Source organism: Jonesia denitrificans DSM 20603 (genome assembly GCF_000024065.1).
In the GTDB taxonomy this organism is placed as follows: domain Bacteria; phylum Actinomycetota; class Actinomycetes; order Actinomycetales; family Cellulomonadaceae; genus Jonesia; species Jonesia denitrificans.
Window position 1 is genome coordinate 1,147,745 of sequence record NC_013174.1, and the last position, 57,671, is coordinate 1,205,415.

General features: G+C 56.7%; 52 protein-coding genes and 3 rRNA genes (2 of these 55 running past the window's edge). 47 read left to right on the forward strand and 8 right to left on the reverse strand.

Features of this window, described 5'->3' with window-relative positions; all coding sequences use genetic code 11:
* The 13 genes from murC to JDEN_RS05450 form a co-directional block, all read left to right on the forward strand.
* On the forward strand, positions 1-880 hold the 3' portion of the coding sequence (murC, locus tag JDEN_RS05390) for a UDP-N-acetylmuramate--L-alanine ligase (RefSeq protein WP_015771359.1). Its footprint begins 599 nt before the window's first position; only the last 880 of its 1,479 coding nucleotides appear in the window; the start codon falls outside the window, past its left edge; it ends in the stop codon at positions 878-880.
* Complete coding sequence (locus tag JDEN_RS05395) at positions 877-1,887, forward strand: cell division protein FtsQ/DivIB (protein ID WP_015771360.1); 1,011 nt, start codon at positions 877-879, stop codon at positions 1,885-1,887. The genes murC and JDEN_RS05395 overlap by 4 nt, the downstream gene beginning before the upstream one ends.
* Positions 1,888-2,082: 195 nt before the next feature.
* Positions 2,083-3,405, forward strand: a complete 1,323-nt coding sequence (ftsZ, locus tag JDEN_RS05400) for a cell division protein FtsZ (RefSeq protein ID WP_015771361.1) — start codon at positions 2,083-2,085, stop codon at positions 3,403-3,405.
* Positions 3,406-3,416: 11 nt separating this feature from the next.
* Positions 3,417-4,172, forward strand: coding sequence for a polyphenol oxidase family protein (locus JDEN_RS05405; protein WP_015771362.1), 756 nt, complete (start codon positions 3,417-3,419; stop codon positions 4,170-4,172).
* Between the two features lie 215 nt (positions 4,173-4,387).
* Complete coding sequence (locus JDEN_RS05410; protein WP_015771363.1) at positions 4,388-4,870, forward strand: cell division protein SepF; 483 nt, start codon at positions 4,388-4,390, stop codon at positions 4,868-4,870.
* A gap of 5 nt (positions 4,871-4,875) precedes the next feature.
* Positions 4,876-5,172 carry a YggT family protein gene (locus JDEN_RS05415; RefSeq protein WP_015771364.1) on the forward strand — a complete coding sequence of 99 codons (297 nt, stop codon included), beginning with the start codon at positions 4,876-4,878 and terminating at the stop codon, positions 5,170-5,172.
* Positions 5,173-5,336: 164 nt separating this feature from the next.
* Positions 5,337-5,954: a DivIVA domain-containing protein gene (locus tag JDEN_RS05420; RefSeq protein ID WP_015771365.1), complete on the forward strand. Its 618-nt coding sequence runs from the start codon at positions 5,337-5,339 to the stop codon at positions 5,952-5,954.
* A 117-nt stretch (positions 5,955-6,071) separates the two neighbouring features.
* The gene (locus JDEN_RS05425; protein ID WP_015771366.1) at positions 6,072-6,524 is read left to right on the forward strand and encodes a TraR/DksA family transcriptional regulator; all 453 of its coding nucleotides are present in this window, start codon (positions 6,072-6,074) and stop codon (positions 6,522-6,524) included.
* A 58-nt stretch (positions 6,525-6,582) separates the two neighbouring features.
* Positions 6,583-7,173, forward strand: coding sequence for a signal peptidase II (gene lspA / locus JDEN_RS05430; RefSeq protein ID WP_015771367.1), 591 nt, complete (start codon positions 6,583-6,585; stop codon positions 7,171-7,173).
* Positions 7,170-8,111 (forward strand): RluA family pseudouridine synthase, encoded by a 942-nt coding sequence (locus JDEN_RS05435; RefSeq protein ID WP_015771368.1) that lies wholly within the window; start codon positions 7,170-7,172, stop codon positions 8,109-8,111. The genes lspA and JDEN_RS05435 overlap by 4 nt, the downstream gene beginning before the upstream one ends.
* Positions 8,112-8,122: 11 nt before the next feature.
* Positions 8,123-8,617 (forward strand): GNAT family N-acetyltransferase, encoded by a 495-nt coding sequence (locus JDEN_RS05440; RefSeq protein WP_226926593.1) that lies wholly within the window; start codon positions 8,123-8,125, stop codon positions 8,615-8,617.
* Between the two features lie 61 nt (positions 8,618-8,678).
* Complete coding sequence (gene dnaE, locus JDEN_RS05445) at positions 8,679-12,224, forward strand: DNA polymerase III subunit alpha (protein WP_015771370.1); 3,546 nt, start codon at positions 8,679-8,681, stop codon at positions 12,222-12,224.
* Positions 12,225-12,635 carry a pyridoxamine 5'-phosphate oxidase family protein gene (locus tag JDEN_RS05450; RefSeq protein WP_015771371.1) on the forward strand — a complete coding sequence of 137 codons (411 nt, stop codon included), beginning with the start codon at positions 12,225-12,227 and terminating at the stop codon, positions 12,633-12,635.
* Here the strand turns inward: JDEN_RS05450 and JDEN_RS05455 are convergent.
* Entirely contained in the window at positions 12,632-12,886 is a 255-nt protein-coding gene (locus JDEN_RS05455) for an RNA-binding S4 domain-containing protein (protein ID WP_015771372.1), read from the reverse strand. The two genes, JDEN_RS05450 and JDEN_RS05455, sit on opposite strands and share 4 nt — an antisense overlap.
* Before the next feature lie 131 nt (positions 12,887-13,017).
* Here JDEN_RS05455 and hisD point away from each other — a divergent pair, with 131 nt between their 5' ends.
* Together hisD and JDEN_RS05465 are read left to right on the forward strand one after the other, a co-directional pair.
* On the forward strand, positions 13,018-14,346 hold the full coding sequence (hisD, locus tag JDEN_RS05460) for a histidinol dehydrogenase (RefSeq protein ID WP_041287836.1): 1,329 nt from the start codon (positions 13,018-13,020) through the stop codon (positions 14,344-14,346).
* A gap of 41 nt (positions 14,347-14,387) precedes the next feature.
* A complete protein-coding gene (locus JDEN_RS05465; protein WP_083775122.1) occupies positions 14,388-15,170 on the forward strand; it encodes a LacI family DNA-binding transcriptional regulator in 783 nt (260 codons plus the stop codon).
* 52 nt (positions 15,171-15,222) lie between these two features.
* On the opposite strand, the gene JDEN_RS05470 is transcribed toward JDEN_RS05465, so the two are convergent.
* On the reverse strand, positions 15,223-17,589 hold the full coding sequence (locus JDEN_RS05470) for a RecQ family ATP-dependent DNA helicase (RefSeq protein WP_015771375.1): 2,367 nt from the start codon (positions 17,587-17,589) through the stop codon (positions 15,223-15,225).
* 277 nt (positions 17,590-17,866) lie between these two features.
* Between JDEN_RS05470 and JDEN_RS05475 the strand changes: the two genes are divergently transcribed.
* Genes JDEN_RS05475 through JDEN_RS05500 form a run of 6 tightly spaced genes read left to right on the forward strand, consistent with a single transcriptional unit; the run spans position 17,867 to position 22,251 of the window.
* Positions 17,867-19,027 (forward strand): histidinol-phosphate transaminase, encoded by a 1,161-nt coding sequence (locus JDEN_RS05475; RefSeq protein ID WP_015771376.1) that lies wholly within the window; start codon positions 17,867-17,869, stop codon positions 19,025-19,027.
* Positions 19,024-19,635: an imidazoleglycerol-phosphate dehydratase HisB gene (gene hisB, locus JDEN_RS05480; RefSeq protein WP_015771377.1), complete on the forward strand. Its 612-nt coding sequence runs from the start codon at positions 19,024-19,026 to the stop codon at positions 19,633-19,635. The genes JDEN_RS05475 and hisB overlap by 4 nt, the downstream gene beginning before the upstream one ends.
* Positions 19,632-20,075 carry a hypothetical protein gene (locus JDEN_RS05485; protein WP_015771378.1) on the forward strand — a complete coding sequence of 148 codons (444 nt, stop codon included), beginning with the start codon at positions 19,632-19,634 and terminating at the stop codon, positions 20,073-20,075. The genes hisB and JDEN_RS05485 overlap by 4 nt, the downstream gene beginning before the upstream one ends.
* Positions 20,072-20,719: an imidazole glycerol phosphate synthase subunit HisH gene (hisH, locus tag JDEN_RS05490; RefSeq protein WP_015771379.1), complete on the forward strand. Its 648-nt coding sequence runs from the start codon at positions 20,072-20,074 to the stop codon at positions 20,717-20,719. The genes JDEN_RS05485 and hisH overlap by 4 nt, the downstream gene beginning before the upstream one ends.
* Before the next feature lie 60 nt (positions 20,720-20,779).
* Complete coding sequence (gene priA / locus JDEN_RS05495; protein ID WP_015771380.1) at positions 20,780-21,511, forward strand: bifunctional 1-(5-phosphoribosyl)-5-((5-phosphoribosylamino)methylideneamino)imidazole-4-carboxamide isomerase/phosphoribosylanthranilate isomerase PriA; 732 nt, start codon at positions 20,780-20,782, stop codon at positions 21,509-21,511.
* Positions 21,508-22,251, forward strand: a complete 744-nt coding sequence (locus tag JDEN_RS05500; RefSeq protein WP_015771381.1) for an SseB family protein — start codon at positions 21,508-21,510, stop codon at positions 22,249-22,251. Before priA ends, JDEN_RS05500 begins: the two co-directional genes overlap by 4 nt.
* On the opposite strand, the gene JDEN_RS05505 is transcribed toward JDEN_RS05500, so the two are convergent.
* From JDEN_RS05505 to JDEN_RS05525, 5 genes are all read right to left on the reverse strand, one after another.
* Positions 22,248-22,985, reverse strand: coding sequence for a S1 family peptidase (locus tag JDEN_RS05505; RefSeq protein ID WP_015771382.1), 738 nt, complete (start codon positions 22,983-22,985; stop codon positions 22,248-22,250). The genes JDEN_RS05500 and JDEN_RS05505 overlap by 4 nt on opposite strands.
* Positions 22,982-23,698, reverse strand: a complete 717-nt coding sequence (locus tag JDEN_RS12970) for a hypothetical protein (protein WP_049754432.1) — start codon at positions 23,696-23,698, stop codon at positions 22,982-22,984. Before JDEN_RS12970 ends, JDEN_RS05505 begins: the two co-directional genes overlap by 4 nt.
* Positions 23,695-24,051 (reverse strand): DUF1844 domain-containing protein, encoded by a 357-nt coding sequence (locus tag JDEN_RS05515; RefSeq protein ID WP_015771384.1) that lies wholly within the window; start codon positions 24,049-24,051, stop codon positions 23,695-23,697. The genes JDEN_RS12970 and JDEN_RS05515 overlap by 4 nt, the downstream gene beginning before the upstream one ends.
* A gap of 188 nt (positions 24,052-24,239) precedes the next feature.
* The gene (locus JDEN_RS05520; protein ID WP_015771385.1) at positions 24,240-25,685 is read right to left on the reverse strand and encodes a catalase; all 1,446 of its coding nucleotides are present in this window, start codon (positions 25,683-25,685) and stop codon (positions 24,240-24,242) included.
* A 75-nt stretch (positions 25,686-25,760) separates the two neighbouring features.
* On the reverse strand, positions 25,761-26,183 hold the full coding sequence (locus JDEN_RS05525) for a Fur family transcriptional regulator (RefSeq protein WP_015771386.1): 423 nt from the start codon (positions 26,181-26,183) through the stop codon (positions 25,761-25,763).
* Positions 26,184-26,519: 336 nt separating this feature from the next.
* Here JDEN_RS05525 and infC point away from each other — a divergent pair, with 336 nt between their 5' ends.
* From infC to pheT, 7 genes are all read left to right on the forward strand, one after another.
* Entirely contained in the window at positions 26,520-27,221 is a 702-nt protein-coding gene (gene infC / locus JDEN_RS05530) for a translation initiation factor IF-3 (RefSeq protein ID WP_015771387.1), read from the forward strand.
* A gap of 120 nt (positions 27,222-27,341) precedes the next feature.
* Positions 27,342-27,536: a 50S ribosomal protein L35 gene (gene rpmI, locus JDEN_RS05535; protein ID WP_015771388.1), complete on the forward strand. Its 195-nt coding sequence runs from the start codon at positions 27,342-27,344 to the stop codon at positions 27,534-27,536.
* Positions 27,537-27,593: 57 nt separating this feature from the next.
* Positions 27,594-27,980 carry a 50S ribosomal protein L20 gene (rplT, locus tag JDEN_RS05540; protein WP_015771389.1) on the forward strand — a complete coding sequence of 129 codons (387 nt, stop codon included), beginning with the start codon at positions 27,594-27,596 and terminating at the stop codon, positions 27,978-27,980.
* A 47-nt stretch (positions 27,981-28,027) separates the two neighbouring features.
* On the forward strand, positions 28,028-28,855 hold the full coding sequence (locus tag JDEN_RS05545) for a TrmH family RNA methyltransferase (protein ID WP_015771390.1): 828 nt from the start codon (positions 28,028-28,030) through the stop codon (positions 28,853-28,855).
* 3 nt (positions 28,856-28,858) lie between these two features.
* Complete coding sequence (locus tag JDEN_RS05550; protein ID WP_015771391.1) at positions 28,859-30,220, forward strand: amino acid permease; 1,362 nt, start codon at positions 28,859-28,861, stop codon at positions 30,218-30,220.
* Between the two features lie 35 nt (positions 30,221-30,255).
* Complete coding sequence (gene pheS, locus JDEN_RS05555) at positions 30,256-31,320, forward strand: phenylalanine--tRNA ligase subunit alpha (protein WP_015771392.1); 1,065 nt, start codon at positions 30,256-30,258, stop codon at positions 31,318-31,320.
* Positions 31,320-33,884: a phenylalanine--tRNA ligase subunit beta gene (pheT, locus tag JDEN_RS05560; RefSeq protein ID WP_015771393.1), complete on the forward strand. Its 2,565-nt coding sequence runs from the start codon at positions 31,320-31,322 to the stop codon at positions 33,882-33,884. Before pheS ends, pheT begins: the two co-directional genes overlap by 1 nt.
* 106 nt (positions 33,885-33,990) lie before the next feature.
* On the opposite strand, the gene JDEN_RS05565 is transcribed toward pheT, so the two are convergent.
* Complete coding sequence (locus JDEN_RS05565) at positions 33,991-34,248, reverse strand: hypothetical protein (RefSeq protein ID WP_015771394.1); 258 nt, start codon at positions 34,246-34,248, stop codon at positions 33,991-33,993.
* 128 nt (positions 34,249-34,376) lie between these two features.
* Here JDEN_RS05565 and argC point away from each other — a divergent pair, with 128 nt between their 5' ends.
* The 19 genes from argC to recN form a co-directional block, all read left to right on the forward strand.
* Positions 34,377-35,435 carry an N-acetyl-gamma-glutamyl-phosphate reductase gene (argC, locus tag JDEN_RS05570; protein WP_015771395.1) on the forward strand — a complete coding sequence of 353 codons (1,059 nt, stop codon included), beginning with the start codon at positions 34,377-34,379 and terminating at the stop codon, positions 35,433-35,435.
* A complete protein-coding gene (gene argJ, locus JDEN_RS05575) occupies positions 35,432-36,598 on the forward strand; it encodes a bifunctional glutamate N-acetyltransferase/amino-acid acetyltransferase ArgJ (RefSeq protein WP_015771396.1) in 1,167 nt (388 codons plus the stop codon). Before argC ends, argJ begins: the two co-directional genes overlap by 4 nt.
* Positions 36,595-37,557 (forward strand): acetylglutamate kinase, encoded by a 963-nt coding sequence (argB, locus tag JDEN_RS05580; RefSeq protein ID WP_015771397.1) that lies wholly within the window; start codon positions 36,595-36,597, stop codon positions 37,555-37,557. Before argJ ends, argB begins: the two co-directional genes overlap by 4 nt.
* On the forward strand, positions 37,554-38,816 hold the full coding sequence (locus JDEN_RS05585; RefSeq protein ID WP_015771398.1) for an acetylornithine transaminase: 1,263 nt from the start codon (positions 37,554-37,556) through the stop codon (positions 38,814-38,816). The genes argB and JDEN_RS05585 overlap by 4 nt, the downstream gene beginning before the upstream one ends.
* A gap of 4 nt (positions 38,817-38,820) precedes the next feature.
* On the forward strand, positions 38,821-39,753 hold the full coding sequence (gene argF, locus JDEN_RS05590; protein WP_015771399.1) for an ornithine carbamoyltransferase: 933 nt from the start codon (positions 38,821-38,823) through the stop codon (positions 39,751-39,753).
* Positions 39,750-40,319, forward strand: a complete 570-nt coding sequence (locus tag JDEN_RS05595) for an arginine repressor (RefSeq protein WP_105597356.1) — start codon at positions 39,750-39,752, stop codon at positions 40,317-40,319. Before argF ends, JDEN_RS05595 begins: the two co-directional genes overlap by 4 nt.
* Positions 40,316-41,557, forward strand: a complete 1,242-nt coding sequence (locus JDEN_RS05600; RefSeq protein WP_015771401.1) for an argininosuccinate synthase — start codon at positions 40,316-40,318, stop codon at positions 41,555-41,557. Before JDEN_RS05595 ends, JDEN_RS05600 begins: the two co-directional genes overlap by 4 nt.
* Before the next feature lie 8 nt (positions 41,558-41,565).
* Positions 41,566-42,990 carry an argininosuccinate lyase gene (gene argH, locus JDEN_RS05605; RefSeq protein WP_015771402.1) on the forward strand — a complete coding sequence of 475 codons (1,425 nt, stop codon included), beginning with the start codon at positions 41,566-41,568 and terminating at the stop codon, positions 42,988-42,990.
* Positions 42,991-43,015: 25 nt separating this feature from the next.
* Positions 43,016-43,588: a uridine kinase family protein gene (locus JDEN_RS05610; RefSeq protein ID WP_015771403.1), complete on the forward strand. Its 573-nt coding sequence runs from the start codon at positions 43,016-43,018 to the stop codon at positions 43,586-43,588.
* Positions 43,589-43,707: 119 nt separating this feature from the next.
* The gene (gene tyrS, locus JDEN_RS05615; protein WP_015771404.1) at positions 43,708-44,976 is read left to right on the forward strand and encodes a tyrosine--tRNA ligase; all 1,269 of its coding nucleotides are present in this window, start codon (positions 43,708-43,710) and stop codon (positions 44,974-44,976) included.
* 539 nt (positions 44,977-45,515) lie between these two features.
* Positions 45,516-47,059: ribosomal RNA gene (locus JDEN_RS05625) — 16S ribosomal RNA — on the forward strand.
* A 342-nt stretch (positions 47,060-47,401) separates the two neighbouring features.
* Positions 47,402-50,507: ribosomal RNA gene (locus JDEN_RS05630) — 23S ribosomal RNA — on the forward strand.
* A gap of 94 nt (positions 50,508-50,601) precedes the next feature.
* A 5S ribosomal RNA gene (gene rrf / locus JDEN_RS05635) occupies positions 50,602-50,718 on the forward strand.
* The 16S, 23S and 5S rRNA genes sit together here, the layout of an rRNA operon.
* Positions 50,719-50,970: 252 nt before the next feature.
* Positions 50,971-52,827: a hypothetical protein gene (locus JDEN_RS05640; RefSeq protein WP_015771405.1), complete on the forward strand. Its 1,857-nt coding sequence runs from the start codon at positions 50,971-50,973 to the stop codon at positions 52,825-52,827.
* Positions 52,824-53,852, forward strand: a complete 1,029-nt coding sequence (locus JDEN_RS05645) for an HAD-IIA family hydrolase (protein WP_015771406.1) — start codon at positions 52,824-52,826, stop codon at positions 53,850-53,852. Before JDEN_RS05640 ends, JDEN_RS05645 begins: the two co-directional genes overlap by 4 nt.
* Positions 53,853-53,914: 62 nt before the next feature.
* Positions 53,915-54,064, forward strand: coding sequence for a hypothetical protein (locus tag JDEN_RS13805; RefSeq protein ID WP_015771407.1), 150 nt, complete (start codon positions 53,915-53,917; stop codon positions 54,062-54,064).
* Positions 54,061-54,993, forward strand: coding sequence for a TlyA family RNA methyltransferase (locus tag JDEN_RS05650; protein ID WP_015771408.1), 933 nt, complete (start codon positions 54,061-54,063; stop codon positions 54,991-54,993). The genes JDEN_RS13805 and JDEN_RS05650 overlap by 4 nt, the downstream gene beginning before the upstream one ends.
* Entirely contained in the window at positions 54,990-55,949 is a 960-nt protein-coding gene (locus JDEN_RS05655) for an NAD kinase (protein WP_015771409.1), read from the forward strand. Before JDEN_RS05650 ends, JDEN_RS05655 begins: the two co-directional genes overlap by 4 nt.
* A protein-coding gene (gene recN / locus JDEN_RS05660; RefSeq protein ID WP_015771410.1) for a DNA repair protein RecN crosses the window boundary here: on the forward strand, positions 55,942-57,671 show its 5' portion. The gene runs 4 nt beyond the window's last position; 1,730 of the gene's 1,734 nt are visible here — the first part of the coding sequence; its start codon is at positions 55,942-55,944; the stop codon falls past the right edge of the window. Before JDEN_RS05655 ends, recN begins: the two co-directional genes overlap by 8 nt.

The window sequence follows — 57,671 nt, forward strand, 5'->3', positions numbered from 1 at the left end:
CGAAGATGCCTTTTACCGTGCTTTCGATGAATTCGCGGACCAAGTCGTGCCACACGGCTGGTTGATTGCCTGCGCCGATGACGCCGGGGCATACGCGCTGGCACATCGTCAAGAACAACACGGCCGCCAAGTCCTCACTTACGGCCGGCACCCTTCTGCTGATATTCGAGTCCTCGAGTCACACCCTCAACATCCTGGAATCAGTCAAGTCATGACTGTGACGGTTCCACGAAACCTCCCTCGTACTGGTACGCGAAATACCACGAACCCAGAAAACGCCACCACAACACTCACCATTCAACTCGCAGTACCGGGTGAGCACAACGCACTCAACGCAGCAGCTGCTCTGGCCACAGTGATGGTCTTAGGAGCGTCACCCCAAGAGGCCGCACACGCACTAAGCGCGTTCATGGGAACGGGACGCCGATTCGAGTTACGAGCCGTGGTCGGGGACGTCACCGTCGTCGACGATTACGCACACCACCCAACGGAAGTAGCCGCATTCTTGTCTGCAGCATCGAACGTTGCTGGTACTGGCCGTGTCCTGGCTTTGTTTCAACCGCATCTGTACTCACGCACACGCACGTTCGCGAACGAATTCGCTACTGCACTCCAGGGTGCTGATGTTGCCATCGTGACGGACATTTACGGTGCTCGAGAGCAACCTGCTGCTGGGGTGACCTCACAACTCATCACTGACAATCTTGCCCCCCAACAAGGCGCGTACATTGGTGACCGCATCCAAGCGGCGAAGCACCTGGCACGAATCGCTCAACCAGGTGACCTCATCGCGACCATTGGGGCTGGAGACGTGACCGAGTTAGCCGACGTCATTGCAGATGAGTTACGGCACAAATTCCTTAGTGGGCAATCCACATGAAGCCGCCGACTCCACCGCGCCGCCAGCAGCGTGGTACGAGTGGGCGCGTTCGTCAGCGTGCCGCGCAAGCCGACCACACCGCGCAAGCCGACGTCGAAGGGCCTGCCTCTGCTGATGCGACCGGTAACGCTGATACGAACGGTGATCGTTCACCCAGCACGAAAAAGGTCAGTTCACGTCCAGTGGGTGGCTCCTTCGCGTCCACACACGAGGAGGAGTTGAGCCCTGCACGGGCTACCACTCGGATCGGAACATCGCGAGTGCCCGTGCTGTCGACGGGCATGTTGGACCGGTTGCAGGAAAAGGAAGCGGCACGTGACAGCGACCGGCGAAGAAAAATCCTGTTGACGGTGGTTTTTATTCTTGTGTTGGCAGCGTTGGGGTGGGTGATGTTCTTCTCGCCCATTTTTGCGTTGACGATGTCTGAGGTGCGAGTCAATGGGGCAAAGGCATTTGTTTCTGAAGATGATATTCGCGCTGTTATTACTCCTCACGAAGGCACCCCACTAGCACGCCTGAATATGTCGGAGTTGGGTGAAGATATCGCTCAGATCCCTAACGTTGCGGAATACGTGCACACACGTAGGTGGCCTCGAGGACTGACTGTCAGCATTACCGAGCGAGTGCCCGTGGCTGCGATTCCTCGGGGTGATTCTTTTTCGCTTGTCGATCGAGAAGCTATTGAAGTTGATGTGGTCGAGGAACTTCCAGACACAATCCCGCTGATCAATATTCCTGGTGAGGATCTTGATGAACGAGTCTTGACAACAGCGCTGGCGATTCTTGAGATTTTGCCTGAGACCGTTCATGAGGACATTGCGAAGCTCACCGCGTCAACCCAAGACAATGTGGTGCTGACACTGCGCGACGGAGTGCGGGTGAAGTGGGGGAGTGCTCAAGATTCTGAGGTCAAAGTCAATGTGCTCGAGGTGTTGCGGCCAAAAGCACAAGAACTGGGAAAGAAGACGATTGATCTTTCTGCACCGAATCTCCCGATCATCAAGTGACCGGCCCAGAGAAAACTCAGCGGGAGCGGGTGAGTCGGTGTGTTTTCTGCCGACACACGATGGATAGTGTTGCTAGTGCCGGACGGACCACATAACGTTTCGGTAGCAGATCTTGGCGAAAATCTCACTCTCATGTAGAGGTTGAGGGTTTGCCAAGACATAAGGTTGACGGTCTACAGATCGAGAGGCATGGGCGTGACAACTCCCCAGAACTACCTAGCAGTGATCAAGGTGGTCGGTATCGGTGGTGGTGGTGTAAACGCCGTCAACCGGATGATCGAAGTTGGTCTCAAAGGCGTTGAGTTCATCGCCATTAACACTGACGCTCAGGCTTTGCTCATGTCCGATGCCGACGTCAAACTCGACGTCGGTCGTGAACTCACTCGTGGTCTGGGAGCAGGCGCAGATCCAGAAGTGGGCCGTAAAGCAGCTGAGGATCACGAAGATGAAATTGAGGATGTTCTTCGCGGCGCGGACATGGTTTTTGTCACCGCCGGTGAAGGGGGCGGAACCGGAACCGGTGGTGCCCCGGTCGTCGCGCGAATTGCTCGGTCGCTAGGAGCGTTGACCGTCGGAGTTGTGACAAGACCATTCTCCTTCGAGGGACGTCGCCGCGCGCTCCAGGCGGACTCGGGGATTGAAGCGCTACGTCAAGAGGTTGACACCCTTATCGTCATCCCCAACGACCGCTTGCTGTCCATGGCAGACAGGTCAGTCTCTGCCCTCGATGCATTCCACTCAGCAGACCAGGTTCTTCTTTCCGGTGTGCAAGGAATCACGGATCTCATCACCACCCCTGGACTCATTAACCTTGACTTCGCTGACGTGAAGTCGGTGATGCAAGGCGCCGGATCCGCTCTGATGGGGATCGGTTCAGCGCGTGGTGAAGACAGAGCAGTGCAAGCAGCAGAGTTGGCGATTTCCTCGCCGCTGCTGGAAGCCTCAATTGATGGGGCACATGGTGTGCTGATCTCCATTCAAGGTGGTTCTGACCTTGGACTTCAAGAAATCAACGAGGCTGCTCGCCTTGTGCAAGAGGCCGCGCATACCGAGGCGAACATCATCTTTGGTACTGTCATTGACGATGCGCTGGGTGATGAAGTACGTGTCACAGTCATTGCAGCTGGTTTTGATGGTGGCTCTCCTCAACCACGCAAGGAGAGCGCACACCTAGGAAGCTCGTCAGCCGCCCCGCAGGCACCGCACCGTGAAGTTCCAACACGTCGCGAAGAGCCGCCAGCAATGACTGGAGGACTCCGCGCTTTGCACCGTCCAGTTGTTCCCTTGGATGAACCTCAGGAACCATTGCCGTCGGCAGCTCCAACTGGTGAACGTCACTATGGGATGGCAGCATCTGAGCAGCCACAACCTCGTTTCATCCGTTCACCACAAGGTGCTTCAGCATCGTCGCCACACGATTCAACCCCTCCTGCACTCGAGGTACCTCGAATTTTTGATGAAGAACCAGTGCGCACACGGCGTGTCGATGACCTCGACGTTCCAGATTTCCTTAAATAGGGTGGTACTGGGTGATTCAATTCACGCACACTGACCACGGGCATCGAGTCTTTACGACCGATGCCCGTGGCGGTTTCTCGACGGGTCACTTTGGTGGGTTCAATCTGTCAGTAACAGTCGGTGAAGCCCGTGAGGTTGTGGAGCGAAACTTTTCTCTCCTCGATGACACGGTAGGCGCACGACTCCTGCTTGCTCGTCAGGTTCACGGAAACCAGGTCCATGTTGTTCAGTGCGACGGTGTCGTTTGTGCGACGCGACCACGGTTCCTTGGTGAAGGGGACGCGATTGTCACAGATTGCGTACATCGCGCGATCGCGGTTTATGTCGCTGATTGTGTCCCTATCGTGATTGAGACAGATTCTGCGTGGGTTGCTGTGGTGCATGCCGGACGCAGGGGTATTGAACTTGGGGTCATCCAACACGCGGCTGACCTGCTTCGAAAGATGTCAGGACAGGTTGCTCTCTTCGCGTCTGTGGGCCCTTCTATTTGCGTCACATGCTATGAGGTGTCACCACAGGTTGCTACCCAATTCCAGGATGATACGGATGAGGTTGGAGTCGTTGTGAGACCACCTGGCTCCACACGCCCTCACCTTGATTTGCGAATGACAGTGCGCGCGCAACTTGCTTACTGCGGGATTGAACACGCACTATTCGACGAGCGCTGTACGTATGAATCCGATACGTTGTACTCACATCGTCGCGCTACCCACGATGGCGTTGTGACCGGGCGTTATGTCATGGGTGTCGTGTCGCGAGATAGGTGATTGTGGACAACTTTCCACTGGAAACGTCTCGCACCAGGGCACCACGAGTTGACGGGAAAGTTGTGGGCGAACCTCATGGCTCTTCGGGCGTGTCGCACTGATGGTGGGCAGCGGCTGGGTTAGCGTAAATCAACACTGACCGCGATGTAGTACCAGTCCCCATGGGCTAAATCGCTCAACGGGTGTATCGGTTTTTGTCAGATAGGAGTGAAGCGATGGCGGGAGCGCTACGCAAGACGATGGAGTACCTAGGCATCGCGGAACAAAACCACGACCTCGAAGCCGAGTACGATGAGTACGAAGACGAGTATGACGAGGTTGAGGAATCCGTGATGGACACCTTTGACGCACAGGTCACTCCGATTCGCCGGGCAGTGACTGAACGTGAGGAGGACGCGGTCATGCACCACTCCTTGCCGCGCATTACGACCGTGCATCCACGGTCCTACAACGATGCTCGTGTGATTGGGGAGGCCTTCCGGTCTGGTACGCCGGTGATCATTAACCTTTCTGATATGGATGAATCAGACGCGAAGCGGCTCGTGGACTTCTCATCGGGGTTAATCTTCGGTCTGAACGGATCAATCGAGCGGGTCACCGCGAAGGTTTTCCTTCTTTCCCCACAGAACGTTGAAATTGCCGCCAATGGTTCGGACGCCCGTGATGGGTCCCGACAGAGTTTCTACAATCAGAGCTGAGACGCGTGAGCCTCATCTTTTCCTTCATAGCCATGGTCCTATGGGTTTATCTCATCGCTCTCATCGGGCGCGCAGTGTTCGGCTGGGTTCAAGTGTTCGCCAGGGACTGGCGTCCACGCGGATTTTTGCTCGTTGTTGCAGAGAGTATCTATACGATCACTGATCCGCCGCTTCGTGCGCTGTCGCGGATCATCCCGCCGATCCGTATTGGGAGCATAGCTCTTGATGTAGGTTTCATGTTGTTGTTTATTGCGGTTGCATTCCTCATGCAGCTCTTTTGGGTACTTGCGGCAACAGCATGACAGCGCTACAGCGGCGAACGCGGAGTGCGGGTGGAATTCCGCACACCATGCGGGTCTGTCGGAACGAAACGTCAGGCAAGCAACTACACTAAGATGTCGAGCTGGTCGTACTGATCGCCAGGCGAGAGTTTCAACACCAGCGCACCAAAGAGATGGAGACTACGGTGGCACTGCTTACACCAGACGAAGTGCTGAACAAGAAATTCCAGGTAACGAAGTTCCGCGAGGGTTACGACATGGTGGAGGTCGATGACTTCCTCGACCTCGTTCTTGGGACCCTGCGTGCTGTGTACGTGGAAAACGACGAGCTCAAGGCAAAGGCTGAAGAAGCCGAATCTCGAGTCGCAGAGTTGAGCCGCGAACTTGCTGAGGTGAAATCTCAGCCAGCAGCGACACAGCCAGCTGCTGCACCAGAGCCGCGTAACGATGAAGTTGCCAGCGATGGTCGTGAAACTCCACATGAGCCTGAAATGGCGACAGGCATTATTCAGATGGCCCAAAAACTGCATGATGACCACGTCCGTGCTGGCCAAGAAGAAGCAGAACGCCTTGTTGGCGAGGCGCGCGAAGAAAGTTCACGGATTGTGGGCGAAGCTGAGGAAGTATCGCGACGCACTCTTAACCAATTGGAACAGGAACGATCGACTCTCGAGGGCAAGATCGACGAGTTGCGCACGTTTGAGCGGGATTACCGTCTTCGTTTGAAGTCCTACCTGCAGAACCTGTTGGGCGACCTTGACCAACGGGCAAGTGGCGTCAGTTCTAGTTCAACCGCAATCTAGCGGCCGTACGTCTTTTCCGGCCGACGCGCATTTCACCCGCTGTTGTGACCTTGGCGGGGAAGTGCGCGTCGGCTTTTGTGGTTGAATTCCGCTATTGCTTCATGTGAAAGGCAGATTATGGCGACAAGTGAACAAGCCGCAGTGCAAGCCACTGAACGGTTTTCCCACCTCGACGCACCAACGATCCCAGTGCGCGATGGTGAAGAGCAGTGGACGGCTCAGGAAATTTTTGCGGTGGCCCAGGCGCTCCTTGACGAAGACGTGCGGCTGCGGCAAGAAATTGATGAAGCCCACGCTGACCTCAGCGAGTACTTGCGCAACTCTGGCGAGGGGTCGGGTGATGACCAAGCTGATTATGGTTCATCTGCCTTGGAGCGTGAGCAGGAACTGACTTTGGTGAACAACACCCGAGATCTTCTGGAGCAAAATCAACGTGCCATTGCGCGACTCGATGAAGGAACCTATGGGGTCTGCGAGAACTGTGGTGGCCCCGTCGGTAAAGCACGTCTAGAAGCCTTTCCCCGGGCTACTTTATGTGTAACCTGCAAGCAGCGCGAAGAGCGCCGGTGACGCTCATCAATCGGTGCATCGTTGAGTTGCGTGACTCGGACGTGCGACGATAGAGACGATGACTGAGACTTCTTCAGCACCTCATCCGTTAGGGGTGGGACGTGCGCTTCGTTTATTGTTGCCTTTGGCGATCCTTGTGACAGGTGCTGATCAACTGACAAAACAGTGGGCCCTCAACGAGCTGTCCTTAGGTCATGCTGCGACCCCATTGATTGGTGACTGGATTGGGTTACGGCTTGTCTTTAACCCCGGGGCTGCTTTCTCGTTTGGAAGCGGTTCAACATGGATCTTGACCATCGTTTCGTGTGCGGTTGTCGTCTACATTGTGGTGGTTGCCAGGAAGCTGACATCGCGGGTGTGGTTGGTGACCCTCGCGCTGCTTCTCGGTGGCGCACTGGGTAACCTCCTTGATCGCCTGTTCCGCGATCCTGGTTTCCCGACAGGTCACGTTGTTGACTTCATCGATTACGGGCCTTTTGTTGGAAATGTGGCTGACATCTTCATCGTAGGTGCAGCAGGTGCATTGGCTGCATTGAGCCTTTTCAGGGTGCCTGCTTTCGCTACATCCCAAGGGCCGCAGCCAGCAGCTGAATCGCTCGAAAACGGGCGCGAAGGACCGCTAGAGAACGATGAAGTAGGGCGGTCATGAGCCGGGATCACCGTTCCTTTCCTGTTCCAGATGGGCTTGTTGGACAACGTGTTGACGCGGCCTTAGCACGGATGTTGGGACTGTCACGTAGTGCAATTCTCGCGGCGTTCGACGCAGGAGATGTTTATGTTGACGGTCGCCCTGCAGCAAAGGGCGACCGGATCGTACAGGGGGCAGTGATTGACGTTGTCCTTCCCGACCCACGGGAGGTCGATGCCACAGAGGATGAGCCGCAGCCGGTCCCCGGAATGCGCATCGTTCACGATGATGAACACATTGTTGTGGTGGACAAACCAGTAGGAGTTGCCGCCCACTCGGCGGTTGGCTGGTCTGGGCCGACAGTCGTTGGCGCGCTCGCGGCCGCTGGCTACCGTATTTCAACGTCCGGCGCAGCAGAACGGCAAGGTATTGTTCACCGCCTAGACGTTGGCACCTCAGGTCTTATGGTGGTGGCGAAGTCCGAGCTTGCGTACACTCGGCTGAAACGAGCTTTCCGAGAACGAACCGTTGACAAGGTGTATCACACCGTTGTCCAAGGTCACCCAGAACCGACAAAGGGTACGATAGACGCTCCGATCGGACGGCATCCGAAAGCGGAGTTTAAGTTCGCTGTGATGGCTGATGGTAAACGCTCAATCACTCACTACGAAGTGATGGAAATGCTCCCATCCGCGTCACTAGTAACTGTTCACTTGGAAACAGGTCGTACCCACCAAATACGAGTCCATTTCTCGGCGATGCGACACCCCTGTGTCGGTGACTCGATGTATGGGGCCGATCCGACACTCGCTCGCCGCACCGGGCTTGACCGGCAGTGGCTGCATGCCGTTGAGCTGTCCTTCGAGCATCCGGCAAGTGGTGAACGGTTCACGGTGGCATCTGAGTATCCACAGGACTTGCAGCAAGCGCTTGATGTGCTGCGCGGGGACTACGGTTAATGGTGAGTCGCGTGTCTCCTGCTTGTATAGAGGTTTTTGCGGTGGTCGATCAGCGCCATCTGCAGTGGGCGTTTGATGTCCGGCAGGAGGTCTTTGTCGTCGAGCAAGGGGTACCACTCAGTGAAGAACTGGATGACCTTGACCACGCGCAGACGACTACACATGTTGTTGCGGTGACGGCGCAGTCCCTTGAACTTGGTCGAGCGCTCGGAACCGCCCGCCTATTAGTCGATGCGCCTGGCAGCGTCCATATTGGTCGTGTCGCAGTCCGCAAAGAAGCGCGTGGCCAAGGGATAGGCGCGTTGCTGATGACAGCTTTAGAGCGAGTCGCACTGCGTAATCACCATGATGAACGTGGTGTCACCGTTGCTCTCTCAGCCCAGGAAACTGCCTTACCATTTTATGAGTCTTTGGGTTACACGCTTGTTGATGAACGACGGTACTTAGATTGTGATATTTGGCACCGTGACATGGCTCATGACCTGTTCCTTGATGAGTCGCGGTGATGTGAGATAGTTGGTCGGCGCGCACCGTGGTGAACGCAATGGAGGCCGCTAGACTGCTGACATGGCTTCCTCGAACGCGGATTTTGTGCATCTTCATGTCCACACCGAATACTCCATGCTTGATGGGGCAGCGCGGCTGGATGACTTGTTCCAAGAGACAGCACGACTTGGGCAGCACACGATTGCGACAACGGACCACGGGTACATTTTTGGGGCCTACGAGTTCTGGTCCAAAGCCCGTGCAGCAGGTGTCAAGCCCATCATCGGAGTAGAAGCGTATTTGACACCCGGGACAAGCCGCTTTGACCAAACACGCCGCCTGTGGGGAGAGCAGTCACAGCGAGAAGACGACGTGTCAGCACGTGGTGCCTATACTCACTTCACCTTGTGGGCACGGAACAATGAGGGTCTTCACAATCTCTTTCGAATGAGTTCTTTGGCTTCGCTTGAAGGACAAATGGGGAAGTGGCCGCGAATGGATCGCGAACTGCTCCAAACATATTCTGAGGGTTTAATTGCCTCTAGCGGTTGTCCTTCGAGCGAAGTGCAAACTCGGCTACGACTTGGCCAGTTTGACGAAGCTCTCCGCGCCGCAGGGGAGATGCAAGAGATCTTTGGTAAAGAGAATTTCTACGTTGAACTGATGGATCACGGGCTATCTATCGAGAATCGCGTTCGCTCTGAACTGCTTGAGGTGGCTCGTAAGATTAACGCTCCGCTCGTGGCAACAAATGATTCTCACTATGTGCGTAGAGATGATGCTGCGTCACAAGAGGCACTGCTGTGCATTAACTCGGGATCAACGCTTCTTGATCCTGACCGTTTTAAGTTTGATGGAGACGGGTATTACATCAAGTCGGCGCAAGAGATGCGTGATTTGTGGCGTGATATCCCGGAAGCGTGTGACAACACGTTGCTCATCGCTGAGCAGTGTGATGTGTCATTCAATACCTCAGCCAACTACATGCCGAAGTTTCCATGCCCGCCGGGTGAAGACGAAACATCGTGGTTCATCAAAGAGGTGGAACGTGGGTTGCATGCGCGTTACCCGCAAGGGATCCCCGATGATGTCCGTGCGCAGGCCAAGTTCGAGATCAATGTCATCACACAGATGGGGTTCCCCGGGTACTTCCTTGTTGTGGCTGACTTCATTAACTGGGCGAAGAACAACGGTATTCGGGTGGGGCCAGGGCGTGGTTCAGGTGCTGGATCGATGGCAGCATACGCCATGCGGATCACGGACCTAGATCCGCTGAAACATGGGCTCATCTTTGAGCGCTTTTTGAACCCAGACCGGGTGTCCATGCCGGACTTCGATGTTGACTTTGACGAGCGCCGCCGTGGGGAAGTGATTCGTTACGTCTCGGAAAAATATGGCGAGGACCGTGTTGCGCAGATCGTGACGTATGGAACGATTAAAGCGAAACAAGCATTGAAGGATTCGTCGCGACTGCTTGGTTTTCCCTTCGCGATGGGTGAGAAGCTAACAAAGGCGATGCCTCCAGCGATCATGGGGAAAGATATTTCTTTGACAGGGATATTTGACCCACAAGACAAGAGGTACCACGAAGCCGAGGAATTCCGTCAACTTCATGCGGGAGATCCTGATGCGCAGCGTGTTGTGGAACTCGCAAAAGGCATTGAAGGGCTGAAGCGGCAGTGGGGCGTGCATGCTGCTGGTGTCATCATGTCCTCAGATCCACTGATCGACATCATCCCCATCATGCGTAGACCACAAGATGGTGCAGTGATCACTCAGTTTGATTACCCAACGTGTGAAACTCTTGGGTTGATCAAGATGGATTTCCTCGGATTGAGGAACCTTACGATTCTCGATGATGCACTGGATAATATTGTCCAAAACAACAAAGAGCCAGTCATTCTTGAGGATCTTTTGCTGGATGACCGCAAAACATATGAACTTCTTGCACGGGGGGAGACCCTTGGTGTGTTCCAGCTTGATGGCAATGGTATGCGTTCGCTTCTGCGCCTCATGCGCCCGGATAACTTTGAGGACATTTCGGCTGTTGGTGCGTTGTACCGCCCCGGCCCTATGGGTGCGAATTCGCACACGAATTATGCGCTGCGTAAGAATGGCCAGCAAGCGGTCACTCCTATCCATCCTGAGCTCGAGGAGCCCCTCGCTGAGATTCTTGGGAATACCTATGGTCTTATTGTTTATCAAGAGCAGGTGATGGCAATTGCGCAGAAACTTGCGGGGTACTCACTGGGCCAGGCAGACATTCTTCGCCGCGCAATGGGGAAGAAGAAGAAATCTGAACTTGACAAGCAATTTGAGATGTTTTCTCAGGGGATGATAGACCGCGGCTATTCTATGCAGGCAGTAAAAACGCTGTGGGATATTCTTGTTCCGTTTTCGGATTACGCGTTCAACAAAGCTCACTCGGCCGCCTATGGTGTGGTGTCCTATTGGACGGCATACCTGAAGGCGAACTATCCCACAGAGTATATGGCGGCTTTGTTGACTTCTGTGAAAGACGACAAGGATAAGTCAGCGCTGTACCTCAACGAGTGCCGGCGTATGGGGATCACAGTTCTCCCGCCGGATGTGAACTCGTCGTTAGCGAACTTTGCTGCTGTTGATCGGGACATACGTTTTGGGTTGACTGCCGTGAGGAACGTGGGGGGAAATGTTGTTGATGCCATTATTGCGACACGTGAAGATAAGGGAGAGTTCAGCTCGTTCACGGATTTCCTCGATAAGGTTCCTGCTGTTGTGTGCAACAAACGCACGATTGAATCCCTGATCAAGGCTGGCGCTTTCGATTCCCTTGGTCATCCACGGAAGGCGCTTCACATCATCCACGAACAGGCAGTGGATTCGGTTATTTCGGTGAAACGCAAAGAGGCTGAGGGGCAGTTTGATTTATTTGCAGAATTTGGTAGTGAACCTGAAGAGGGGATGTCCTTTTCCGTTGATGTTCCTATGCTTGATGACTGGGATAAAAAGCAGCTTCTCGCTTTTGAGCGTGAAATGCTTGGTTTATATGTCTCGGATCACCCTTTGTCAGGGATCGAACATGTTCTCACCCAAGCGTCGGATCTTGCCATCGCCAAACTGTTGGCTGATGAAGGGCGCCCCGATGGGTCAACTGTGACAATCGCGGGTCTGGTCACAACTGTGCAACGGAAGATGTCGAAGCAAGGTAACCCTTGGGCGTCGGCCACAGTTGAGGATCTTGATGGGTCCATCGACGTGATGTTCTTTGGGGAAGCGTATCTCGCTTACTCAGCTGTGTTAGCAGAAGACCAGGTCGTTGTGGTCAAGGGACGGATTCGCCGACGTGATGATTCCATGTCGCTGCAAGCGATGGAAGTGACGTTGCCTGATCTTTCGGTGAGTGATGAAGCGCCCTTGTTCGTCACGATTGCTGCCTCTCGATGTACTGAGCCGATTGTCGAGAAAATCGCAGAGATTTTGGGGACTCATCCCGGGAAGTCTGAGGTGCGTATCCGGGTGACGATGCCTGGACGCACCACTGTGGTGCGCTTGGCTGACGAATTTCGGGTCGAACGTAATCCTGCGTTGTCTGCGGAGTTGAAGGCTCTTTTGGGGGCAGCGAGCTTGACGCAAGGAGGAGTGTAAGTGGCTGGCGTGTTGTTAACCCCCGAGCAGCATATTTTTGTCACCGAACGACATTTGGCGACCTTGACGACGCTCCGTGCTGATGGGCGCCCCCATGTGGTTCCGGTCGCTTTCACTTGGGACGCAGATGCCGGTCTAGCCCGTGTGACTTCAAAGCGTACGTCGATGAAGGTGCGACACATTGAACGTGCTGGTGAGCAAGGAGCTCGGGTCGCTTTGTGTCAAGTTGACGGGGGACGGTGGCTCACACTCGAAGGGGTTGCCCGGGTGCGTGACGATCACAATAGTATTGCCGATGCGCGGGCGCGTTATGCACGCAGGTACCGTGAGTTAAGCGATGATCCAGAGCGCGTTGTTGTGGTGATCTCGGTGGACAAGGTGATGTCGTCGAGTTACATGTCCCGTGGTTAGTGTGGGCCAGCAGGTGTTATGACCTGCGCTGATAATGACGTTTGTGGGGTGGTCACTGTGACGATGTCCCCGTGGATGAGTTGGCGTCCCCGGCGTTTTTCCAGTTCTCCATTGACGTAGACGTTGTCGTCCTCAATGAGGTCTCGGGCGTGTGCTCCTGATTCCGCTAGTGATGCGAGTTTGAGGAACTGGCCGAGTCGAATCATGGTGTCTCGGATAGTGACGAGGTGAGGCGGTGGGCTGCTGTGCATTGTTGTCCTTGTGGGGTGTTGGTGATCGGTGCTGTGATGACACTAACGTGTTTGTCGGGATGACACTAACGTGTTTGTCGGGTGGTGAGAAAGTCGTTGGTGCGCGTGGTTGTCAGTCGTAGGATGGTGGTGTGATGAAACGATGCGATTTCAGAGGTCAGACTTTTACCCAGCGTGAGTTGATTGACGCTTTGCCGCGTGCTGAGGTGTCCGTTGATGACGCCGCGCACATCGTTGAACCCATGTTGGCCGGGGTTCGAGAACGAGGCGCTGCGTATCTGCGCGAGTTGTCTGAGAAGTTTGACTCTGTGCGTCCTCATCATCTTCGTGTTCCAGCCAACGCGTTGACATCCGCGCTGAAGACGTTGGACCCAATGGTTCGCGCTGGTCTTGAAGAGGCGATCACTCGGGTGCGTGCGGTACACAAAGCGCAACGTCCTCACGATTTTACTGTGGAGGTTGCCGCAGGGGCATCCGTTCGACAGCGGTGGATTCCTGTGGCGCGTGTAGGGCTCTACGTGCCCGGTGGGTTGGCTGTTTACCCCTCGTCTGTGATCATGAACGTTGTTGCGGCGCAGGAGGCAGGAGTGCAGTCTTTGGCGGTGGCTTCACCACCTCAGGCACGCCACGGTGGACTACCGCACCCCACGATTCTTGCGGCCTGTGAGCTTTTGGGCGTGTCAGAGGTGTACGCGGTCGGTGGTGCCGGTGCGATTGGGATGTTTGCGTACGGGGCTGCGGGCAGTGAACCCCAAGATGGTGAGTGGTTGTGTGAACCTGTCAATGTCATCACTGGTCCGGGCAATGTTTTTGTTGCGGCTGCGAAACGGCTCGTGCGTGGTCATGTCGGTATTGATGCTGAAGCAGGCCCCACAGAAATTGCCATTCTCGCTGATGACACTGCGAGTGTTGAACACGTCGTAGCTGATTTGATTAGTCAAGCCGAGCACGATCCACAGGCTGGGTCTGTGTTGGTGACGATGAGTGAGTCGCTTGCGGATCAGGTGGCGCAAAGCATTGGTGACGTTGCTGGCCGCACGAAGCATGCTGAGCGTGTTGTTGAGGCTTTGTCTGGCCCTCAGTCTGCCATTGTGCTAGTGGATGACCTGGACCAGGGAGTTGCTGTTGTTGATGCTTATGGGGCTGAGCACCTTGAGATCCAGACAGCGGATGCATCACGTGTTGCCGACAGGATCACGAACGCTGGTGCGATTTTTGTTGGTCCGTATTCTCCCGTGTCTTTGGGGGACTACATGGCAGGGTCGAACCACGTGTTGCCTACTGGGGGGTGTGCAGCCTTTACGTCAGGGTTGGGTGTTCACTCATTTGTTCGTGCGGTGCAAGTGATCGAGTACACGCGTGACGCGCTGGCTGAACTTGAGGGCAGGATCGTCGCTCTTGCCGATGCAGAGGACCTTCCCGCGCACGGTGAAGCTGTGACAGCGCGTTTCGATCAGTGAGCCGTCACCTGCGGGTGAGACGGGCGTACTAGCATGTCCCTATGACTGGAGATTATGTGAGGCACCAAGCAGGCACGAGGGTCACAGCAACGCAGGTTGCTCGACATGCTGGCGTGTCGGTGGCGACGGTGTCGTTGGTCGTCAACGGTAAACATCGTGGGCGTGTCTCTCCAGCAAATGTGGACAAGGTTCGCCGATCCATTGCGGAGCTAGGTTATGTGGTGGATCGTGTTGCGAGTTCCTTGTCGAAAGGTTCTTCTGATCTGGTGATTCTTATTGCACCCGATATTTCGAATCCCTTTTTCGCGGGTGTGATTGCCGGTATTAAACAGGTGTTGGGGGATCGGTACCAGTTATTGGTTTCTGTGACGGATGACGGTAATTTGCCCCGGGCGCAGGAGATTCGGGCTTCGTTGGAGTTTCGTCCTGCCGCTCTTTTGGTGTTTGCTCCTGCACAATCGTTTGTCGATGAGGTGCGTGGGGCAGCCCCGATGGTGCTCATTGATGCTCCGGGCATGGAACATATTGGTCCAACAATCAACATTGATATTCAGGCATACGGCGTGATTGGTGCGGCTCGCGCGCTGGGGTTACGTATCCCTGATGATCTGTCAGTGGCGTCGTTTGACAACTTGTCGTACTCGGCGATTTCGTCACCCTCCCTCACGTCTGTGGAGTTACCATCTGGGGAACTTGGACAGGCTGCTGCCCGGGTCGCGTTATCGCTCATTCAGGGCGAGGCAGTCCCAGTTACCCATGAAGTGTTTGCTGGACAACTGCATGTACGCGAATCGACCGCTGCGTATCACGGCCAGGGTGCTTGATCGTTGTTGTGACGTACAGGGGTAGCTCGCGCTTGTGCTTTGTACGCGTCCACTAAGCCTGCTGGGCGAGAACAAAAGGGTGCACTGTTGATGCACCGAGTAGTTTGAGTGTGCGTGCAGCAACTGTCAGTGTCCACCCAGATTGGGTGTAGTCGTCAATGAGAAGCACCTGTTTTCCAGGTAGGCCGCGCTGTGCACCATCACTGAGTTCTGGCACGAGGCGTTCGGTCACAGCGATGAGTCGTGTTGCTGAGTTGACATCATGGCGGCTGGGCGTAGGGGTTTTATACCCGAAGGTGCCAACGAGCGGTACGCCCAACCAAGAAGCGAGGCCAGTGGCCAGATGATGTGTCAAACGGGGCCGGGTCGCTGATTTAATGGCAATAACGCCGTCGATGTGCTTGCTGATGTCCCAGCGCTGCAGTACCTCAACACTTGCGTGCCGTAGCGGGACGGGAAGTTCGCCGTCAGTGTCAGCAAGAACTTCACGCAGAACCCGTGCCCACAAAACAGAGTCGGTGCGCGCAATGGCGCGTCCTTCATCTGCTTGTTCATGAGCCGGGATGCGGCCAGAAAGCGCAAGTGTGTGGTCACGTAGACCACTTGGCCACATTTTTCGTGGTTCAATCTGGAGCCCCTGATCGCCGGTGCGTTCGGACAAATGTGCGACAGCGCCTGGCGTGGGTTGAGTAGGAAGTGATAGTGCGCCGCAGTTATCGCATCGGCCGCATCGAGTGTCTGCGGTGATGTGGGGGTCATCGAGTCGCATCCGCAGGAAAGTTGATCGGCACTGCGTGGTCGTCACGTAGTTGATCATGTCTTGCTGTTCCCGGGCGCGTGCCTGTGCGATTCGTTGATATCGGGCGGTATCGTAATGCCACGGCTGCCCTGTTCCCCGCCATCCGCCGCGGACCTTGCGGACTGCACCATCGACACTGAGTACTTTGAGCATCAGTTCAAGCCGGGCTCGTTTCACCTCCACTTGTGTTTCGAGGGCAGGAACTGACAACGCGGAATCCTGTGCATCTGCCTGGTTGAGAAGGTCAAGGACGGTATGGACTGTGTCGGGGTCAGGAAAAGACAGCGAGGAAAAATACTCCCAGATTTTACGGTCTTCTGGTGCAGCAAGCAGGACAGCGGTCGCTGCGTCAACTGAACGCCCTGCCCGACCGACTTGTTGGTAATAGGACACTGGGGAGTCAGGGCTGCCAAAGTGGATGACAAACCTCAAGTCTGGTTTATCAAATCCCATACCTAGAGCGGAGGTGGCAACTAACGCTTTAATGCGGTTGTCACGAAGCGCTGCTTCCCGTTCGACACGTTCTTCGTCAGGTGTTTGCCCGGTGTAACTCGCCACATCATGGCCAGCAGACCTCAGGGCTTGGGCTACTTCCTCCGCTTGTGCGACCGTGAGGGTGTAAATGATGCCAGAGCCACGAAAATTATTCATTGCGTCGATTACCCACGCGAGTCGGTCAACCGCTGTCGGTAACGTGACGACTGCTAAATGCAGCGATGTCCGTTCGAGATTGCCCCGTATGACAGTGACAGATGTGGCGTCACTGCCGTCAGGTGCGGCCGATGCTTCCGCTAATTGTGCGGCAACATCCACAGTGACTCGCTCGTTAGCGGTTGCAGTCGTCGCGAGGACTGGGCAGCCAGGAGGCAGAGAAGCCAAAACATCGCGGATGCGACGGTAATCGGGACGGAAATCGTGGCCCCAATCTGACACGCAATGCGCTTCGTCGACGACAACAAGACCAGCTGACTGTGCCAACGAGGGGAGGACGTCATGAACAAACTGAGGATTATTCAGTCGTTCAGGTGAGATGAGGAGCAGATCAACGCCTCCTGAGGCGATCTGTTCCTGGATGTCGTCCCACTCGTGAACGTTGGAGGAGTTCACTGTCACGGCATGCAGACCAGCACGGCTTGCAGCACGGATCTGATCGCGCATCAATGCAAGAAGAGGAGAAATAATGACAGTTGGTCCCTGCCCTTGCTCGCGCAATAGTGCAGTTGCCACGAAATAGACCGCTGACTTGCCCCAGCCAGTTCGTTGGACAACAAGAACACGCTCTGAGTGGACAACTAGCCGCTCAATAGCGTGCCATTGATCGTCGCGAAAGCGTGCATCCTCGTGTCCTGTGAGTGCCCGAAGCAGAGACGTGGCGTGCTCCTGCAGGTCCTCAGCTGTAACTGGCATACCGCTGTTAGTAGCGTGAGCAACAACATCGTGATCACCCACATCAGCTGTGACACTGGGAAGCGCTGCAGGAGCACTGCTGTGCGATGAATCCTGGGCTGCCATGCCGTCGCGTGCATCAGTGGAAGACACACCCCAGGCCATCCCATCACCGTGTGGTTTCGGGGTGCGCCGCTGTTGCGCTAACCGAGCAAGCTTGTCCATATCCGGCATTGCATCAAAAATCTTTGGGCCTTTGGCCGCAACTGGGCCAAGGACCGGCTGTGACGTTGCCTCCCCCTCACTTTCAGCTGGGGATCCGGAAGGCGATGCAGAGGAAAACGAAGGCATTGCCCAAGCCTAACGAACCTCACCGGTTCCAGTGAACGATCCACAGACAACCAGGCGTCCGCCCATCAGACTGGTACCGCGCATCGGTAGGCGCACACCCACCCAACCGCCCATCGGACACGGCCAGTAAAGACACCTGTAGACCACTAGACTGACACACGTGACGAACGAGAACCCAGCAACCCAACCCCTCACCCAGCGCCTCGCGCTCCCGCTTCGCGTCCCGCTCCGCGGTGAACACCCTTATGGTGCTCCCCAACTCGACGTCGCCCATCTTCTCAATACCAACGAAAATCCTTACTCACCCCCCGGTGAGGTTATCGCCGCGATCACTGACCGAGTCGCCCAGGTGGCGGCAACGCTCAACCGGTATCCTGACCGCGATTTCCACGAACTCCGGCACGCTTTAGCGGCCTACCTATCGAGCGATACGGGTGTCGACGTCGCTGCGGACAACATCTGGGCGGCAAACGGGTCAAATGAAGTGATGCTTCACATCCTCCAAGCCTTTGGTGGCCCAGGACGCACCGCACTGGCTTTCGCTCCCACCTACGCCATGTACCGCGAATACGCGCGCAACACCGCCACTAACTACCAAGAAATCCCCCGCAATGCAGACTTCACCATCGGCCTCGAAGACGCCCGTGCAGCAATCCGCACACACCAGCCGTCGGTGATCTTCCTCACGAGCCCCAATAATCCGACCGGCACCGCTATGCCGCTCTCTGACGTGGAAGCGATTGCTCAAGAAGCGCAACAACTTCGTATCGACGGAGCTCCCGCGCTCGTCGTCGTCGACGAAGCATACGCAGAGTTCCGGCGTACTGGAACACCCTCGGCAACAGAGCTCTTGTCTGTCTACCCCCATGTCATCGTTACCCGCACCATGTCAAAAGCGTTCGCGCTCGCCGGAGCACGGGTCGGTTACCTTGCTGCACACCCAGACATTGTCGATGCGCTGCGCATCGTCCGATTGCCCTACCATCTCTCGAGTGTGACTCAAGCAGTAGCACTCGCCGCCCTCGACACAGCCGACCTGCTCCAGGAGCAGGTCGACACCATCAGGAAGAACAGAGACCGGTTGGTAGACTGGCTGCGTACCTGCACAACGCAAGGCCGACCACTCACTGTCGCGGATTCGGACTCCAACTTTATTTTCTTTGGACTGTTTGAGGACCGAGACGCGCTGTGGGCCCGGCTCCTGCATCACGGTGTCCTCGTCCGCCAATCTGGACCAGCTGGATGGCTACGCGTGACCATCGGAACCGACTCAGACATTGACGCATTCACGACCGCACTGACGAAAGAGCTTGACCAGTGACCACCACCGCACCACGGACAGCGCGCGTCGAACGCGCCACCTCAGAATCCTCTGTCACCGTCGAACTGAACCTCGATGGAACCGGCGCAACCACAATCAACACGACAGTGCCGTTCTTTGACCACATGCTGACAGCATTAGGAAAGCACTCACTGATCGACCTCACCGTCGAAGCTCACGGTGACACACACATCGACGCACACCACACCGTGGAAGACACCGCCATTGTGATCGGCGAAGCACTACGCATCGCTTTGGGGGATAAGGCCGGAATCTCACGATTTGGCGACGCGATGGTACCCCTCGATGAAGCCCTCGCACAAGCAGTTGTTGATGTCTCCGGCCGCCCCTACCTCGTCCACAGCGGTGAACCAGAAGGACAGGAATACCACCTCATCGGCGGACACTTCACGGGCTCCCTCACCCGCCATGTTCTGGAATCAATCGCCCACCACGCAGGAATTTGCATTCACATGCGCGTGCTCGCCGGCCGAGACCCCCACCACATCGTCGAAGCACAATTTAAGGCCCTTGCGCGTGCTCTACGCAGTGCCGTTAGCACCGATGACCGTATCAGCGGCATCCCCTCCACGAAAGGGGCGCTATGAGCAACACATCACCTGCAGTGACAGTGCTCCTCACTCAGGTAGCCACTGCCCAGGCACTCGCGGCCGCCTGCGCAATGTCCGGGGCAAAAGTGTGGTGTGTAGATTCGCCTATTGGTGCGTACGCTGTCACTCAGCCCAACCAAAGTGGTGAGCAACTCGCCGCGGCACTCACTGCGCTGGCAAAACAAGCGCCCGCAGTGCTTGTCTCGGCGCATGACGGGCAGATTCACGCGTCCCAGTGGGAAGAAGGAGCCAAAGTAGGCGACCTCCCACCAGGCCTCGTGCTGGATGGGGCACCTCACGAACTTGAGGACCTCCTGCTAGGACAAACGAGTATCGACACGCTACCGGACGTGGTTGACGCATCGACCATTTCCCGATTCAAAGCCATGCGGATGCTGGCGAAGAACGCACGTCAGTATCGGACGGAAAAGTCATGACCCAGCCACGCGTCTGTGTTCTCGATTATGGGTTTGGAAACGTGCGTTCAGCCGTGCGTGCGCTTGAACATGTCGGCGCCCAGGTCGAACTGACCGCTGACCCAGACACAGTGAGCAACGCTGATGGCTTGGTTGTGCCGGGTGTGGGAGCGTTCGCCGCCGTGATGGAAGGGTTACGGCAGGTGCGCGGAGATATGCTCATTGAGCGTCGACTCGCTGGTGGGCGTCCTGTACTTGGCATTTGCGTGGGCCTGCAAATCATGTTCGACCAAGGTGTGGAACATGGTGTCACAACACAAGGGCTTGGCCAATGGCCAGGTGTCGTTGAACGGCTCCAAGCCCCCGTTGTTCCGCACATGGGATGGAACACAGTTGATGCTCCCGCCGGATCGAGGCTCTTTCAGGGTATTGAGCAGGAACGATTCTATTTTGTCCATTCCTATGGGGTGCAACACTTCACCCTTGGTGTTGACGAGCCTGAAGACACAGTTTTTGTGCCACCACTGGTGACGTGGGCAACCCACGGCAGACCGTTTGTTGCAGCTGTAGAAAATGGGCCGCTCAGCGCCACCCAATTCCACCCAGAAAAGTCCGCGGATGCCGGAGCGCAACTCCTTACTAACTGGCTCACCACCCTGACCTGACCTTTGTGTTGTGGCCGAGTTATCCTCGACTGTGACACCGTGTTGTGAAGAAAGAATGAGATGACCACGAGACTTGAACTCCTTCCTGCCGTTGATGTTGTGGATGGGCAAGCTGTCCGCTTAGTGCAGGGAGAAGCCGGCTCCGAAACGCCATATGGGGATCCACTGACTGCAGCGCAGGAATGGCGTGACCATGGTGCGGAATGGCTCCATCTCGTGGATCTCGACGCAGCGTTTGGGCGAGGAAGCAACGCGGACCTCCTCAAGGAGGTGATTGCTTCAGTGGATATACGCACAGAGTTATCCGGGGGGATCCGTGACGATGAGTCACTTCGGCGAGCGTTAGACACTGGTTGTACGCGCATTAACCTTGGTACTGCAGCAATCGAAAATCCCCAGTGGACGGCTCGCGTCATTGCTGAGCATGGTGACCGGATTGCAGTAGGTCTCGATGTTCGAGGGTCCACACTTGCCACACGAGGATGGACCCGCGATGGTGGTGACCTCTGGGAGATGATTGACCGTCTGAACGCTGCCGGTTGTACTCGTTATGTGGTGACAGATGTGACCAAGGATGGCACACTCACTGGCCCCAACGTTGATCTACTCGCTCGTGTATGTGCAGCTACAGATGCGGCTGTTGTCGCATCCGGCGGTATTTCCACGCTCGAAGATCTGACGGTGCTCCGGGGCCTTGTGCCACAAGGGATCGAAGGAGCAATCGTTGGCAAGGCGCTGTACACGGGCGCGTTCACTCTCCCAGAAGCGCTTGATGTTGCAGGTCGCCCATGACCGGTAAAGAACTCCCACCAGGTTCGCCGTTTGCGGGTGATGACGGTCGCGCTGACCCCGCGCTACTTGATGCGTTAGACAAGGCCACCCACTCAGACGTGTCAGTGGAAGAGGTGGTTGCGGCGTTAGGCAAAGCTCGCGTTCTCGTTCCGATCTTGGCTCAGCTTGATCAGGACGACTACACCCAGGACGGCCACCGTTACGACAAAGAAGCCTCGGCAGGTGTCGTGGCTTTGGAGTCGCCAGATGGTCGACGCGCACTGCCTGTGTTTACCTCGGTTGATGCGATGGCGACGTGGCGAACTGATGCCCGTCCCGTGCCCGTTGATGCACGGCGAGCCGCCTTGTCAGCGGTGTCAGAAGACTGGGCGTTGCTTGTCGTTGATCCAGGCTCACCGCACCAATGCCAGATACCACGTACCGCAGTGTGGGCACTGGCGCAGGGGAACCCATGGCGGCCGGCTGTTGTGGGTGGAGTAGTGACCGCAGATATTGACAACGAAATCCAACGGCTTGTTGCCCCTATCGACCATGTCCTGGCGGCACGAGCTCTTCCTGGTCGCAGTGCAGAGGTTGCGGTGTCACTGGTGATCGATCAGGCGTTGGCTCAAGCAGGCTTGCGTTATGTCCTTGGTCAAGTGCACCAGGCATTGGGGCAAAGCGACATTATTGCCGCTCGAGTTGATTCATTAGAACTGCGTGTTTCAGCTGGTCACACTCGTGAAGGGGCAGGCCATTAGTCACAGGTTGGTTCCTCAGCTTGGGTGAAGTCTGCAGGAGTGTCAAGCAGCGTCGTCAACGTCGATACCGGGATGAAGAACGTCTTTCCTGAACTCGATTTTGCATACACAACACCCACGACTTGACCCGACTCATTGAGGACTGCTGAACCTGAGCTACCGGGCTCGACTTCAGCATCAGCCACCGCCACTTGACCAAGGTTCTCATTGAGTGGGTCGTCCGTGTAATCAAGGACTGTGCCTGAAGTGAGAGTGAGTTGACCCCCATTGGGGTAACCGATGATGGATACCACGTCACCAATTTGGGGGTCCGCTGACGCAAGTACTGGTGATGCGTCAAGTTGTTGCGTCGTACGGACGATCGCCAAGTCTGCGAGGTTTGCAGATTGTGCACCAGTCACCTCGATGTCACGGCCGTCAGAGGTAGAAAGTTGCAGCTCGTTGGTTCCCTCAACAACGTGTTTATTGGTGACAAGAGTCTGCTGGTCGATAGCAAAGCCAGTACCACGAGTAACAGCGCTGCAGCCGACATTTCGCACCCGCACGGTCATGCGTTGTGCTTCAGAGAAACCATATGTCGTGATCCCACCTTCTGACTCTGGAATGAAGGTCATGTTGGGGACATAGGTGTCAGGGACTTCTGGTGGTTCTGGTGGGAGTGCCCCGCACCCCGTCACGAGCATAAGAGCGAGTGTGCTGGTCACACCAAAATGAGCCTTGCGGGTGTGCCTCACGACTCAAGTTCCTTCACCAGTGCGTTGTATCGTTCCGTGGCACCTTCGCAGGTTTCCGTGGCAGTTTGTGAGACGTCCGTTAGCTTTGTACGCGTTTCACCCAGGGTCTCTTCCAGCGATGAAATGATGTCGGTGTCTTGATCGCGGGCAGGTTTCGTACGTTCCGTCAGGAGATCTGATTGGTTGGATTGCAAAGTGACGAGGGTGTCAAGGACGCGTGTTTGTCGGGTAACGCATGATGCGAGGTCTGAAGAAACCCCGAGTGCTTCGGTCGCAATTTGAGCGGTGTCTTCTGCAAGGAGACGCTGTGTTTCACGATCATCACCCACCAATGCTTTCTCTGACGCAAGTTCAGTGATGCGAGATTGGGCGGTGCTCAATTGTTCTTGGGTCGTTGACAGTTGGGATTCAACATTGGCGAGTTCAGATTCCAACTGGGCAAGTTCGACACCCATCGTGTGTGCGTGTGCGTTGACTTCACGTCCATAATCTGACCACTGGCCAGCAAGACGAATCACGTAGACCAAGGCGATGACAAGCGCGACGATAAGGATCGCAGCGGTGAGGAGAAAGGGTAGCGCGCGTCGTTGCGCCCCGCCAGATGGGGATCGCTGGGCACCTGAGGGCGAATGTCGCTGCGTGCGATGCGAAGAACTATGAGGTGTTGACTGCGAATCGTTGGGGGGAAAGGAGGGTGGCGGAACGGTGCTCAACTGACATACCCCGTGTGCTTTTCCCCGGGGCCTTCTCCGGGTTCGTCTGGAATGATAGAAGCTTCACGAAACGCCAACTGCAGTGAGCGTAAACCGTCACGCAATGAACGGGCGTGGTGCGAACCAATGTCAGGTGCGGAAGCTGTGATGAGTGCGGCGAGTGCATTGATGAGCTTGCGTGCTTCGTCGAGATCCTTGAGGTCGTCACCTTCTGGTGCGAGGCCACACTTCACCGCTGCTGCGCTCATCAGATGGACCGCTGCAGTGGTAATAACTTCAACTGCTTGCACGTCAGCAATGTCCCGTGCTGCGTCGTGTGAAGTTGTGGGGGAGGAAGGCTCTGATGACGTCATAGGTCTATTGTCCATGACACACCCGTCTGAGAACACCAATCGTCGCCTGTGATCCGAACCTGTTGACGGATCTTTGCACGATGTTCACAGTCGTTTGCGGCGCATCGGCTACCATGCACAATGCCTGTGGGCAGCAGTGAACTGCCCACAGGCATCATGGTAGGTTGCGTGTCGTCAGCGAAACAGTGTCACTGTCCTACGCGTTCGCGCAGTGTTTGACCAAGTTGGCTGTCGACACTGCCCCAATATCCAAAGAATCGCTCCCGAACTTCTGGGCGGCTGATGGACTTGCCTTGGCCGGTGAGGGTGTCGATAAACCTCGAGCGTTGGTCATCAGTGAAGACCTCACGATAGAGGGTGCCCGCCTGACCGAAGTCGTCATCGTGCGTACGAAGCGTGTAGGCAGCGCGCAGCAGCGGCCCATCTGTTTCCCAGTTCACTTCGCCTGCGGCTGCTTCATTGGCTTCGGGGTATCCCAATGAGTTGGTGTTGTGGACTGGAACTTCATAGTCATTTGACACATATCGCATGTTGCCTTCGTGCTGGTAGTTCACAACCTCTGCAGCGTGCGGTTGGTTGACCGGCAACTGGTTGTAGTTTGTCCCGATGCGGTAGCGCTGTGCGTCAGGGTAGGCAAACATGCGTCCCATGAGCATTTTGTCAGGGGAAATGCCGGTGCCAGGAACCAGGTTGGACGGTGAGAAGGCCGCTTGCTCGATGTCTTGGAAGAAGTTGCGGGGGTTGCGGTTCAACGTCAATTCGCCCACTTTGATGCGAGGGTAGTCACTAAAGGACCAGATCTTTGTCAAGTCAAACGGGTTGAAGTGGTATGTTTTCGCGTCCTCATACGGCATGACCTGGACGTACATGTCCCACACGGGGTTGTCGCCGCGATCGATGGCGTCAAAGAGGTCACGACGGTAGAAGTCGGCGTCGGTTCCTGCGAGCCGTTCTGCTTCGTCGTTCGTCATGGATTCCACACCTTGTCGGGAGACAAAGTGGTATTTGACCCAGAACTGCTCGCCAGCCTCGTTTGCCCACGAGTAGGTGTGCGAGCCGTACCCGTTCATGTGGCGCCAGGTCTTTGGCAAGCCACGGTCGCCCATGAGGTAAGTCACTTGGTGTGCGGATTCTGGTGACAGCGTCCAGAAGTCCCACTGCATGTTGGAGTCGCGCAGCCCCTTGCCGTTGCGCTTTTGCGAGTGAATGAAGTCAGGGAACTTGATGGCGTCGCGGATGAAGAAGATGGGGGTGTTATTTCCGACAATATCGAAATTGCCTTCTGTGGTGTAGTACCGCAGTGCAAATCCGCGGACGTCACGCCAGGTATCGGGGGAACCTTGTTCACCGGCGACTGAGGAGAAACGCAGGAGTGTTTCGGTTGTGGCGCCTGGCTGGAAGACCGCCGCCTTGGTGTAGCGGGTGACATCTTCAGTGACGACGAATTCACCAAATGCACCGCCACCTTTTGCGTGGGGGTTGCGCTCTGGAACGCGTTCCCGGTTAAAGGACGCGAGTTTCTCCACGAGGAAGCGATCGTGGAGCGCGGTGACGCCATCGGGTCCGGTGGTCAGGGAGTGCTGGGAACTGGCAATGGGGGAACCATTTTGGGCAGTGGTGGGCTGTTCGGTCATAACCTGCTGTCCTTTTCTGTGTGGGTGGTGCAATGGGAAAGAGTGACGATGTGTAGGCGCGGTGCCTGTACGTCGTCACGTTGTGCGTGTTTGGCACTGGGGGCATCGCCCCCAGAACGTCACTTCCGCTTCGTCCACGGTGTAGCCGTGGTTGGTGTGGGGGATGAGGCAGGGGGCTTGTCCGATGGTGCAGTCGATGTCTTGGACATCGCCGCAGGCTCGGCACACCATGTGGTGGTGGTTGTCTCCTACCCGTAGTTCGAAGCGTGCGGGGTGGCCGGCTGGTTCGATGCGGTTCATCAAACCATGGGCGGCAAAGGTATTGAGGGCGTCGTAGATGGTCTGCACCGATGCTGTGCCCAGGGCCTGGCGGACTGCGGTTAAGACGGTGTCAGAGTCTGCGTGGGGGTGATGGGAGACGGCGTCGAGGACGGCGAGGCGTGTCGCGGTGACGCGTAGGCCTGCAGACCTGAGGAGTTCCTCAAATGACGTGTCCATGACTCAAGTGAAACACGGTAACTGGAATAATTCAAGAAAACGAATGGTTCAGAAAAGTGACGAAAGTGTGACGAAGAACTGACGCCAAGAAGGCGTTCACGCACGGTGGCTGGGTGTTAGCGGTGAGGGAGGCGTGCTACAGTGGGGGAAACCGACCTTGGAGTCCATGCTCCAAGGTTCACAAGTGGTTCGCCCACCCGAGTTTCGCCATCTCCATGAGCTGAGGCCGGGTCAACAGGTTTCACGGTTGGGCTTTGCCCAACGTTATGAGTGTACGCACGCACCTTGCGTGCTGAGTATGCGCTTGCGTGAAAAATGGGCCTCCACATGTGACCGATGTGGAGGCTTTCTTCATGTCGACGGCCACGTCATCAACGCAAGGAGCATCACATCAACGAGCCGCGCATCAACGATCGAATCCGTGTCCCCGAGGTTCGACTCGTCGGCCCAGGAGGGGAACAGGTCGGTGTTGTCCGCCTTGAGGTCGCTCTCAATCTTGCCCAAGAAGCAGACCTCGACCTTGTTGAGGTCGCCCCAGACTCCCGCCCACCTGTGTGCAAACTGATGGACTACGGCAAATTCAAGTACGAGTCCGCGATGAAGGCACGCGAAGCGCGCCGCAACCAAGCGAACACCGTCTTGAAGGAAATCCGGTTCCGTCTGAAAATCGATGACCACGACTACGGCACAAAAAAAGGCCATGTCGAACGATTCCTCTCAGCCGGTGACAAGGTCAAAGTGATGATCATGTTCCGCGGACGTGAACAGTCACGACCAGAGATGGGAATCCGACTCCTGCAGCGACTCGCGGATGACGTTGCCGAACTTGGTTATGTCGAGAGTTCACCGAAACAGGATGGACGCAACATGATCATGGTTCTTGGGCCCACCAAGAAGAAAACAGAAGCAAAAAGTGAGCAACGGCGTCGGCGTGAATCGGGTCGTCCACAGCGAGGGGACAAACCCGCGCAGAACACGGACGCCACTGACAGCGCTGAAACCGTCACCCAGGACGACGCATCAACCTCATCCCCATGACCTCGCCACTGCACCCGCAGTGAGTAGCCCGATGGGTTTACCCATCAGCTGGCGTCTTTCTCGGCGTCAGCCCGAACACGTCACGTCCCCGCGTGGCCGACAGCAAGGAGAACGGCAGCCATGCCGAAGAACAAGACGCACTCCGGCGCCAAGAAGCGCTTCCGTGTCACTGGTAGCGGAAAGATCATGCGCGAGCAGGCCAACAAGCGTCACCTTCTCGAGCACAAGTCTTCAACTCGCACCCGTCGTCTGTCATCCGACCAGGTCGTGAGCGACGCAGACGTCAAGAAGATCAAGAAGCTTCTCGGTAAGTGACCTTCACGGCACTCGCCATCTCTTAACCCATAGTTTTTCTCATCGAAGGAGCATCACGTGGCACGCGTGAAGCGGGCGGTTAACGCCCACAAAAAGCGTCGGACAGTACTCGAGCGCGCAAGCGGTTACCGTGGGCAGCGCTCACGCCTCTACCGCAAGGCAAAAGAGCAAGTTACCCACTCACTGGTCTACAACTACCGCGACCGTAAGCGTCGTAAAGGGGACTTCCGTCGCCTGTGGATCCAGCGCATCAATGCTGCAGCCCGCGCCCAGGGTATGACCTATAACCGTTTTATCCAAGGGCTCAAGGCTGCAGGTGTTGAGGTTGACCGTCGAGTTCTTGCCGAACTTGCCGTCAGTGACATCAACGCGTTCAACGCTCTTGTCACCGTCGCAAAGGCAGCCCTGCCCGAGGACGTCAACGCTCCTCGCCAGGCTGCGTAACGCAGACCGTCACGGTGCCCAACGCACCTGTTCCCGAACGCCCAGACATGCCCGACCTGACGAACCCGCGAAGTGACCGGGTCAAAATGGTTCGACGCTTGTCTGGGCGTTCGTCGCGTACCAAACATGGCCAATTCCTTGTTGAAGGGCCTCAAAGCGTCCGTGAACTCGTTGCCTGCCGGGCTGAACTGGTCCGAGACCTCTATGTCAGTTCGGACCGTGTGGACCGCTACCGAGACATTTACGACGAGGCGCACAGACAATCTCTTTACCTACACACCACCACGCCAGAGGTCCTGTCAGCCATGAGCGAGGACGCACAGGGCATTGTCGCGGTTGCGCGTACTTTAGACACGCGCCTCTCGTCACTTGGCCCCGTCCTGAGCAAAGCCTGTCTTGTCGCAGTTCTCACTGACGTACGGGACCCCGGTAACGCGGGAACCGTGATCCGGGCAGCTGATGCAGCTGGAGCTGATGTGGTGATCCTTGCAGGTGACAGTGTGGACTTAATGAACCCCAAGGTTGTGCGATCCAGTGCTGGGTCACTGTTTCACATGCCGGTGATCACCAATGCATCATTGGTTGATGTGCACGGTGCACTCAAGATGGCCGGAATCCCGCTTTTCGGGACCACGCCATATGCTGACCTCACACTCGATGACCTCGTGGAGCCACAAGGTCCTACCAGTGTGGGAGCACCACATGCGTGGGTGTTTGGAAACGAAGCACAAGGACTCAGCGTTGAGGACCAGTCCATGTGCGATTCGCTGGTACGGATTCCCATGTACGGACGTGCGGAATCGTTGAACCTGGCAATGGCTGCCACTATTTGCTTGTACACATCCGCTCGCGCATTGCGCACGACGACAAGGTGACTCATGTCTGACCAGAGCCTACGACATGGTTTGAAAGTCCGGCACCTCACCATGATGGGTCTGGGTTCTGCAATCGGAGCAGGCCTTTTTGTGGGGTCCGGGAACGCAATTCAATCTGCGGGCCCCGCAGTCCTTGTGTCATATATTGTCGCGGGAGTCGTTGTTGTCATTATTATGAGTTTGCTTGGTGAGCTTGCTAGCGCACGACCTTCGTCGGGGGCTTTTTCTACGTACGCGGAACAAGGGATCGGACGGTGGGCGGGATACGCGGTGGGATGGGCGTATTGGTTCATGCTCATCATGGTGCTCGGCGTCGAAATTCTTGCAGCGACCACGATCATGGCGGGGTGGATTAACATCCCGCAGTGGCTGATCGCCGGGGTGCTGATCGCACTGTTTGCTGCTGTCAATCTTGTTGGGGTACGACAGTTTGGGGAGCTGGAGTTCTGGTTCGCTGCGATCAAAGTTGCGGCCATTATTGGGTTCCTTGTTGTGGGTGTCCTCATTGTGACTGGCGTGATTTCCGCTGGTCCCAACGTCGGTGTGGGGCAACTTGTTGCAGGAGATGGGGGCTTTGCGCCACGTGGAGCTGCCGGAGTAGCAGCGGGTCTCCTCGCTGTGATGTTTGCTTTTGGTGGCATTGAGATCATTACGATTGCCGCGGCTGAGGCGACAAATCCGCAGTCAGCTATTCGCCGTGCCACGATCTCTATCATGTGGCGGATTTTGTTCTTCTACATTGGGTCAGTTGTTGTCATGCTGGCGGTTGTGCCGTGGAACGATCCGCAGTTCGAGCAGGGTGGCTTTGTTGCCGTGTTGAACCGCGCGAACATTCCCTATGCTTCGGGCCTGATGGAAGCCGTGATTGTTGTGGCGCTTCTTTCGGCGTTTAACGCCCAGCTCTATGCGACCTCCAGGATGGCTTTTTCCTTGGCACAACGTGGCGAGGGGCCTGCAGTGTTGTTGCGACTCTCAGGGCGTGATGTTCCGTGGATCGCAGTCATGGTGTCTATTGTCTTCTCCGTGCTTGCGGTGACAGCTCATGCGCTTGACACCCAGGGTCGGGTCATGGGCACTCTTCTTGACGCGGTCGGGGCGTTCCTCCTCATCATTTGGGTGTTCATTGCTGTGTCGCAGATCCGGTTGCGCCCCCAGTTAGAGCGTGAGGGGTCGCTCAAGATGCGCACCTGGGCGCATCCGTGGCTCGCGATTGGGGCACTTGTCTCCATCACTGCTTTCATCGTGCTCATGCTTTTTGATGCGAACGGGCGCCAGAACCTGTCCTTTTCTCTGGTGATGTTCGCCATGATCTGTGGCACCTACGTTATTCATTCGCGCCGAGGTGCGCAGCGATCCCTACAATAGGGTGTTATTCCCAGTTGTCTGCCTGAAAGGCTCTCATGTCTACGCCGGACCATGTTCCCTCACCGCTGGATGCCGATGCGGTGAACTCAGCGGTTGATGCTGCTCTTGCTGCGATCGCAGCAGCTTCGACTCTTGACGATCTCAAGGACATCCGCACCGCACACGCAGGGGACAAAAGCCCACTCGCCTTAGCTAATCGAGAAATTGGTGGCCTACCGCCAGCCGACAAGAGTGCCGCTGGGCGCATCGTTGGTCCTGCCCGAGGCAAGATTAATAAAGCTCTTGCTGCGCGTAGTGCAGAACTGGAAGCGGAGCGAGACGCGAGGGTCTTAGTTGAGGAGTCTGTTGATGTCACGCTCCCGGTGACACGCCGCGCTCGGGGTGCACGCCACCCACTTGAGTCCCTCCAGGAGGAGGTCGCAGACTTCTTCGTAGCGATGGGGTGGGAAATCGCGGAAGGTCCAGAACTTGACGCTGAATGGTTTAACTTCGATGCGTTGAACTTTGGGCCCGATCATCCGGCCCGACAAATGCAAGACACTTTCTACGTGGAATCGCGTACAGGTAGCGAAACCTCCGGGTTAGTGCTGCGGACGCACACATCGTCAGTGCAAGCACGAGCACTGCTGGAACGTGGTGTTCCGCTGTACATTGCGTGCCCTGGAAAGGTGTTTCGTACTGACGAACTGGATGCGACCCACACGCCGGTGTTTCACCAAGTTGAGGGAATCGCTGTTGACCGTGGGCTAACGATGGCTGACCTTGTGGGAACGTTGGACCACTTTGCTCGCACGATGTTTGGTCCCGATGCCAAAACTCGTTTGCGTCCGTCATATTTCCCGTTCACAGAACCAAGCGCTGAAATCGACTTGTGGTTCCCGAAGAAGAAGGGCGGGCCAGGGTGGATCGAATGGGGCGGTTGCGGCATGGTGCACCCCAACGTGCTCAAGGCTACGGGTATCGATCCTGATGAATACACGGGTTTTGCGTTTGGAATGGGACTGGAGCGCACGTTGATGCTGCGCCATGGGATTGCTGACATGCACGACATTATCGAAGGTGACGTCCGTTTTTCGTCACAGTTTGGAGTGAATCTCTGATGCCCAGGATTTCGTTGCCGTGGTTGGCTGACCACGTGGAGGTTCCCCAAGGACTGACTGCGTCGCAGTTGGCTGCAGACCTTGTGCGGGTGGGTTTGGAAGAAGAAGCAATTCACTCCTCAGGTGTCACAGGACCAGTGGTTGTGGGTCGGGTTGTCTCCTTAGAAGCCGAGCCGCAGAAAAATGGAAAGACCATTAACTGGTGTCAGGTGGATGTGGGGGAGCACGGTGTTCCTGGAGCGGATGGTTCCTTTGCTCCACGTGGCATTGTGTGTGGTGCGCACAACTTTGGGGTCGGTGACTTCGTGGTTGTTGCGCTTCCAGGTGCAGTGCTGCCGGGTCCCTTCGCTATTTCGTCCCGCAAGACGTACGGGCACATCTCCGATGGAATGATTTGTTCCCAACGCGAGTTGGGCTTGGGCGATGATCACGCAGGCATCATTGTTCTTACTACTCTCGGTTTTGACGAGCGAGACCTCTGTGTTGGTGACGATGCGCTCGCTGTGCTCGGGCTGGATGATGAGATCCTTGAGATCAACGTGACTCCTGACCGTGGTTACTGCTTTTCGATGCGTGGGATTGCTCGCGAGTATGCTCATGCAACTCGTAAGGTTTTTGAGGATCGAGTTGTTGCGGGGCGCACACCGCCAGCGACGGCTGATGGCTTTTCTGTTGTGGTACGTGACGATGCGCCCATTCATGGGGTGGTCGGGTGTGATCGTTTTGTGACGCGTTTGGTGCGGGGGATCGACCCGGCAGCAGCGACTCCGCGGTGGATGGTTCGCCGTTTGGAGCAGGCGGGGATGCGTTCTATTTCGTTGACAGTGGATGTCACGAACTATGTCATGTTGGACATGGGGCAGCCGTTGCATGCTTATGATCTCTCCACTGTGGTGGAGCCGATTGTTGTTCGTCGTGCAATCTCAGGCGAGTTATTGACGACATTGGATGATCAGGAACGGGTTCTTCACGCCGAAGATCTTGTCATTGCTGATTCCTCGGGTGGTGAAGGTGCACGAGTTCTTGGTCTTGCTGGGGTCATGGGTGGTGCGGCCACTGAAGTCTCGGCTCGCACCACAGATGTCCTCATTGAGGCCGCACATTTTGATGCGGTGTCAGTGGCACGGTCAGCGCGTCGGCATAAACTTCCTTCAGAGGCATCACGGCGTTTTGAGCGCGGTGTTGATCCTCTCGTGGCTCCTTTTGCCGCTCAGCGTGTTGTGGAGTTACTTGTCGAGTTTGGGGGTGGCGTTGCTGACCCGCGGGTCGGGGACGTCAATGAAGTGCCAGCACGTAGCTCGATTAAGTTCTCTTTGCGTGATCCAGAGCGTTTGTGTGGCGTGCCGTACAGCGATGACAGTGTTGTGCGTGCGTTGCAGGAAATTGGCTGTGTGGTCACCGCTGTTCCGGATTCGTCGATCGTTGATGTTGTGCCACCGTCGTGGCGGCCTGACTTAACTGGTGCTGCGGAACTTGTCGAAGAGGTTGCTCGGTTGGTGGGCTACGACATGATCGTTCCTCGGTTACCGCAGGCTCCGGCTGGACGTGGTTTGACTGCTGCTCAGAAGGCGCGCCGCCGGGTGGCGGCCGCTCTTGCTGAGTGGGGGTGCGTGGAGACGTTGTCGTATCCGTTTACTTCTGATGAAGCTCGTGATGCATTGATGATCGATGCGCAGGATGTGCGCCGTCAGTCGGTGCGCTTGCGTAACCCGTTGCAGGGGGATCGTTCGTTGATGCGGACGTCTTTGCTGGAGACTTTGGTGGACACTGCTCGTCGGAATGTGTCTCGGGGTATTGCGTCCTTTGCGATCAGCGAGATCGGTATGGTGACACGCCCAGGGGATTGTGCAATGAGCGCACCAGCATTGCCACCGGCCCGTCAGCCGTCAGCAGATGAGTTGGAGCAGTTGTTGGCGAGTGTGCCTTCCCAGCCACGGCATGTTGCTGGTGTGCTGTGTGGGTCACGTAGTGAGGCGAGTTGGTGGGGTGGCGCTGAGGCGTGGCAGTGGTCTGATGCTCTTGATGCTGCGTTGCTTGTTGCTGAGCGTGTTGGCGTGTCATTGCGGGTGGAGTCAGAACAGAACTATGCTCCCTTTCACCCTGGGCGCTGTGCGCGTCTAGTTACTGAGGATTTAGTGACTGTGGGCTATGCTGGCGAGCTTCACCCCAAGGTGTGTGAACAGGTGGGGTTGCCGGCCCGTTCGTGTGCGTTTGAGGTTGATCTTGATGCGTTGATCTTCGCGTGTGACAACGTTCCAGTGCAGGCTGATCCTGTGTCGACCTTCCCAGTGGCGAAGGAAGATTTTGCGTTTGTGGTAGCTGAAGACATCACAGCCGCTTCTGTGCGTCAAGCTATCCTCGACGGCGGCGGTGCGGATGTGGAGTCTGTGCAGTTGTTTGATGTGTTCCGTGGCGAGCAGGTGGGGGCGGGCCGTAAGTCGCTTGCGTTTGCTGTTCGGTTGCGTGCGCACGACCGTACTCTTGATGCGCAGGGTGTGTCTGAGATCCGTGAGCGGATTATTAAGGCCGCGGCTTTCAGTGTTGACGCTGAGTTGCGCGGCTAGCGGTGACGGTCTCAGTGCAGTGATTGATCTGTGTTTGTGATGGTGTGAGTGTGGGCGTGGAGTTGTGACTCCACGCCCACACTGTGTTTGCGCTAGCGCGGCGCGGTTATACGGCGCGTGTTGGGCTCGTGACGACACATTGTGTGAAGGGTGGTGTCCAGGTGAGGGAAAGGGTTGCGACGATGTCGTCGTCGGGGTTGGCACGGGCCTGACAGTCTTGTTGCGCCATGCTCCATCCTTGCCAGGCGTACCAGAACGCAAGCAGCGCAGCAAAGATCACCGCAAGTACGGTGACAACCCGTGACAACGGGGTGCTGGGGCCGTTGTGTGCGTAGGGGTTGTAGGTGGGGTCCGTTGGTTCCATGGTGACAACCTAACACCGGTGGGGTGTGGTGTGACCTGTGACGATCTTGGTCACTGGGGTCCACGATGTGAAAAGTTGGACGCTCACACCATAAAAGGCTGTATGGATTCGCGGTCTACTGTATTGTTATGCACATGACGGTGACTGTAGCTGTAGCTGGTGCAAGTGGATATGCCGGAGGAGAGTTCCTTCGGCTCGCTCAAGGACACCCACACCTTGAACTCGGTGCGTTAACCGCGCACACCCAAGCAGGCCTGCCACTGGGGGCAGTACATCCGCACATTCCCGCCCTTGCACACCGCACACTGCTTGCAACCACCATCGACAATTTGGCACATCACGACGTAGTGGTTTTGGCTTTGCCCCATGGGGCCAGCGCTGAGATTGCCGCGCAGTTACCCGCGACGACACTCGTCATTGATCTCGGCGCCGACCACCGTCTCACTGACCCTCATGAATGGGAACATTATTACGGTTCTTCCCACGCGGGAACATGGCCCTACGGAATGCCCGAACTCATCCGCGCACACGGACCCGCTCAACGCCAACTCCTTGGTGACACGCGGCGGATTGCGGTGCCCGGATGCAACGTGACCGCCGTGACTCTTGCAACTCAACCATTCGTCGCATCGCCACACATTGATACCACTGCCCTCACCGCAGTCTTGGCGGTCGGGTACTCAGGGGCGGGGAAAACCCTGAAACCACACCTTCTTGCCGCAGAAGCCCTCGGAAGCGCCCAACCCTACGCGGTCGGTGGAAGCCACCGGCACATCCCAGAAATCGTGCAGAATCTCAGTATCGCCGGGGCTGAGAACGTTGCTATCTCCTTCACCCCCGTGCTCGTCCCGATGAGCCGCGGCATCCTCGCTACCGTGACCGCACCACCTGCACCAGGTGTTACGCCCGCCACAGACGAACTCCACGCCCACCTCACAGCCACCTACGCGCACGAACCATTCGTTGACGTTCTCCCACCCGGCGTGTGGCCTAGCACCGCCGCCACAACTGGGGCAAATACCGCCTACGTCAACGTGACGTACGACCAACGAGCCAACCGAATCGTGATGATGTGCGCGCTGGACAACCTCGTCAAAGGCACCGCTGGTGCAGCGATCCAATCACTCAACATCGCCCAAGGCCTTACTGAACAGGCTGGTCTTACCACAACAGGAGTAGCCCCATGAGCGTGACCCACCCCAAAGGCTTTGTCGCCGCAGGTGTCGCTGCTGGACTGAAAACAAGTGGTAACAAGGATGTGGCACTCGTCGTCAACACCGGCCCCCGTGACACAGCCGCAGCCGTCTTTACCAGTAACCGCATCCAAGCTGCCCCGATCACGTGGAGTAAACAAGCAATCGCCGACGGACAAGTACGCGCCGTTGTCCTCAACTCAGGGGGCGCGAACGCATGCACCGGCCCTGAAGGGTTTGCTGACACTCACCACACCGCTGAACACGTAGCGAAACTACTGGGGACCTCATCTGGAGATGTTCTTGTCTGCTCCACCGGGCTGATCGGTGAACGACTCAACATGCCTGCGCTCACTGCCGGGATCACCGACGCCGCCACCCACCTCAGCGACACAGGCGGCCCCGATGCGGCTCATGCCATCATGACCACAGACTCCGTGGCCAAAATGGCCACCCACAACGCCCACGGATGGTCAGTGGGTGGCATGGCAAAAGGGGCCGGGATGCTCGCCCCCGCACTAGCCACAATGCTCTGCGTGATCACCACCGACGCTGACATCGCCCCAGAAACAGCGCAACGGGCCCTCGCCCAAGCCACCTCCACCACGTTTGACCGGATCGACTCTGACGGCTGTATGTCGACGAACGACACGGTCATCCTGCTCGCCTCCGGTGCATCGGGTATCACACCCACAGAAGCTGAGTTCACCACCGCGATCACCGCAGTTGCCAAAGACCTCTCCAGAGCCCTCATCAACGATGCTGAAGGGGCCAGTCATGACATCGCTGTCACCGTCACTCACGCCACCAGCGAAGACGCAGCGCTCGCAGTCGCCCGATCCATCACCCGCTCCAACCTCGTCAAAACTGCGATCTTTGGCAACGACCCCAACTGGGGTCGTGTCCTCGCCTCATTAGGAACGGTTCCCACACATGTTGCTCCCTACGAACCCGATGCCATCGACGTCACCATCAACGGCGTGACCGTCTGTCGCAACGGGGGAGTCGGGGACGACCGAACCCTGGTCAACCTTGCCGCCCACCGCGATGTGCACATCGTTGTCAACCTCAACGCAGGAGATCATCCGCCCGTCACCGTGTGGACCAACGATCTCACCCACGATTACGTCCACGAGAACAGCGCCTACTCAACATGACCACACACACCCTCCCCACTACCCCCCACAAGGACCTCCCACCGTCTCGGAAAGCAGAGGTCCTCCTTGAAGCGCTACCGTGGCTACAGGAGTTCCACGGAGCTCTCGTTGTCATCAAATACGGTGGCAATGCCATGATTGACGACACGCTGAAAGCCGCGTTCGCCCACGACATGGTTTTCCTTAAACAAGTAGGGTTACGCCCCGTCATCGTGCACGGAGGTGGCCCACAGATCTCCACCATGCTCGCGCGGCTGGGAATCGAATCCGAATTCAAAGGCGGGTTCCGGGTCACCACCCCTGAAGCCATGGACGTAGTCCGCATGGTCCTCACCGGAAAAGTTTCCCGTGAACTCGTGGGGCTCATCAATGCCCATGGCCCTTACGCAGTAGGACTCTCAGGGGAAGACGGCGCACTCTTCCAGGCAGTGCGACGCACTGCCACCGTCAACGGTGCAGCTGTTGACGTCGGATTAGTGGGAGACGTCGTCGAAGTCAATCCACAAGCGGTCTCCGACCTCCTTGACGCAGGGCGAATCCCTGTCGTGTCTACGGTTGCCCCAGACTTAGACGACCCCACTACAGTCCTCAACATCAACGCCGACACTGCCGCATCCGCGCTCGCAGTTGCTCTTGGCGCTCGCAAACTCATTGTCCTTACTGACATTGAAGGGCTCTACACCAACTGGCCAGATCGTACCTCTCTGGCGTCTCACATCAATGAATCGCAGCTTGAAGCGCTCTTGCCCACCCTGGAGTCCGGCATGGTCCCCAAAATGGAAGCCTGCCTCAGAGCAGTGCAGGGAGGGATCAAAGAAGCGCACGTCATTGATGGTCGCGTCCCACACTCCATCCTCATGGAAGTGTTCACGTCTAAGGGTATTGGCACCATGGTTGTCCCCGACAGTGCGGTGAGCCAAGACACTGACACGCAACAAGCAACAAAGGAAATGGCATGAGTGAGGTCACCGCGCACATGGACAACAACACTGTTGCGCTCAATGAATCCCATGACTCCACGGCTTGGCTCACACGGTATACCGAGACCATGCTCAACACTTTTGGGCGACCCCAGCGGGTTCTTGTGCGCGGAGATGGTGTCCATGTGTGGGACGCAGATGGAAGAAAGTACCTGGACCTCCTTGCTGGTATCGCAGTGAACTCACTTGGCCATGCTCACCCCACACTCACTGCGGCAATCTCAGCGCAGCTGGGAACGCTCGGTCACGTGTCCAACTTTTTTGCAACTCCCACGCAAATCACTTTGGCTCATGCGCTCTTAGAACGCGCCGGAGTGCTGGGGCAAGGCCGGGTTTTCTTCACGAACTCAGGAACTGAGGCCAACGAGGCTGCGTTTAAACTGGCACGTCGCACTGGTCGCTCACGGATCCTTGCGTTGACCGGTGGTTTCCACGGTCGGTCCATGGGGGCGCTCGCCCTTACCCACAAAGAGGCCTACCGTAGCCCTTTTGAACCATTGCCTGCGGGGGTCGAGTTCATTGAGTTCAACAATATCGACGCTTTGACGCAAGCATTCGCAGACAACGGTGATGACGTTGCTGCACTCATCTGTGAACCCATCCAGGGAGAAGCTGGTGTCAAACCACTGCAGGCATCGTTCCTCCACCTGGCGCGTGAACTCACTACACGTCACGGGGCGTTGTTCATCCTTGACGAAGTCCAAACCGGGATGGGGCGAACCGGATACTGGTTCGCCCACCAGAACCCGGAACTGGGCGCGGGGATCACCCCCGATGCCATGACCCTTGCCAAAGGGCTGGGGTCGGGATTCCCCATTGGCGCTCTCATCACGTTCACCGAGCAAGCCTCGCAACTGCTGGGACCAGGCCAACACGGAACGACATTCGGTGGAAATCCCGTCGCTGCTGCCGCAGGGCTGGCCACGATCGGTGTCATCGAACGAGATGGGTTACTGGTGCAGGTGCGTAACACCGGGGACGCGCTCCGTGAGCGTGTACGCGCACTAAACCACCCCTTGATCAGTGATGTGCGTGGTCATGGCCAACTCACCGCCATGGAATGGACCGCCCCGATCTCAGCGCGCATCACCGAGCACGCCTTGGAGCACGGGATCATCCTCAATGCGGTCAACCCGACCGCCACACGCCTATCCCCACCCCTGATCATCACTCTCGACGACCTTGTCCCCTTCTTCGACTTCCTCGCCGGTCTTCCGGCGCACTTCGACAAGGAGTAACGCCATGACCCGACATTTCTTGGCCGACGCAGACCTCAATCCGCAAGAGCAAGCTGATGTACTCAACCTTGCCCTCAACTTCGCTACCAACCGACACCTGCATCAACCTTTTGCGGGGCCGCAAGGCGTGGCAATCATCTTTGACAAGCCCTCCACCCGGACCCGAGTATCCTTCTCGGTGGGAGTCGCGGAACTTGGCGGATACCCCCTCATCATTGACTCATCTGGATCACAGATGGGCCGCGGTGAGCCCATCAGCGACACCGCGCAAGTTCTCACCCGGCAAGTGTCAGCGATTGTGTGGCGTACGTTCTCCCAAGCAGGGCTCGAAGAGATGGCACACCACTCCCGTGTTCCGGTCATCAACGCGCTGACAGACGACTACCACCCGTGCCAAATCCTTGCTGACCTCATGACAGTTGCCCAACACCGTGGGGGAGTTGAAGCGTTGCCTGGTCAAACACTCACCTATCTGGGCGATGGCGCGAACAACATGGCACACTCCTACCTCCTTGGGGGCGCCACTGCGGGGATGCATGTGCGTATCGCTGCACCTGAAGAGTTTCATCCCCGCCCAAAAATTGTTGCTCAAGCTATTCACGTCGCGGCCCGCACCGGCGGATCAGTGACTATCACCACAGATGTTGCACAGGCAGCACAGGGGGCAGATGTGATCGCCACTGACACATGGGTGTCAATGGGCGACGAAGAATCAGCACATATCCGCTCCCGCCCCTTCCTGCCTTACCAAGTGAACGCGGAACTCATGGCGTTGGCCGCACCGGACGCCATCGTCCTTCATTGCTTGCCGGCCTACCGTGGCAAAGAAATTACCGCAGAGGTCATTGACGGCCCACAATCCGTGGTGTTCGATGAAGCTGAGAACCGTTTGCATGCTCAAAAGGCACTGTTGACGTGGTTGGTGAACAACTCATGAGCTCAACGCTTCCACCCACCAAGGCTGCCAGGCATGCCAGGATCGCCCACATCCTCACGCATCAAGCGATCCACTCGCAAGCCGAACTTGCGCGCGCCTTAGAAGTTGACGGATTGTATGTCACTCAAGCCACACTCAGCCGTGACCTCATTGAGTTACGTGCGGAAAAGATTCGCGATGCGCGTGGCGGCCTGATCTACCGGGTGACACCAGAAGGTGCCGAGCAAGTACGTTCCTCTCAGCGTGAATCGGAGACAGCAATCGCACGACTTGCCCGACTGTGCGCTGAACTGTTGATTTCTGCGCAGTCCTCGGGTCAGCTTGTGGTCTTGCGCACCCCACCTGGTGCAGCCCAATTCCTCGGCTCCGCGATTGACACCTCCGCTATGGATGGCGTCATGGGAACGATCGCCGGTGATGACACAGTCTTGGTGATCACCCGGGAAGACACCAATGGCACAGACATTGCTCAACGCTTCATGGTGCTTGCCGGCGACACCACATCAGACAAAAACGACGACCCCCAGCGCTCTTCAGCGCACGAAACAGGAAGTAGAACACCATGACTGAACGTATTGTCCTTGCATACTCCGGTGGTTTGGACACCTCGGTAGCAATCGGGTGGATCGCTGAAGCGACAGGTGCTGAGGTGATTGCTGTTGCTGTCGATGTAGGCCAAGGGGGAGAAGACCTCGAAGTAATCCGCCAGCGTGCCCTGGACTGTGGTGCGGTGGAAGCATACATTGCTGATGCGCGTGATGAGTTCGCAGGTGAATACTGCATGCCTGCTTTGCAGGCTAACGCCCTGTACCTTGACCGTTACCCGTTGGTGTCGGCACTGTCACGCCCAACTATTGTCAAACACTTGGTGCGGGCTGCTCGCCAGTTTGATGCGACAACCGTGGCTCACGGGTGCACAGGCAAGGGCAACGATCAGGTTCGTTTCGAGGTGGGTATTACTTCTCTTGCACCAGACTTGAAATGCCTCGCACCAGTGCGTGATCTTGCGCTGACAAGGGATAAAGCAATTGCTTACGCGGAGAAGAACTCGCTGCCCATCGCTACAACGAAGCACAACCCGTTCTCCATTGACCAGAACGTGTGGGGCCGCGCGGTGGAAACAGGATTCTTGGAAGACATTTGGAACGCCCCTACCAAAGACGTCTACAACTACACTGATGACCCGACCTTCCCGCCAGTAGCTGACGAAGTAGTCATCACCTTTGACCGGGGTGTTCCCGTGGCACTGGACGGTGTTGCTGTGACTCCACTGCAAGCCATCCAAGAAATGAACCGCCGAGCCGGTGCACAAGGTGTGGGACGAATCGACATTGTTGAAGACCGGCTCGTGGGAATTAAGTCTCGCGAAATCTATGAAGCACCCGGTGCAATGGCTCTCATCGCAGCACACCAAGAACTCGAGAATGTCACCCTTGAGCGGGAACAAGCACGGTTCAAGCGCACAGTGGAACAGCGGTGGACTGAATTGGTCTATGACGGCATGTGGTTCTCTCCCCTCAAGCGGTCCTTGGACACGTTCATCGCGGACACCCAACGGTACGTGTCAGGTGACATTCGCATGACACTGCACGGAGGTCGCGCCACCGTCACAGGCCGACGCTCAGACGCATCTCTGTATGATTTCAACCTTGCGACCTACGATGAAGGAGATGCGTTTGATCAGTCACAAGCACGTGGCTTCATCGAAATCTTTGGTCTCACCGCAAAACTTGCCGCTGCACGTGACGTGAAGTTCGGCAACGGTGTTGACTTATCCGGCCAGTCAGTTGCTACGCAGGAATAAGGAGCACCATGACGAACGAACACTCGACGGACCGTCTGGCCCTGTGGGGCGGACGGTTCGCCGGGGGGCCCTCACCGGCCCTCGCCGCACTGTCGAAGTCGACACACTTCGACTTCGAACTAGCACCGTATGACATCGCTGGTTCTCAAGCCCACGCCACAGCGTTACACGCTGCCGGGTTACTCACAGACGACGAACACGAGTCCATGCTCGAGGCACTCAACACACTGGCCGATGATGTTGCTTCAGGTCGTTTCGTTGCAGAAGACCACGACGAAGATGTCCACACAGCGCTTGAACGCGGGCTCATTGAACGCGCCGGAGCTGAACTCGGAGGCAAACTTCGAGCCGGACGTTCCCGCAACGACCAAATCGCAACCCTTGTGCGCCTGTACTTGCGCGACCACGCGAAAACGATCGCCGGGATGGTCCTTGACCTCGTCGATGCGCTCATTGGACAAGCACAACGCCACCCTCGTGCGCCCATGCCTGGGCGCACGCACCTCCAACACGCACAACCTGTGTTGTTGTCCCACCATCTCCTGGCTTATGCGTGGCCGTTGTTGCGTGATGTTGATCGGTTCATCGACTGGGATGTTCGTGCGTCACGGTCCCCTTATGGGTCTGGGGCGCTCGCTGGTTCTTCGCTTGGTTTGGACCCACAACTTGTTGCTCAGCATCTTGGTTTTGATGGTGTTGTCGAGAACTCCCTCGATGGGACAGCCTCACGTGACGTGGTCGCTGAGTTTGCCTTTATTTCCGCCATGATTGCCGTGAATCTCTCGCGGCTGTCCGAGGACATCGTTATCTGGAACACCAAAGAGTTCGGGTTTGTCACGTTGGACGACGGGTATTCCACGGGTTCTTCGATCATGCCGCAAAAAAAGAACCCTGACATCGCTGAACTTGCCCGCGGTAAGGCTGGGCGTGTGATTGGTGATCTCACTGGGCTGCTGACGACGCTCAAAGGGTTACCGTTGGCGTACAACCGGGACTTACAGGAAGACAAAGAACCAGTGTTTGATCAGGTGAACACGCTGGAAGTTGTCCTGCCTGCGTTTGCGGGAATGGTCGCCACGCTGACTTTTCACACTGATCGCATGGCAGCGCACGCGCCCCAGGGGTTCTCACTGGCTACTGACATCGCAGAATGGTTGGTCCGGCAGGAAGTGCCTTTCCGTGTCGCCCATGAAGTCGCCGGTGAATGCGTGCAAGTATGCGAAACTCGTGGCATCGAGCTGTGGGACTTGAGCGACGACGATCTCGCGCAGATTTCACCGCACTTAACCCCACAGGTGCGTGATGTGCTTACTGTGGACGGGTCGATTGCCTCGCGTTCTGGCGCGGGCGGAACCGCGCCGAGTAGGGTCGCTGAACAACTTGATCACGCCAGTGAGCGTGTCGCTGAGTTCCGTTTCTGGGCTAACGGGTAGCCCCAGGGGTCAAGGAGGGGAACTTATGACAGTGACGCAGGAGGTTCTTGACTTTCTCCTCATACGAATCAATGATCACCTAGATGGGCTTGGAGGGTGGACCCCCATTTGCATCGATGGGCCAGCTGGTTCGGGGAAAACCACACTGGCAGCGCAGTTGGCACCGCTTCTTCCCGCACAGGTCATCCACATGGATGACCTGTATAACGGGTGGGACGGGATTGAGGAAGGCATCACCATGTTGCACTCCCAGATCCTCGAACCGTTATCTCAGGGGCAGCCCGGGAAGTATTCGCGGTATGACTGGATGGCTGGCACCTACTTGGAACGCCACCGTGTCCCTCTCAGTGACTTTCTTGTCGTGGAAGGATGCGGTTCTGCGTGCAGGCAGGTGGATCAATGGAAACCGTTCATTATCTGGGTTGAAGCGGATGATGATGAACGGTTACGGCGTGGCCTGGAACGAGATGGGGCCGATGCGGAACCTCAGTGGCGTGCTTTCATGGAGACAGAGAGACGCCTGTACCAGCAACATGACACAGTGCATCGTGCTCACATACGCTTGGATGGCGTTGGGAGGATCATGGCGGACCGGTGATGAAACACCGGATGCCAGGTGAGTGTCAGTGCGCACCTTACGATGCGCTGAAAAGGTAGCAGCGCATCGACAATTTCGCCGTACCAGAAGGTGCGGCACAGAAGTGACCAGGAGATACGGTGACAAACGTTCTTGATGAACTGCAGTGGCGTGGTTTGGTATCGCAAACCACCGACATTGATGCGCTGAGAGCAGCGTTCGAGAACGGGCCAGTTACCTACTATTGCGGGTTTGACCCCACTGCGCCCTCGCTGCACCACGGTCACCTGGTGCAATTGGTGGTGTTGAAGCATTTGCAGCGTGCAGGTCACCGACCGATCGCGCTGGTTGGAGGGGCTACCGGGCTCATTGGTGACCCGCGCATGTCTGGTGAGCGTGTTTTGAACTCAAAAGAGGTGGTGGCTGGATGGGTGGAACGTTTACGTTCCCAAATTGAGCGCTTCCTCGATTTCGAGGGGGAGAACGCCGCGATGATGGTCAATAACCTCGATTGGCACGGGCAACTCTCAGCGTTGGACTTTCTGCGAGATGTAGGAAAGCACTACCGGCTCGGCACAATGTTGGCGAAGGACACGGTGGCGCGACGGTTGGCTTCCGATGAAGGTATTTCTTTCACTGAGTTCAGCTACCAGATTTTGCAGGGGATGGATTTCTTGGAGCTCAACCGCCGATACGGATGTACGTTGCAAACAGGTGGCAACGATCAGTGGGGGAACCTCCTATCTGGGGTGGAACTTATCCGTAAGTCGGACCGGGTAGCGGTCCATGCGTTGACAACACCGCTGATCACCAAGGCGGACGGAACGAAGTTTGGGAAGTCGGAAGGGGGAGCCGTGTGGCTTGACCCGGCGATGATGTCCCCGTACGCCTTCTACCAGTTTTGGGTGAACTCTGATGACCGGGACGTGATTGGGTGGTTGAAAACCTTTACTTTCCGTAGTCGTCAGGACATTGAGGCACTTGAGCAGTCGTTGGAGGAGCGTCCTCAGGCTCGTGAAGCGCAGAAAGCGTTGGCTTTTGATGTGACTGCAATGGTTCATGGTGAGCGGGCTGCGCAGCAAGCGATCGCGGCCTCTGCCGCGCTGTTTGGTCGGGGAGCTTTTGAGGATCTGGCTGAGTCGACGCTTGTGGCTGTGACAGCTGAGCTTGATATTGCCACCATTTCTGTTGGATCACCTGTTGTTGATGCTCTGGTTGAGGCTGGGTTAGTGCAGTCTAAGGCGGCTGCTCGTCGGGCTATCACAGAGGGCGGTGCGTCTATTAACAACGTCCGGGTGTCCGATGTTGAGGCTGTCTTCACCGAAGACCAGTTGCTTCATGGCGCGTGGGTGATCCTCCGTCGGGGTAAGAAAGCCGTTGCCGCGGGACGAGTTGCAACCCAGGAGTAACACAACGTTGCTGTTGCTTGGTGCACATCAGTGAGGCCGGGGCTAAGACGTGAATTCTTAGCCCCGGCCTCAGTTGTGTGGTGCTGGCAAGTGGCGGGGAGGTAGTGCCTCAGAAATGGTGAACATATGAGGTCCGGGTGACATCATAAAAATTGCTTTCCACGAGGCAAAACGTCAATGTGGTTGGCGTCACGTGGTGTGGGTTTGATTTTGGTGGTGGGGGGTGGGTAATGTTTTCTTTTGTCAGCGCGACGGGGTCGCTGCCGGAGGGTTTGTTCTTCTGGTGGGTGGCCGGTGCTGGTTTCCCTGATGATTGTCCTGCTGTTGTGGTGGGGTGGTTGTTGTGGGTTTGTGGTTTGTTATCTCAATAGTGTGTTTTGTAGTTGTTTTGTTTGTTGTCTGGCTGCTTTTTTTGGTGGTTGGATTTTTTTAGTCAATTTTGCGATGGCTGCCTGTTTGGGTGGTTGTTGTGGGGTTGGGATTTTCTTTGTATGGATGAGGGCTGGCTGCCTTGTTTGGTGGTTGGTTTTTGTTTGGTTTTTATGGAGAGTTTGATCCTGGCTCAGGACGAACGCTGGCGGCGTGCTTAACACATGCAAGTCGAACGATGATGACCGGAGCTTGCTTTGGTTGGATTAGTGGCGAACGGGTGAGTAACACGTGAGTAACCTGCCCCCTTCTTCGGGATAACCATTGGAAACGGTGGCTAATACCGGGTATGACATCAGATCGCATGGTTTGGTGTGGAAAGGTTTTTTCTGGTGGGGGATGGGCTCGCGGCCTATCAGCTTGTTGGTGGGGTGATGGCCTACCAAGGCTTTGACGGGTAGCCGGCCTGAGAGGGCGACCGGCCACACTGGGACTGAGACACGGCCCAGACTCCTACGGGAGGCAGCAGTGGGGAATATTGCACAATGGGGGAAACCCTGATGCAGCGACGCCGCGTGGGGGATGAAGGCCTTCGGGTTGTAAACCCCTTTCAGTAAGGAACAAGGCCATGATTGTTGTTGTGGTTGAGGGTACTTGCAGAAGAAGCGCCGGCTAACTACGTGCCAGCAGCCGCGGTAATACGTAGGGCGCAAGCGTTGTCCGGAATTATTGGGCGTAAAGAGCTCGTAGGCGGTTTGTCGCGTCTGTCGTGAAATCCCGATGCTTAACGTCGGGCTTGCGGTGGGTACGGGCAGGCTGGAGTGCGGTAGGGGTGACTGGAATTCCTGGTGTAGCGGTGGAATGCGCAGATATCAGGAGGAACACCGATGGCGAAGGCAGGTCACTGGGCCGTTACTGACGCTGAGGAGCGAAAGCATGGGGAGCGAACAGGATTAGATACCCTGGTAGTCCATGCCGTAAACGTTGGGCACTAGGTGTGGGGATTGTTCCACGATTCCTGTACCGTAGCTAACGCATTAAGTGCCCCGCCTGGGGAGTACGGCCGCAAGGCTAAAACTCAAAGGAATTGACGGGGGCCCGCACAAGCGGCGGAGCATGCGGATTAATTCGATGCAACGCGAAGAACCTTACCAAGGCTTGACATACGCTAGATCGCTCCAGAGATGGGGTTTTCCTTTGGACTGGTGTACAGGTGGTGCATGGTTGTCGTCAGCTCGTGTCGTGAGATGTTGGGTTAAGTCCCGCAACGAGCGCAACCCTTGTTCTATGTTGCCAGCACGTAATGGTGGGGACTCATGGGAGACTGCCGGGGTCAACTCGGAGGAAGGTGGGGACGACGTCAAATCATCATGCCCCTTATGTCTTGGGCTTCACGCATGCTACAATGGCCGGTACAATGGGTTGCGATACTGTGAGGTGGAGCGAATCCCTAAAAGCCGGTCTCAGTTCGGATTGGGGTCTGCAACTCGACCCCATGAAGTCGGAGTCGCTAGTAATCGCAGATCAGCAACGCTGCGGTGAATACGTTCCCGGGCCTTGTACACACCGCCCGTCAAGTCACGAAAGTTGGTAACACCCGAAGCCGGCGGCCTAACCCCTTTTGGGGAGGGAGTTGTCGAAGGTGGGACTGGCGATTGGGACTAAGTCGTAACAAGGTAGCCGTACCGGAAGGTGCGGCTGGATCACCTCCTTTCTAAGGAGTAACACGTTCCCCTTTTTTTGTGTGATGGGTTCCCTTTGTTGTGAAGGGGGCTGGGCACGGGGGTTTGTGGTTGTGGAAAGCAAACATTTTTGTGATGGCTATGAGACACACTGTTGGGTTATCGGGTCGCAAACCTGGTTGTTCCCTGCTTTGCCTGGCTTCATGTCATGTTGTTTGATGTGATTGTGGTGAGGTGGGGGTTGGTTTGTGGTTGGTTGTCTGCCTTGTGTGGTTGCGCTTTGTGGTGTGGCTGTGTGGGGTGGGTTTGTTGGTTGTGAACTGGATAGTGGACGTGATGATGCATCTTTGTGTGTCTGTAATGTTTTTTTGTTGTTGTTAGTGTTTTAGAGCACATGGTGGATGCCTTGGCATCAGGAGCCGATGAAGGACGTGGTAGCCTGCGTTAAGCCTCGGGGAGTTGGCAAACAAGCTGTGATCCGAGGGTGTCCGAATGGGGAAACCTACCTGGAGTTATGTTCAGGTGCCGTCGTTTGAATGTATAGGACGATGGGTGGGAACGTCGGGAAGTGAAACATCTTAGTACCGACAGGAAGAGATATTCCGTGAGTATTGGCGAGAGAAAGCGGATGAGGCTAAACCGTGCGTGTGTGATACCCGGCAGGGGTTGCGCGTATCGGGGTTGTGGGACCTTTCGTTTCTAGTCTGCCGGCTAGTTGCAAAGTGAGAAAGTCATTGTGTAGGTGAAGCTGGTGGGAAACAGCGGCGTAGAGGGTGAGACCCCCGTAACTGAAACATGGTGGCCTTTGTGTGAAGTGTTCCCAAGTAGCACGGGGCTCGAGGAATCTCGTGTGAATCTGGCAAGACCACTTGCTAAGCCTAAATACTCCCTGATGACCGATAGCGGATAGTACCGTGAGGGAATGGTGAAAAGTAGCCCGGGAGGGCAGTGAAATAGTACCTGAAACCATGTGCTTACAATCCGTCGGAGCCTCCTTGGTTGGGGTGACGGCGTGCCTTTTGAAGAATGAGCCTGCGAGTTAGTGCTCAGTGGCGAGGTTAACCTGTTGGAGGGTAGCCGTAGCGAAAGCGAGTCTGAATAGGGCGTTTTTAGTCGCTGGGTCTAGACCCGAAGCGAAGTGATCTACCCATGGGCAGGTTGAAGCGCGGGTAAGACCGTGTGGAGGACCGAACCCACCTAGGTTGAAAACTGGGGGGATGACCTGTGGGTAGGGGTGAAAGGCCAATCAAACTTCGTGATAGCTGGTTCTCCCCGAAATGCATTTAGGTGCAGCCTTACGTGTTGCTTGCCGGAGGTAGAGCTACTGGATAGCCGATGGGCCCCACCGGGTTACTGACGTTAGCCAAACTCCGAATGCCGGTAAGTGTAAGCGTAGGAGTGAGACTGCGGGGGATAAGCTTCGTAGTCGAGAGGGAAACAGCCCAGACCACCAGCTAAGGCCCCTAAGCGTGTGCTAAGTGGGAAAGGATGTGTGATTGCCCAGACAACCAGGAGGTTGGCTTAGAAGCAGCCACCCTTGAAAGAGTGCGTAATAGCTCACTGGTCAAGTGATCGCGCGCCGACAATGTAGCGGGGCTCAAGTACACCGCCGAAGCTGTGGCATGACATCCCTTTGTGGGTGTTGTGGGTAGGGGAGCGTCGTGTAGATGGTGAAGCTGCCGGGTGACCGAGTGGTGGAGACTACACGAGTGAGAATGCAGGCATGAGTAGCGAAAGGCGGGTGAGAAACCCGTCCGCCGAATGATCAAGGGTTCCAGGGTCAAGCTTATCTGCCCTGGGTTAGTCGGGACCTAAGGCGAGGCCGACAGGCGTAGTCGATGGATAACGGGTTGATATTCCCGTACCGGCGAAGCACCGCCCAACACAAAACCATAATGATCGTTGCACCACGGGCATTGATGCTGTGGGATTCCCCTTGTGGGGGTTCTATGGTGTTGGTGTGTTGTGCTGGGACGTGAGTGTGGTGGCGTGAGCGTATTAACAGGGGTGACGCAGGAAGGTAGCCAAACCGTCGCGATGGTTGACGACGGCCAAGACTGTAGCACGGGTATTAGGTAAATCCGGTACCCATGAAGGTGTGAGAGTTGATGGGGTTAAGTTGGTGATCCTCTGCTGCCTAGAAAAACCTCGACGCGAGGTGTTAGCCGCCCGTACCCGAAACCGACACAGGTGATCAGGTAGAGAATACTAAGGCGACGAGAGAATCATGGTTAAGGAACTCGGCAAAATGCCCCCGTAACTTCGGGAGAAGGGGGGCCTGCCCCGTTGCCAGCCCGTGCGGTTGGTGTAAGCGGGTGTAGGCCGCAGAGACCAGAGAGAAGCGACTGTTTACTAAAAACACAGGTCCGTGCGAAGACGTAAGTCGATGTATACGGACTGACGCCTGCCCGGTGCTGGAAGGTTAAGAGGATCGGTTAACCACCTTTGGTGGTGACGCTGAGAATTTAAGCCCCAGTAAACGGCGGTGGTAACTATAACCATCCTAAGGTAGCGAAATTCCTTGTCGGGTAAGTTCCGACCTGCACGAATGGCGTAACGACTTCTCTGCTGTCTCAACCATGAACTCGGCGAAATTGCATTACGAGTAAAGATGCTCGTTACGCGCAGCAGGACGGAAAGACCCCGGGACCTTTACTATAGCTTGGTATTGGTGTTCGCTTCAGTTTGTGTAGGATAGGTGGGAGACTAGGAAACCCGCGCGCCAGCGTGGGTGGAGTCAACGTTGAAATACCACTCTGATTGAATCGGATACCTTAACCTCGGACCCTGATCGGGTCCAGGGACAGTGCCTGGTGGGTAGTTTAACTGGGGCGGTTGCCTCCTAAAGAGTAACGGAGGCGCTCAAAGGTTCCCTCAACCTGGTTGGCAATCAGGTGGCGAGTGTAAGTGCACAAGGGAGCTTGACTGCGAGACTGACAGGTCAAGCAGGGACGAAAGTCGGAACTAGTGATCCGGCCATGGCTTGTGGAAGCGTGGTCGCTCAACGGATAAAAGGTACCCCGGGGATAACAGGCTGATCTTGCCCAAGAGTCCATATCGACGGCATGGTTTGGCACCTCGATGTCGGCTCGTCGCATCCTGGGGCTGGAGTAGGTCCCAAGGGTTGGGCTGTTCGCCCATTAAAGCGGTACGCGAGCTGGGTTTAGAACGTCGTGAGACAGTTCGGTCCCTATCCGCTGCGCGCGCAGGAAACGTGAGAAGACCTGTCCCTAGTACGAGAGGACCGGGACGGACGAACCTCTGGTGTGCCAGTTGTACCGCCAGGTGCACGGCTGGTTAGCTACGTTCGGAAGGGATAACCGCTGAAAGCATCTAAGCGGGAAGCCTGCTTCAAGATAACGTTTCCAACAACCACTTGGTTGTGAAGGCACCCACCAGACCAGTGGGTTGATAGGCCGGACGTGGACACGCAGTAATGCGCGGAGCTGACCGGTACTAATACGCCAACCACTAACACACCACACAAACACACCTGCACACCACGTCCACTACCCGGTTCACCACCCACAAACCACCAACCACCACACCACACGGTTCAGTGGCCCACACAACTCGCGGTCGTCATAGCGGCAGGGAAACGCCCGGTCCCATCCCGAACCCGGAAGCTAAGCCTACCAGCGCCGATGGTACTGCACCCGACAGGGTGTGGGAGAGTAGGACACGACCGCAACACCACTAGAAGCCCTGACCACCACCCGGTCAGGGCTTCACCCATACCCCCACACAAACACTGCGATACCACTACCAGCACAGAGAAACAACAAACTCCGGTTACCTACGTGGACGTCAGCACGTATGACAAAGATCGTGTTCAGGTCGATGTAACCGAACCAACAGGCGTATAGCCCTCTCGTGGCACCATTTGTGGCGAACATCTGAGAAAATGAAAGTTCAGCCAGATCTATCTAGGGAGCCCACACACGTGAGCAACGACGACTCATCAAAGTCCTACGGTCGGGACTTCCGCGACCGCGATTCGCGAGACAACAAACGCAACAATAGCCAGAGCCAACAGGGTCAGGGGCGTCGGTGGGAGAACCGCGATGACCGTGGTCCGCGTCGTGATGATCGTGGGTTTGGTGACCGTGGTGCCCGTCGTGATGGTGATGGTCAGGGGCGTCGGTGGGAGAACCGCGATGACCGTGGTCCGCGTCGTGATGGTGATGGTCAGGGGCGTCGGTGGGAGAACCGGGACGACCGTGGTCCGCGTCGTGATGGTGATGGTCAGGGGCGTCGGTGGGAGAACCGGGACGACCGTGGTCCGCGTCGTGATGGTGATGGTCAGGGGCGTCGGTGGGAGAACCGCGATGACCGTGGTCCGCGTCGTGATGGTGATGGTCAGGGGCGTCGGTGGGAGAACCGCGATGACCGTGGTCCGCGTCGTGATGATCGTGGGTTTGGTGACCGTGGTGCCCGTCGTGATGGTGATGGCCAGGGGCGTCGGTGGGAGAACCGGGACGACCGTGGTCCGCGTCGTGATGATCGTGGGTTTGGTGACCGTGGTGCCCGTCGTGATGGTGATGGCCAGGGGCGTCGGTGGGAGAACCGCGATGACCGTGGTCCGCGTCGTGATGATCGTGGGTTTGGTGACCGTGGTGCCCGTCGTGATGGTGATGGCCAGGGGCGTCGGTGGGAGAACCGGGACGACCGTGGTCCGCGTCGTGATGATCGTGGGTTTGGTGACCGTGGTGCCCGTCGTGATGGTGATGGCCAGGGGCGTCGGTGGGAGAACCGCGATGACCGTGGTCCGCGTCGTGATGATCGTGGGTTTGGTGACCGTGGTGCCCGTCGTGATGGTGATGGCCAGGGGCGTCGGTGGGAGAACCGCGATGACCGTGGTCCGCGTCGTGATGATCGTGGGTTTGGTGACCGTGGTGCCCGTCGTGATGGTGATGGTCAGGGGCGTCGGTGGGAGAACCGGGACGACCGTGGTCCGCGTCGTGACAACCGTGAGGCCCCTCCAGTCGCATCGCTTCCTATCCCAGAAGGACTGGAGTTTTCCATGCTCGACCGCGACGCGCGGGCTCGACTTCGTGGGCTCTCCAAAGAAAATGCTGAGTTTGTGGGCTTGCACCTTATCGCCGCAGGACAACTTGTTGACACCGACCCAGAACTTGCCTACAAACACGCACAAGAAGCACTCAAACGTGGTGGTCGAGTCGACATCGTTCGCGAAGCTGCCGGGCTGACCGCATACTACACAGAACGCTATGCGGAGGCTCTCCGTGAGTTCCGTACCGTCCGCCGTCTTAGCGGCTCAAACCAGCACCTCGCTCTCATGGCAGACTGTGAACGCGGTATGGGGCGCCCAGAACGCGCAATCGCGTTAGCCCAAGAAGAAGACATGACTAAAGTGCCCGTGGACACACAAGTCGAACTGGCGATCGTTGTTGCTGGTGCACGGGTGGATCTGGGCGACAACGAAGCCGCACTTGCGCATCTGGAAACACTCACGATCCCCACCGCCCGACGCGACCTCAACGTCCGTATGGTCGGGGCGAAAGTTGCGATCCTCGAACTGCTTGGCCGACACGACGACGCCGAGGAACTCCTTTCTCACCTTAGCCCAGCAGAAATCGAATCAATCGAAGAGCCCTACGAGGACATCGATGATGACATCGTCGTCTTTGACCTTGACGACGAAGAAACCTCCGATACTTCACACACACCCTCTGAGGAAGAAGACACGGAGGGAATCGACGCTGACGTCGAGGAGACCACAGAGAACAACGCATCAGCAGAAACAGATGAAGAAGACGACAAGGACACCAACGCGTGACTGAACAGTACCTTCAGCACAGTGAGGTACCGCTCTCGCAGCGGTACCCACTGGCACTTGTTGACCTCGACGGAGTAGCCTACAAAGGGCACGAACCCATTAACCATGCGTCAGATGGGCTGAACGCCGCTCGACAACACGGTATGCGCCTCGTGTTTGTCACAAACAACGCATCACGAGAACCGCAAGACGTCGCGCAACAATTGACTAGCCTCGACATCCCAGCTCACAGCGACGACGTCATGACTGCAGCACAAGCATGTGCCCGCCTCCTCACACAACACGTTGAACCAGGCGCAAAAGTGCTCGTCATCGGTGGCGCTGGTCTGCGCACGGCAGTACACGAAGCGGGATACACCATCGTAGAGTCAGCTGACGACAACCCCATCGCAGTTGCCCAGGGGTTCGCGCCCACTCTAGGGTGGAAAGACCTCGCTGAAGCAGCATACGCAGTAACAGCAGGTGCTCTCCATGTTGCATCCAACCTCGATCTCTCCCTGCCCACAGCGAGGGGATTCGCTCCAGGAAATGGATCGCTCGTTGGAGCGGTAAAAGCAGCTACAGGGGTCGAGCCACTCAGTGCCGGAAAACCATCGCCAGCCATGTACCACATGGCCATCGAACGAGCAGGGGCATCAACCGCACTAGTGATCGGCGACCGCCTTGACACCGACCTAGCCGGAGCACGAGCGGGCGGACTCCACGGTTTGCACGTACTCACAGGTGTGTCAACAATCCGAGACGCCATCAACGCTTCACCTATAGAGCGTCCCCACTACCTCGCCTGTGACCTTCGCGCCCTCACAACAACCCACCCCGCTGTGACGCAACGAAATGGCTGGTGGGTATGTGGAGCATCTGCTGTCAGAGTGGTGGACAGTGCGCTTGAAGTATGGGAATCAGACGACAGCGAAGGAAGCCCTGACGGACTTGATCCAGCACGGGCTGCGTGCGTTGCAGCCTGGAACTACGCCGACACCCATCCCACCACCACTCAATTCGACTTACCAGAAGCGCTCGTATAGGTCACAGCGCGAAAGCAACACACCACAGAAACGGACCGACCGACAACGTGAGAAAGTGAGCGATGGAAGAAACCGACACACCGGATATTACGCACCATGGTCTTGATGAACTCACCGGCGTCCTCGAATCGCACCCAGTCGAGGAGCATCCCCGGTTGTTCGCGCCCCTCATCGACGCGCTTGAGGCGCAGTTGGCGCAGAACCAACTGTGACGTCCGAGCAAAAATCACGACGTCTCGACGTCACTGTAGTGATGCGAGGGCTCGCACCCTCACGCAACCGTGCAGCCCGTATCATTTCTGACGGCGCCGTCTTCGTTAATGGGCGATCCATCACGAAACCGGCATGGCCGGTGCACAACGCAGACACCATCACGCTCAAAGGCGGGCTCACAACCTATGTGTCACGCGCCGCAATGAAACTTGCGCGTACTCTCGACGCCTTGACAGGTTCCCTGGATGTATCAGGTCGACACGCTCTCGACATTGGAGCCTCCACCGGCGGGTTCACTCAAGTTCTCCTCGAACGTGGAGCACCGACAGTGATCGCACTTGACGTAGGACACGACCAACTCGTTCCCGCACTGCGCGAGGATGAGCGGGTCCACGTGATGGAAAAAGTCAACGCAAGAACCCTCACCACAAATCAGCTTCCGTGGACACCTACAGTGACCGTGGCAGACGTATCATTCATTTCGTTAACGAAGATTATCCCCGCGGTGGCACACATATCCCCGCCAGGTGCCGATTTGCTCCTCATGGTGAAGCCCCAATTTGAAGTTGGTCGATCTGATGTCAAAGCGGGTGTCGTCACGGACCCACACGCACACCAACGAGCAATCCACCAAGTTCTCCAGGAAGCAGAACAGGCGGGCCTCTCAGCCAAGTGCATCATCCCCAGCGCGTTGCCAGGACCGCAAGGTAACCGTGAGTATTTCGTGTGGTTCACTGTGGACAACGCCGAAGAAACACCGACATGGCGTACCGTGGGGGTAGAGGTGAACCGCCAAGCGCATATCGCACAAGCCGTTTCTGCAGCTGTGGGGTTCGCGCTGAACCTCGATGTGCAAGGGCGCAGTGTGCCGCAGGATGACGGAGTACCGGCAACGCAGTGCTACTGGTTGACAGGGAGTGACGCATGACTCGAAACGTTCTCGTGGTAACCCACCCTGGTCGATCCGAGGCCGTCACCGCATTGCGTGAAACGGTCCCTGCACTGACACGACACGGTTTTACAATCTACGCAACCGACCTCTCCACAGAACTTTCTACAGAGTTGGGGATTCACAACTTCACTCCATACCAACCAGCCTCCCACATGTCGATCAACGATGTGGAAGCAGTCATGGTCCTTGGCGGCGACGGAACAATCTTGCGTGCAGCAGAACTCGTCTTCGGGTCCTCAGTGCCAGTACTAGGCATCAACCTTGGCCACGTTGGGTTCCTCGCCGAAAGTGAAAAGGAAGATCTTGACCTGGCTGTCGCACGCCTGGCAGCACGCGACTATGTGACTGAAGAACGTCGTGTTCTTCAGGTCACCGTCCATCGCCCTGGTTTTGCGCAACCTGTCATCGATTGGGCGTTGAATGAAGCCACAGTCGAAAAGGCTGAACCAGCACGGATGTTGGAAGTTGCGTTGTCTGTGGACGAACGCCCACTGTCTGCGTTTGGGTGCGACGCAGTGATCATCGCTACCGCAACAGGGTCTACCGCTCACGCGTTTTCTGCCGGTGGTCCCATCGTGTGGCCAGACGTCGCGGCAAAAGTTGTTGTCCCCGTTGCTGCTCATGCCTTGTTTGCAACCCCACTGGTGTTAGGGCCGTCAGCAGATTGCACTGTTGATGTTCTCCCAGAATCAGGAGTCGGGGGTGTGCTGGTCACTGATGGGCGCCGTCAAACAGATATTCCCCAAGGGTCGCGGGTCACTGTCCGCACAAGTGACACCCCAATTGTCTTTGCACGCCTTGCAGAAGCCCCTTTTGCTGACCGGCTTGTTTCGAAATTTCGGCTACCGGTCGATGGTTGGCGCAATGGACACACGATCAGCAGGCGACGTTCCGGTAGTGGACCCAACGAAGGAGGGAGTATCGATGCTTGATGAAATGACTATTGACAGCCTTGGTGTCATCCATCGCACTCGTATGGACTTTTCTCCTGGGCTTACTGCAATCACCGGAGAGACCGGTGCGGGCAAAACAATGGTGTTAACTGGTATGTCATTGTTACTGGGCGCGAAAGCTGATCCAGCCACAGTCCGTGTGGGCGCGCAACGCGCCGTTGTTGAAGGACGCGTGACGGCCGTGTCAGATGAGGTTGTGCGTACCGTTGAAGAGGTAGGAGGATACCTCGATGATGATGGTGCGCTCATTATTTCGCGCACTGTTGCGGCTGCTGGGCGTTCACGTACTCATTTGGCGGGACGGTCTGTTCCGCAACAAACACTTGCCGACGTCGCCCAGGAATTAGTCACGATTCATGGACAGTCTGACCAAATTCGGCTGAAATCTCCTGCCCGCCAGCGGGCTGCACTGGATGAGTTTGCTGGTGAGGAATTTGCGCGTGTGCTGAAAGAGTACCGCACTGCGTGGTTTCGTCGGGCAGAACTCGTGGCCCAGTTGGATGGTCTGGTCACTCAGCGTGACGAACGTGCACGAGAAGCTGAATTGCTACGGATGGGTTTAGCTGAGGTGGAACGTGTTGAACCTGTCAGTGGTGAAGATGTGGCTCTCGCTGCTGAGGCGGCCCGGTTGAGCAACGTGCAATTGTTGCGCGACGCGGCCCATGCCGCGCACATGTGTGTAGCTGGCGGTGACATTGCTGATGGTGGTGTTGATGAGTTGACGCCTGTGACCGAATTGCTTGATCGTGCTGCGCGGGTTCTTCACGGTGTTGAGGAGCATGACGCCGAGTTGGGGCGACTTGCGGGACGCGTGGATGAGATACGTTTTGCTGTTGATGATGTTGTTGCCGAGTTGTCAGCACACACCTCAACGTTGGAGGCCGACCCGGCACGGCTGGAGTGGGTGGAGCAGCGTCGCAGTGAGTTGCATGGGTTGACACGTGCCTATGGTGAGTCTGTCGATGCGGTGCTGGCGTGGGCGGCTGATGCTGGGCTGCGTTTAATGGAGCTTGAAGATGACGGTGAGCGTATTGAGTCGTTGCGTGTCGAGGTAGAGCAGGTTACCGAGTTACTTGGTGAGCTCGCGAACGACATGACGACGCGTCGAAGGGGCGCTGCCCGTGATCTTGCGGATGCTGTGACCTCTGAATTGGCTGGTCTTGCGATGGGTGGTGCCCGCTTTGATGTTGATGTGTCGACGAATGAGGAACTCGGTGCGTACGGACGTGACGATGTGGTGATGTTACTCACTCCGCATCAGGGTGCTCCGGCTCGCCCTCTGGGGCGTGGAGCATCGGGTGGTGAATTATCGCGCGTGATGTTGGCTCTAGAAGTCGCATTGGCAACCGCATCCACGTCTGGTGCGCGCGGCGTGCCGACGATGATTTTTGATGAGGTAGATGCAGGGGTTGGTGGGAAAGCTGCGATCGAGGTGGGGCGGCGGTTGGCTCGATTAGCGCAGACTTTCCAGGTCATTGTGGTGACTCACTTGCCACAGGTTGCAGCGTTCGCTGATCACCATGTTGTGGTGACAAAAAGTTCCGGGCAGGATGTCTCGCAGGGCTTCACGCAGTCGGACGTTCGTGAGGTTGTGGGAGATGAACGAGTTGTGGAGTTAGCGCGGATGTTGTCTGGTCAAGATGAGTCAGATGCAGCGTTGGAACACGCGAAAGAACTGCTTGACATAGCGACTGTGAGATT

Bases quoted from the DNA above. Each gene is read 5' to 3' on its own strand.
- JDEN_RS05395 (WP_015771360.1), top strand. From the start codon at position 877: ATGAAGCCGCCGACTCCACCGCGCCGCCAGCAGCGTGGTACGAGTGGG.
- JDEN_RS05410 (WP_015771363.1), top strand. From the start codon at position 4,388: ATGGCGGGAGCGCTACGCAAGACGATGGAGTACCTAGGCATCGCGGAA.
- JDEN_RS05425 (WP_015771366.1), top strand. From the start codon at position 6,072: ATGGCGACAAGTGAACAAGCCGCAGTGCAAGCCACTGAACGGTTTTCC.
- lspA (WP_015771367.1), top strand. From the start codon at position 6,583: ATGACTGAGACTTCTTCAGCACCTCATCCGTTAGGGGTGGGACGTGCG.
- JDEN_RS05435 (WP_015771368.1), top strand. From the start codon at position 7,170: ATGAGCCGGGATCACCGTTCCTTTCCTGTTCCAGATGGGCTTGTTGGA.
- dnaE (WP_015771370.1), top strand. From the start codon at position 8,679: ATGGCTTCCTCGAACGCGGATTTTGTGCATCTTCATGTCCACACCGAA.
- JDEN_RS05455 (WP_015771372.1), bottom strand. From the start codon at position 12,886: ATGCACAGCAGCCCACCGCCTCACCTCGTCACTATCCGAGACACCATG.
- JDEN_RS05465 (WP_083775122.1), top strand. From the start codon at position 14,388: ATGACTGGAGATTATGTGAGGCACCAAGCAGGCACGAGGGTCACAGCA.
- JDEN_RS05470 (WP_015771375.1), bottom strand. From the start codon at position 17,589: ATGCCGGATATGGACAAGCTTGCTCGGTTAGCGCAACAGCGGCGCACC.
- JDEN_RS05485 (WP_015771378.1), top strand. From the start codon at position 19,632: ATGAGCAACACATCACCTGCAGTGACAGTGCTCCTCACTCAGGTAGCC.
- hisH (WP_015771379.1), top strand. From the start codon at position 20,072: ATGACCCAGCCACGCGTCTGTGTTCTCGATTATGGGTTTGGAAACGTG.
- priA (WP_015771380.1), top strand. From the start codon at position 20,780: ATGACCACGAGACTTGAACTCCTTCCTGCCGTTGATGTTGTGGATGGG.
- JDEN_RS05500 (WP_015771381.1), top strand. From the start codon at position 21,508: ATGACCGGTAAAGAACTCCCACCAGGTTCGCCGTTTGCGGGTGATGAC.
- JDEN_RS05515 (WP_015771384.1), bottom strand. From the start codon at position 24,051: ATGACGTCATCAGAGCCTTCCTCCCCCACAACTTCACACGACGCAGCA.
- JDEN_RS05520 (WP_015771385.1), bottom strand. From the start codon at position 25,685: ATGACCGAACAGCCCACCACTGCCCAAAATGGTTCCCCCATTGCCAGT.
- JDEN_RS05525 (WP_015771386.1), bottom strand. From the start codon at position 26,183: ATGGACACGTCATTTGAGGAACTCCTCAGGTCTGCAGGCCTACGCGTC.
- infC (WP_015771387.1), top strand. From the start codon at position 26,520: ATGTGGAGGCTTTCTTCATGTCGACGGCCACGTCATCAACGCAAGGAG.
- rpmI (WP_015771388.1), top strand. From the start codon at position 27,342: ATGCCGAAGAACAAGACGCACTCCGGCGCCAAGAAGCGCTTCCGTGTC.
- JDEN_RS05545 (WP_015771390.1), top strand. From the start codon at position 28,028: ATGCCCGACCTGACGAACCCGCGAAGTGACCGGGTCAAAATGGTTCGA.
- JDEN_RS05550 (WP_015771391.1), top strand. From the start codon at position 28,859: ATGTCTGACCAGAGCCTACGACATGGTTTGAAAGTCCGGCACCTCACC.
- pheS (WP_015771392.1), top strand. From the start codon at position 30,256: ATGTCTACGCCGGACCATGTTCCCTCACCGCTGGATGCCGATGCGGTG.
- pheT (WP_015771393.1), top strand. From the start codon at position 31,320: ATGCCCAGGATTTCGTTGCCGTGGTTGGCTGACCACGTGGAGGTTCCC.
- JDEN_RS05565 (WP_015771394.1), bottom strand. From the start codon at position 34,248: ATGGAACCAACGGACCCCACCTACAACCCCTACGCACACAACGGCCCC.
- argC (WP_015771395.1), top strand. From the start codon at position 34,377: ATGCACATGACGGTGACTGTAGCTGTAGCTGGTGCAAGTGGATATGCC.
- argJ (WP_015771396.1), top strand. From the start codon at position 35,432: ATGAGCGTGACCCACCCCAAAGGCTTTGTCGCCGCAGGTGTCGCTGCT.
- argB (WP_015771397.1), top strand. From the start codon at position 36,595: ATGACCACACACACCCTCCCCACTACCCCCCACAAGGACCTCCCACCG.
- JDEN_RS05585 (WP_015771398.1), top strand. From the start codon at position 37,554: ATGAGTGAGGTCACCGCGCACATGGACAACAACACTGTTGCGCTCAAT.
- argF (WP_015771399.1), top strand. From the start codon at position 38,821: ATGACCCGACATTTCTTGGCCGACGCAGACCTCAATCCGCAAGAGCAA.
- JDEN_RS05595 (WP_105597356.1), top strand. From the start codon at position 39,750: ATGAGCTCAACGCTTCCACCCACCAAGGCTGCCAGGCATGCCAGGATC.
- JDEN_RS05600 (WP_015771401.1), top strand. From the start codon at position 40,316: ATGACTGAACGTATTGTCCTTGCATACTCCGGTGGTTTGGACACCTCG.
- argH (WP_015771402.1), top strand. From the start codon at position 41,566: ATGACGAACGAACACTCGACGGACCGTCTGGCCCTGTGGGGCGGACGG.
- JDEN_RS05610 (WP_015771403.1), top strand. From the start codon at position 43,016: ATGACAGTGACGCAGGAGGTTCTTGACTTTCTCCTCATACGAATCAAT.
- JDEN_RS13805 (WP_015771407.1), top strand. From the start codon at position 53,915: ATGGAAGAAACCGACACACCGGATATTACGCACCATGGTCTTGATGAA.
- JDEN_RS05655 (WP_015771409.1), top strand. From the start codon at position 54,990: ATGACTCGAAACGTTCTCGTGGTAACCCACCCTGGTCGATCCGAGGCC.